General features: G+C 68.3%; 55 protein-coding genes and 1 pseudogene (2 of these 56 cut by a window edge). 31 read left to right on the forward strand and 25 right to left on the reverse strand.

Going from position 1 to position 55,464, the window contains the following annotated elements:
* On the forward strand, nt 1-265 hold the 3' portion of the coding sequence (locus GGR03_RS22260) for an Rdx family protein (protein ID WP_183210973.1). It extends 23 nt beyond the left edge of the window; only the last 265 of its 288 coding nucleotides appear in the window; its start codon lies beyond the left edge, outside the window; it ends in the stop codon at nt 263-265.
* A gap of 27 nt (nt 266-292) precedes the next feature.
* Here the strand turns inward: GGR03_RS22260 and GGR03_RS22265 are convergent, their stop codons facing one another.
* On the reverse strand, nt 293-655 hold the full coding sequence (locus GGR03_RS22265) for a DUF427 domain-containing protein (RefSeq protein WP_183210974.1): 363 nt from the start codon (nt 653-655) through the stop codon (nt 293-295).
* 133 nt (nt 656-788) lie between these two features.
* A complete protein-coding gene (locus GGR03_RS22270) occupies nt 789-1,223 on the reverse strand; it encodes a glyoxalase superfamily protein (protein ID WP_252920329.1) in 435 nt (144 codons plus the stop codon).
* 304 nt (nt 1,224-1,527) lie between these two features.
* Here GGR03_RS22270 and betB point away from each other — a divergent pair, with 304 nt between their 5' ends.
* The 12 genes from betB to yacG all read left to right on the forward strand — a co-directional run bounded on the left by betB (nt 1,528) and on the right by yacG (nt 12,337).
* On the forward strand, nt 1,528-2,991 hold the full coding sequence (gene betB / locus GGR03_RS22275) for a betaine-aldehyde dehydrogenase (protein ID WP_183210975.1): 1,464 nt from the start codon (nt 1,528-1,530) through the stop codon (nt 2,989-2,991).
* A 174-nt stretch (nt 2,992-3,165) separates the two neighbouring features.
* Complete coding sequence (locus GGR03_RS22280; protein ID WP_252920328.1) at nt 3,166-3,675, forward strand: sigma-70 family RNA polymerase sigma factor; 510 nt, start codon at nt 3,166-3,168, stop codon at nt 3,673-3,675.
* Nucleotides 3,672-4,400: an anti-sigma factor gene (locus tag GGR03_RS22285; RefSeq protein WP_183210977.1), complete on the forward strand. Its 729-nt coding sequence runs from the start codon at nt 3,672-3,674 to the stop codon at nt 4,398-4,400. Before GGR03_RS22280 ends, GGR03_RS22285 begins: the two co-directional genes overlap by 4 nt.
* 60 nt (nt 4,401-4,460) lie before the next feature.
* Nucleotides 4,461-4,619 carry a hypothetical protein gene (locus GGR03_RS22290; RefSeq protein WP_183210978.1) on the forward strand — a complete coding sequence of 53 codons (159 nt, stop codon included), beginning with the start codon at nt 4,461-4,463 and terminating at the stop codon, nt 4,617-4,619.
* Nucleotides 4,620-4,690: 71 nt separating this feature from the next.
* Entirely contained in the window at nt 4,691-5,923 is a 1,233-nt protein-coding gene (locus GGR03_RS22295; RefSeq protein WP_183210979.1) for a 3-methyl-2-oxobutanoate dehydrogenase (2-methylpropanoyl-transferring) subunit alpha, read from the forward strand.
* 57 nt (nt 5,924-5,980) lie between these two features.
* Nucleotides 5,981-6,994, forward strand: a complete 1,014-nt coding sequence (locus GGR03_RS22300) for an alpha-ketoacid dehydrogenase subunit beta (RefSeq protein WP_183210980.1) — start codon at nt 5,981-5,983, stop codon at nt 6,992-6,994.
* A gap of 2 nt (nt 6,995-6,996) precedes the next feature.
* On the forward strand, nt 6,997-8,301 hold the full coding sequence (locus tag GGR03_RS22305) for a dihydrolipoamide acetyltransferase family protein (RefSeq protein ID WP_183210981.1): 1,305 nt from the start codon (nt 6,997-6,999) through the stop codon (nt 8,299-8,301).
* 9 nt (nt 8,302-8,310) lie between these two features.
* Nucleotides 8,311-9,708 carry a dihydrolipoyl dehydrogenase gene (gene lpdA / locus GGR03_RS22310; RefSeq protein WP_183210982.1) on the forward strand — a complete coding sequence of 466 codons (1,398 nt, stop codon included), beginning with the start codon at nt 8,311-8,313 and terminating at the stop codon, nt 9,706-9,708.
* A gap of 94 nt (nt 9,709-9,802) precedes the next feature.
* Nucleotides 9,803-11,092 (forward strand): UDP-N-acetylglucosamine 1-carboxyvinyltransferase, encoded by a 1,290-nt coding sequence (gene murA / locus GGR03_RS22315; protein ID WP_183210983.1) that lies wholly within the window; start codon nt 9,803-9,805, stop codon nt 11,090-11,092.
* A gap of 165 nt (nt 11,093-11,257) precedes the next feature.
* On the forward strand, nt 11,258-11,476 hold the full coding sequence (gene infA, locus GGR03_RS22320) for a translation initiation factor IF-1 (RefSeq protein WP_019994787.1): 219 nt from the start codon (nt 11,258-11,260) through the stop codon (nt 11,474-11,476).
* A gap of 22 nt (nt 11,477-11,498) precedes the next feature.
* Complete coding sequence (locus tag GGR03_RS22325) at nt 11,499-12,137, forward strand: Maf-like protein (RefSeq protein WP_183210984.1); 639 nt, start codon at nt 11,499-11,501, stop codon at nt 12,135-12,137.
* Nucleotides 12,134-12,337: a DNA gyrase inhibitor YacG gene (gene yacG, locus GGR03_RS22330; RefSeq protein ID WP_183210985.1), complete on the forward strand. Its 204-nt coding sequence runs from the start codon at nt 12,134-12,136 to the stop codon at nt 12,335-12,337. Before GGR03_RS22325 ends, yacG begins: the two co-directional genes overlap by 4 nt.
* Nucleotides 12,338-12,390: 53 nt before the next feature.
* On the opposite strand, the gene GGR03_RS22335 is transcribed toward yacG, so the two are convergent.
* The 3 genes from GGR03_RS22335 to GGR03_RS22345 form a co-directional block, all read right to left on the reverse strand.
* Nucleotides 12,391-12,576, reverse strand: a complete 186-nt coding sequence (locus GGR03_RS22335; protein WP_183210986.1) for a hypothetical protein — start codon at nt 12,574-12,576, stop codon at nt 12,391-12,393.
* A 183-nt stretch (nt 12,577-12,759) separates the two neighbouring features.
* Nucleotides 12,760-13,374 (reverse strand): transglutaminase-like cysteine peptidase, encoded by a 615-nt coding sequence (locus GGR03_RS22340; protein WP_183210987.1) that lies wholly within the window; start codon nt 13,372-13,374, stop codon nt 12,760-12,762.
* A 273-nt stretch (nt 13,375-13,647) separates the two neighbouring features.
* Complete coding sequence (locus GGR03_RS22345; protein ID WP_183210988.1) at nt 13,648-14,472, reverse strand: alpha/beta hydrolase; 825 nt, start codon at nt 14,470-14,472, stop codon at nt 13,648-13,650.
* A gap of 304 nt (nt 14,473-14,776) precedes the next feature.
* Here GGR03_RS22345 and infC point away from each other — a divergent pair, with 304 nt between their 5' ends.
* Nucleotides 14,777-15,316, forward strand: a complete 540-nt coding sequence (gene infC, locus GGR03_RS22350) for a translation initiation factor IF-3 (RefSeq protein WP_183211105.1) — start codon at nt 14,777-14,779, stop codon at nt 15,314-15,316.
* A gap of 183 nt (nt 15,317-15,499) precedes the next feature.
* Here the strand turns inward: infC and GGR03_RS22355 are convergent, their stop codons facing one another.
* Nucleotides 15,500-16,279, reverse strand: coding sequence for a hypothetical protein (locus tag GGR03_RS22355; RefSeq protein ID WP_183210989.1), 780 nt, complete (start codon nt 16,277-16,279; stop codon nt 15,500-15,502).
* A gap of 530 nt (nt 16,280-16,809) precedes the next feature.
* Here GGR03_RS22355 and rpmI point away from each other — a divergent pair.
* The 5 genes from rpmI to pheT all read left to right on the forward strand — a co-directional run bounded on the left by rpmI (nt 16,810) and on the right by pheT (nt 21,760).
* The gene (gene rpmI / locus GGR03_RS22360; protein WP_183210990.1) at nt 16,810-17,010 is read left to right on the forward strand and encodes a 50S ribosomal protein L35; all 201 of its coding nucleotides are present in this window, start codon (nt 16,810-16,812) and stop codon (nt 17,008-17,010) included.
* 37 nt (nt 17,011-17,047) lie between these two features.
* Nucleotides 17,048-17,467 carry a 50S ribosomal protein L20 gene (gene rplT / locus GGR03_RS22365; protein ID WP_183210991.1) on the forward strand — a complete coding sequence of 140 codons (420 nt, stop codon included), beginning with the start codon at nt 17,048-17,050 and terminating at the stop codon, nt 17,465-17,467.
* Nucleotides 17,468-17,603: 136 nt separating this feature from the next.
* Nucleotides 17,604-18,689 (forward strand): phenylalanine--tRNA ligase subunit alpha, encoded by a 1,086-nt coding sequence (gene pheS, locus GGR03_RS22370; RefSeq protein ID WP_183210992.1) that lies wholly within the window; start codon nt 17,604-17,606, stop codon nt 18,687-18,689.
* A 93-nt stretch (nt 18,690-18,782) separates the two neighbouring features.
* Nucleotides 18,783-19,193 carry a flagellar type III secretion system protein FlhB gene (locus tag GGR03_RS22375; protein ID WP_183210993.1) on the forward strand — a complete coding sequence of 137 codons (411 nt, stop codon included), beginning with the start codon at nt 18,783-18,785 and terminating at the stop codon, nt 19,191-19,193.
* Nucleotides 19,194-19,345: 152 nt separating this feature from the next.
* A complete protein-coding gene (gene pheT / locus GGR03_RS22380) occupies nt 19,346-21,760 on the forward strand; it encodes a phenylalanine--tRNA ligase subunit beta (RefSeq protein WP_183210994.1) in 2,415 nt (804 codons plus the stop codon).
* A 295-nt stretch (nt 21,761-22,055) separates the two neighbouring features.
* On the opposite strand, the gene GGR03_RS22385 is transcribed toward pheT, so the two are convergent.
* The 8 genes and pseudogenes from GGR03_RS22385 to GGR03_RS22420 form a co-directional block, all read right to left on the reverse strand.
* Nucleotides 22,056-22,673, reverse strand: coding sequence for a class I SAM-dependent methyltransferase (locus GGR03_RS22385; protein ID WP_183210995.1), 618 nt, complete (start codon nt 22,671-22,673; stop codon nt 22,056-22,058).
* A gap of 11 nt (nt 22,674-22,684) precedes the next feature.
* A pseudogene (locus GGR03_RS22390) lies at nt 22,685-24,216 on the reverse strand (YifB family Mg chelatase-like AAA ATPase).
* A gap of 246 nt (nt 24,217-24,462) precedes the next feature.
* Entirely contained in the window at nt 24,463-25,050 is a 588-nt protein-coding gene (locus GGR03_RS22395; RefSeq protein ID WP_183210996.1) for an SH3 domain-containing protein, read from the reverse strand.
* 113 nt (nt 25,051-25,163) lie between these two features.
* Entirely contained in the window at nt 25,164-26,102 is a 939-nt protein-coding gene (gshB, locus tag GGR03_RS22400) for a glutathione synthase (RefSeq protein WP_183210997.1), read from the reverse strand.
* Nucleotides 26,103-26,188: 86 nt separating this feature from the next.
* On the reverse strand, nt 26,189-27,226 hold the full coding sequence (locus GGR03_RS22405) for a glucokinase (protein WP_183210998.1): 1,038 nt from the start codon (nt 27,224-27,226) through the stop codon (nt 26,189-26,191).
* 720 nt (nt 27,227-27,946) lie between these two features.
* The gene (gene mepA, locus GGR03_RS22410; protein ID WP_183210999.1) at nt 27,947-28,948 is read right to left on the reverse strand and encodes a penicillin-insensitive murein endopeptidase; all 1,002 of its coding nucleotides are present in this window, start codon (nt 28,946-28,948) and stop codon (nt 27,947-27,949) included.
* 149 nt (nt 28,949-29,097) lie between these two features.
* Nucleotides 29,098-30,090, reverse strand: a complete 993-nt coding sequence (locus GGR03_RS22415; protein ID WP_183211000.1) for a Gfo/Idh/MocA family protein — start codon at nt 30,088-30,090, stop codon at nt 29,098-29,100.
* 86 nt (nt 30,091-30,176) lie between these two features.
* Nucleotides 30,177-31,178: an adenosine kinase gene (locus tag GGR03_RS22420; RefSeq protein ID WP_183211001.1), complete on the reverse strand. Its 1,002-nt coding sequence runs from the start codon at nt 31,176-31,178 to the stop codon at nt 30,177-30,179.
* Between the two features lie 141 nt (nt 31,179-31,319).
* On the opposite strand from GGR03_RS22420, the gene GGR03_RS22425 reads away from it, so the two are divergent.
* The 6 genes from GGR03_RS22425 to nirB all read left to right on the forward strand — a co-directional run bounded on the left by GGR03_RS22425 (nt 31,320) and on the right by nirB (nt 38,741).
* Nucleotides 31,320-32,063 carry a sulfate transporter family protein gene (locus GGR03_RS22425; RefSeq protein WP_183211002.1) on the forward strand — a complete coding sequence of 248 codons (744 nt, stop codon included), beginning with the start codon at nt 31,320-31,322 and terminating at the stop codon, nt 32,061-32,063.
* A gap of 83 nt (nt 32,064-32,146) precedes the next feature.
* A complete protein-coding gene (locus tag GGR03_RS22430) occupies nt 32,147-32,665 on the forward strand; it encodes a DUF305 domain-containing protein (RefSeq protein WP_183211003.1) in 519 nt (172 codons plus the stop codon).
* A gap of 140 nt (nt 32,666-32,805) precedes the next feature.
* The gene (locus GGR03_RS22435) at nt 32,806-33,408 is read left to right on the forward strand and encodes an ANTAR domain-containing response regulator (RefSeq protein WP_183211004.1); all 603 of its coding nucleotides are present in this window, start codon (nt 32,806-32,808) and stop codon (nt 33,406-33,408) included.
* Nucleotides 33,405-34,613 carry a CmpA/NrtA family ABC transporter substrate-binding protein gene (locus GGR03_RS22440; protein WP_183211005.1) on the forward strand — a complete coding sequence of 403 codons (1,209 nt, stop codon included), beginning with the start codon at nt 33,405-33,407 and terminating at the stop codon, nt 34,611-34,613. Before GGR03_RS22435 ends, GGR03_RS22440 begins: the two co-directional genes overlap by 4 nt.
* Before the next feature lie 361 nt (nt 34,614-34,974).
* Entirely contained in the window at nt 34,975-36,270 is a 1,296-nt protein-coding gene (locus tag GGR03_RS22445; RefSeq protein ID WP_246368399.1) for an MFS transporter, read from the forward strand.
* 20 nt (nt 36,271-36,290) lie between these two features.
* Complete coding sequence (gene nirB, locus GGR03_RS22450; RefSeq protein WP_183211006.1) at nt 36,291-38,741, forward strand: nitrite reductase large subunit NirB; 2,451 nt, start codon at nt 36,291-36,293, stop codon at nt 38,739-38,741.
* A 4-nt stretch (nt 38,742-38,745) separates the two neighbouring features.
* Here the strand turns inward: nirB and GGR03_RS22455 are convergent, their stop codons facing one another.
* Together GGR03_RS22455 and GGR03_RS22460 are read right to left on the reverse strand one after the other, a co-directional pair.
* On the reverse strand, nt 38,746-39,033 hold the full coding sequence (locus GGR03_RS22455) for a helix-turn-helix domain-containing protein (RefSeq protein ID WP_252920326.1): 288 nt from the start codon (nt 39,031-39,033) through the stop codon (nt 38,746-38,748).
* Nucleotides 38,999-39,274, reverse strand: coding sequence for a BrnT family toxin (locus tag GGR03_RS22460; RefSeq protein ID WP_183211007.1), 276 nt, complete (start codon nt 39,272-39,274; stop codon nt 38,999-39,001). The genes GGR03_RS22455 and GGR03_RS22460 overlap by 35 nt, the downstream gene beginning before the upstream one ends.
* Nucleotides 39,275-39,348: 74 nt before the next feature.
* On the opposite strand from GGR03_RS22460, the gene nirD reads away from it, so the two are divergent.
* Both nirD and GGR03_RS22470 read left to right on the forward strand, forming a co-directional pair.
* On the forward strand, nt 39,349-39,687 hold the full coding sequence (nirD, locus tag GGR03_RS22465; protein WP_183211008.1) for a nitrite reductase small subunit NirD: 339 nt from the start codon (nt 39,349-39,351) through the stop codon (nt 39,685-39,687).
* Entirely contained in the window at nt 39,684-42,365 is a 2,682-nt protein-coding gene (locus GGR03_RS22470; protein WP_183211009.1) for a nitrate reductase, read from the forward strand. Before nirD ends, GGR03_RS22470 begins: the two co-directional genes overlap by 4 nt.
* A 57-nt stretch (nt 42,366-42,422) precedes the next feature.
* Here GGR03_RS22470 and GGR03_RS22475 read toward each other — a convergent pair whose 3' ends face one another.
* The 4 genes from GGR03_RS22475 to GGR03_RS22490 form a co-directional block, all read right to left on the reverse strand.
* Complete coding sequence (locus tag GGR03_RS22475; RefSeq protein WP_183211111.1) at nt 42,423-43,952, reverse strand: tripartite tricarboxylate transporter permease; 1,530 nt, start codon at nt 43,950-43,952, stop codon at nt 42,423-42,425.
* Nucleotides 43,953-43,968: 16 nt separating this feature from the next.
* Nucleotides 43,969-44,400: a tripartite tricarboxylate transporter TctB family protein gene (locus GGR03_RS22480; protein WP_183211010.1), complete on the reverse strand. Its 432-nt coding sequence runs from the start codon at nt 44,398-44,400 to the stop codon at nt 43,969-43,971.
* On the reverse strand, nt 44,397-45,377 hold the full coding sequence (locus tag GGR03_RS22485; protein ID WP_183211011.1) for a Bug family tripartite tricarboxylate transporter substrate binding protein: 981 nt from the start codon (nt 45,375-45,377) through the stop codon (nt 44,397-44,399). The genes GGR03_RS22480 and GGR03_RS22485 overlap by 4 nt, the downstream gene beginning before the upstream one ends.
* A 67-nt stretch (nt 45,378-45,444) precedes the next feature.
* The gene (locus tag GGR03_RS22490; protein WP_183211012.1) at nt 45,445-46,155 is read right to left on the reverse strand and encodes a GntR family transcriptional regulator; all 711 of its coding nucleotides are present in this window, start codon (nt 46,153-46,155) and stop codon (nt 45,445-45,447) included.
* A 94-nt stretch (nt 46,156-46,249) separates the two neighbouring features.
* On the opposite strand from GGR03_RS22490, the gene GGR03_RS22495 reads away from it, so the two are divergent.
* Entirely contained in the window at nt 46,250-47,224 is a 975-nt protein-coding gene (locus GGR03_RS22495; RefSeq protein WP_246368402.1) for a hydroxymethylglutaryl-CoA lyase, read from the forward strand.
* Nucleotides 47,221-48,438 carry a CaiB/BaiF CoA transferase family protein gene (locus tag GGR03_RS22500; RefSeq protein WP_183211013.1) on the forward strand — a complete coding sequence of 406 codons (1,218 nt, stop codon included), beginning with the start codon at nt 47,221-47,223 and terminating at the stop codon, nt 48,436-48,438. Before GGR03_RS22495 ends, GGR03_RS22500 begins: the two co-directional genes overlap by 4 nt.
* 59 nt (nt 48,439-48,497) lie before the next feature.
* Here the strand turns inward: GGR03_RS22500 and GGR03_RS22505 are convergent, their stop codons facing one another.
* From GGR03_RS22505 to nth, 4 genes are all read right to left on the reverse strand, one after another.
* Nucleotides 48,498-49,241, reverse strand: coding sequence for a pseudouridine synthase (locus GGR03_RS22505; RefSeq protein WP_343058955.1), 744 nt, complete (start codon nt 49,239-49,241; stop codon nt 48,498-48,500).
* Nucleotides 49,238-50,146 carry a class I SAM-dependent methyltransferase gene (locus tag GGR03_RS22510; RefSeq protein ID WP_183211014.1) on the reverse strand — a complete coding sequence of 303 codons (909 nt, stop codon included), beginning with the start codon at nt 50,144-50,146 and terminating at the stop codon, nt 49,238-49,240. The genes GGR03_RS22505 and GGR03_RS22510 overlap by 4 nt, the downstream gene beginning before the upstream one ends.
* A gap of 209 nt (nt 50,147-50,355) precedes the next feature.
* Nucleotides 50,356-52,365, reverse strand: a complete 2,010-nt coding sequence (locus GGR03_RS22515) for an AAA family ATPase (RefSeq protein ID WP_183211015.1) — start codon at nt 52,363-52,365, stop codon at nt 50,356-50,358.
* Between the two features lie 183 nt (nt 52,366-52,548).
* Complete coding sequence (nth, locus tag GGR03_RS22520; RefSeq protein WP_183211016.1) at nt 52,549-53,352, reverse strand: endonuclease III; 804 nt, start codon at nt 53,350-53,352, stop codon at nt 52,549-52,551.
* A 116-nt stretch (nt 53,353-53,468) separates the two neighbouring features.
* Here nth and GGR03_RS22525 point away from each other — a divergent pair, with 116 nt between their 5' ends.
* The gene (locus tag GGR03_RS22525) at nt 53,469-53,966 is read left to right on the forward strand and encodes a DUF2244 domain-containing protein (RefSeq protein ID WP_183211017.1); all 498 of its coding nucleotides are present in this window, start codon (nt 53,469-53,471) and stop codon (nt 53,964-53,966) included.
* A 73-nt stretch (nt 53,967-54,039) separates the two neighbouring features.
* The gene (locus GGR03_RS22530; protein WP_183211018.1) at nt 54,040-54,945 is read left to right on the forward strand and encodes a bifunctional helix-turn-helix domain-containing protein/methylated-DNA--[protein]-cysteine S-methyltransferase; all 906 of its coding nucleotides are present in this window, start codon (nt 54,040-54,042) and stop codon (nt 54,943-54,945) included.
* 26 nt (nt 54,946-54,971) lie between these two features.
* Here GGR03_RS22530 and GGR03_RS22535 read toward each other — a convergent pair whose 3' ends face one another.
* Nucleotides 54,972-55,464 carry the 3' portion of a formaldehyde-activating enzyme gene (locus tag GGR03_RS22535; RefSeq protein ID WP_183211019.1) on the reverse strand. The gene runs 56 nt beyond the window's last position, so only the last 493 of its 549 coding nucleotides appear in the window; the start codon falls outside the window, past its right edge; its stop codon occupies nt 54,972-54,974.

The raw sequence follows: 55,464 nt of genomic DNA on the forward strand, positions 1-55,464 counted from the left end.
GCGGATCACCATCACCTACTGCACGCAGTGCCAGTGGCTGCTGCGGGCCGCCTGGATGGCGCAGGAACTTCTCTCCACGTTCGGCCCCGACCTCGCCGAGGTCGCGCTGGTGCCGGGCACCGGCGGCGTCTTCGAGATCGGCTACGATGGCGAGACCATCTGGGAGCGTAAGGCGGATGGCGGCTTTCCCGAGGCGAAGATCCTCAAGCAGCGGGTCCGCGACCGTCTCGACCCCGCCCGCGACCTCGGCCACAGCGACCGCTGAGGATACTACGGCGGTCGTTGTGCGCGTTCAGCCGGCGTCGATCGTCACGAACCGCCGGTCGAAGGCGACATGGCCGGCAATCGCCGCAACGCCGTCCTTCGGTGTGTCGTAGGCCCATACCGCATTGTCTGCGGCCTCGCCCTCGGCGGCGATCGACCAGTAGCGCGCTTCGCCCTTGTAAGGGCAGGTCGTATGCCGGTCGGTCTCCTGCAGGAAGCCCATCTCCACCCGGTCCTTCGGGATGTAGAAGACCGGGTCGTAGCCGCGTTCCTTCAGGATCAGCGCGTGATCGGTCGAGGCGAGGATCGCGCCGTGGAACTTGACGACCACCGGGCCGTCGTAAGGCTCGATGGTGATGCGCTTGCCGGTGTCGGTCGGGTCGGCAGTCATGGCGTCCTCCTGTCGTTGCAGTAGCATTGCCTCGTATGCGCGGCGGTCCGCCACCGGTCCCGGATGGATGTGGTCCAGGCGGGTTCGCCACGGGACCGGAAGCATGGCTCCCGGCCCCGCCCGCCAATGCGATCTAGAGCGTCAGCGCCAGATGCGGCTGGCCATTGGAGGTCTTCTCGACCGTCGCGCCGTTCGCGTCGACCACGACGGTCACGCGGCGCCGGAACGCCGAGAAGCTCTCGAAGGCCACCACGTCGACGGGCTCGTCGAACTGGATCGTCGCCCGGTACCGCCCGCCCTTCGGCAGCACCTGCAGGCCGATCAGCCGGCCGGTGAAGTCCTGGCCGAGATAGCGGCCGGCGACAGGGGCACCGATCGTCAGGTCGGCAACGGTCGGGCCGCGCTCGGCCAGCGCGCTGAGCGTGTTCCAGTCGCGATAGCCGTGCTGGCGGGCGACGAGTTCCAGCGCCGCGCCGTGGCTGAGCGTATGGCCGCCATCGGCGAGGCCGGTGCGCAGGCGCCGCGCCTGGGCCTTGAAGGCGGCAATGGTCGAAGTCATGCCGGTCATCTGCTGAACCTTTCGAGGTCGTCGCATGCGGCGTTGAAGGGAACGGGAGCTCGCGCTTGCCGGCCGGCCGCATGCCTCTCGATGGGGACATCACGGATGACGGGGAAGGGAATTCACCATGGCTTTCGCCCGCGAGCGGCAGGGTCCCTCGGCCCTTTGCCCAGATGGTGGCTCGCCGCCGCCGCGTCAATATCCGCCACATCGCCCCGGTTCGCGGCGCTCTCCCAGGCGAGGCATCGTGTAGCCGAACCGGCCGGGGACGCGTAGAAAGCCGGGAAACACGTCTCCTGCCGAAGGACCTCCCATGCGCGCCCAGCCCCCGGCCTCCCACTATGTCGATGGCCTCTATGTCGAGGACGAAGCCGGCGAGAGCTTCGACAGCGTCTATCCGGCGACCGGCGAGGTCATCGCCCGGCTGCATGCCGCGACCCCCGCGCTGATCGAGCAGGCGGTGGCGGCCGCCGAGCGCGGCCAGGCGGTGTGGGCGGCGATGACCGGCGCCGAGCGCGGCCGCATCCTGCGCCGTGCCGCCGCCATCATGCGCGACCGCAACCAGGCGCTGGCCGAGCTCGAGACGCTTGACACCGGCAAGGCGCTGGCCGAGACGCTGGTGGCCGACGCCGCCTCGGGCGCCGACGCGCTGGAATATTTCGGCGCGCTCGCCGCCGACCTGCGCGGCGACTACATCGATCTCGGCGGCTCCTTCGCCTACACGCGGCACGAGCCGCTGGGCGTCTGCGCCGGCATCGGCGCCTGGAACTATCCGATCCAGATCGCCTCCTGGAAGGCGGCACCGGCGCTCGCCTGCGGCAACGCGATGATCTTCAAGCCGTCGGAGACGACGCCGCTGACGGCGCTGAAGCTCGCCGAAATCTTCTCCGAGGCCGGGCTGCCCGCCGGCGTCTTCAACGTCGTCCAGGGCCTCGGTCCGGTCGGTGCGACGCTCGCCTCGCACCCGCGCATCGCCAAGGTCTCGGTCACCGGCTCGGTGCCGACCGGCGCCCGGGTCATGCAGGCCGCCTCCGCCACCACCAAGCACGTAACGCTGGAGCTCGGCGGCAAGTCGCCGATCCTCGTCTTCGCCGATGCCGACCTCGACGCCGCCGTCTCCGGCGCGATCCTCGGCAATTTCTACTCCACCGGCCAGATCTGCTCGAACGGCACACGGGTCTTCGTCGAGCGCTCTGTGCGCGCCGCCTTCGTGGAGCGGCTGGTCGAGCGCACGCGCGCCATCGCGCTCGGCGATCCGATGAAGCTGACCACCGATCTCGGCCCCCTCGTCTCGAAGGCGCAATACGACAAGGTGCTGTCCTATCTCGACATCGGCCGCGGCGAGGGCGCGACGGTCGCCTGCGGCGGCGGTACCGCCACGGTCGAGGGGTTTGCCGAGGGATGGTTCGTCGAGCCGACGGTCTTCACCGACGTCACCGACGGCATGCGCATCGCTGGCGAGGAGATCTTCGGGCCGGTCATGTGCGTCCTCGATTTCGACGACGAGGCCGAGGCGATCGCCCGGGCCAATGCCAGCGAATTCGGCCTTGCCGCCGGCGTCTACACGCGCGACCTCCAGCGCGGCCACCGCGTCGTGGCGAAGCTCCAGGCCGGGACGTGCTGGATCAACGCCTACAACCTCACCCCGGTCGAGATGCCCTTCGGTGGGGTCAAGCGCTCCGGCATCGGCCGCGAGAACGGCCGCGAGGCCTTGGCGCATTACAGCCAGGTCAAGTCGGTCTATGTCGAGATGGGCACAAGCGAGGCGCCCTACTGAAGCGGGACCGCCACGGCACGTCATGGAGCGCCGGCGAGAGGCGCCGTCGTTGACTTTCGGCCCGCAAGCCTGTTCCGCTGCCGCCATGAACGGCGAAACGATCCGACCGCGGACCGCATGTCCACGATGACTCCCGACGAGGGTCGCGCTTTTCTCGTCGAGCGGCTGCGCGCCGTGGCCGATGGCGACCGCCAAGCCCTGCGGGCCGTCTACGAGCGCACGGCGGCGAAGCTTTTCGGCGTCTGCCTGCGTATCTTGGACAACCGCGAAGAAGCCGAGGATGTGCTGCAGGACGTCTATCTGACGGTTTGGAACCGCGCCGACTCGTTCGACCCGGCGCGGGCGAGCCCGATCACCTGGCTGGCGACGATCGCGCGCAACCGCGCCATCGACCGGCGCCGCCAGCTCGGCCCGCGCATTTTCGACCGGCCGGTTGACGGGGCCGTCGATGTCGCCGACGAGACGCCTGATGCGCTGGCCCTGCTGCATCGCTCGGACGACGCACGCCGGCTGGCCGAGTGCCTCGACGGGCTCGACGGGCGCACACGCGTGATGATCGTCACGGCCTTCTACGGCGGTGACACCTATAACGAACTGGCCGAGACGGCGGGCGTGCCGCTCGGTACGATGAAAAGCCTGATCCGGCGAGGATTGATGCGCTTGAAGGAGTGCCTGTCGTCATGAGCGACGCGGTCGATCACGGACGGGAGGATGCGCATCTGGCCGCCGAGTACGTGCTTGGCGTCCTGAGCGGCGGCCAGCGCCGGTCCGTCGAGCGCCGGGCGCTGCGCGATCCCGCCTTCGCGGCCGTGCTCGCGGAGTGGACCGAGCTGCTGGGGCCGATGGCAAGTGGCGTCGATCCGGCCGAGCCGCCGGTAACGCTCTGGTCGCGAATCGAGGCGGATCTCGGGCGGATGACCCGCCGGCCGGCGGAGCCCGTCCCCACGGCTCGCCCGAAGGGCCGCCGCGTGTCGGCGATCTGGCAGTGGCTTGGCCTGGCCGGCGTGGGACTCGCCGTCGCCAGCCTCGCCGCCCTGATCCTCGTCGCCGGCCGCGACCTCGCCCCGCCGGCCGACGGCATGATGACGGCGACGCTCTCCGCCGAGGACGGCACGCCGCTCGTCACCGTCGTCATCGACACCGCCACCTCGATGGCGACGCTGGTGCCGATCGTCCATGCCGAGGAGCCCGGCCGCGTGCCGGAACTGTGGCTGGTGCCGCCGGGCGGCGCCGCGCCGAAATCGCTCGGGCTGATCGACATGGCGCGGCCGCTGCACGTCGCCCTCGACGGCAACGGCCTGGGCATGCCCGACGCCGCCTTGGCTGTCTCGATGGAGCCGGAGGGCGGCTCGCCGACCGGCCTGCCGACCGGCCCGGTGGTCGCTTCCGGGGCGCTGCATTCGATCTGAGGGTGCCGGCAGGCGGCCGGCGCTGGCGGAAGGCCCGTCGATCGTCTACGCCCCTTGGCGATGAACAAGCTCTTCTCGGTTCTCTTCATCCTGCTGATGGCGGTCCACCTCGTCCGCCCACTGGGCCTGCCGGGCCTGCGGCGGCGCGGCGACTTCTGGAAGATCGCCCTTGTCGGCCTCTTCGTGTTCGGCGCCGTCGTGCTGATGCGGCCGGAATAGCAAGGCTTCCCTCCCGCCGCGGCGGGATTAGATGCTCTCCTGCGCCGCGGAGCCGGCGCGGGAGGACGGACATGGCAGAAACCCATTCCCTCAGCCTGCACGTACCCGAGCCGGAGGTCAGACCCGGCGGGCGGCCGGATTTCTCCGGCGTCAACATCCCGAAGGCCGGCTCGGTGCGGCGCCCGCCGGTGGACGTCGACCCCGCCGAGATCCGCGACCTCGCCTATTCGATCATCCGCGTCCTCAACCGCGCCGGCGAGGCCGTGGGCGATTGGGCCGGCACGCTCGACGACGAGGCGGTCCTCGCCGGCCTGAAGACGATGATGCGGGTGCGCGCCTTCGACCGGCGCATGCTGATGGCTCAGCGCCAGGGCAAGACCTCGTTCTACATGCAGTGCCTCGGCGAGGAGGCGATCGCCTGCGCCTTCCGCAAGGTGCTGGCGCCGGGCGACATGAACTTCCCGACCTACCGCCAGCAGGGGCTGCTGATCGCCGACGACTACCCGCTCGTCGACATGATGTGCCAGATCTATTCCAACCGCCGCGACCCGCTGAAGGGCCGGCAGCTGCCGATCATGTATTCCTCGAAGGAACACGGCTTCTTCTCCATATCGGGCAATCTGGCGACGCAGTTCGTGCAGGCCGTCGGCTGGGCCATGGCCTCGGCGATCAAGGGCGACACCAAGATCGCGGCCGCCTGGATCGGCGACGGCTCGACGGCCGAGAGCGACTTCCACTCCGCGCTGGTCTTCGCCTCGACCTACAAGGCGCCGGTCGTCCTCAACATCGTCAACAACCAGTGGGCGATTTCCACCTTCCAGGGCATCGCGCGCGGCGGATCCGGCACCTTCGCGGCCCGTGGGCTCGGCTTCGGCATCCCGTCGCTGCGGGTCGACGGCAACGACTACCTCGCCGTCCACGCCGCCGCGCAGTGGGCGGTGGAGCGAGCGCGGCGCAATCTCGGCCCGACGCTGATCGAGTGGGTCACCTACCGCGCCGCGGCGCATTCGACCTCGGACGACCCCTCCGCCTACCGCCCGAAGGAGGAATCCGACGCCTGGCCGCTCGGCGACCCGGTCAAGCGGCTGAAGAACCACCTCATCCTCGCCGGCGCCTGGAGCGAGGAGCGCCACGTCCAGGCCGAGGCCGAGATCGACGCCGAGGTACTGGCGGCGCAGCGCGAGGCGGAAACCCACGGCACGCTGCACACCGGTCCCAAGCCGTCGGTGCGGGACATGTTCGAGGACGTCTACGAGACCATGCCGCCGCATCTGCGGCGCCAGCGCCAGCAGGCGGGGTACTGAGGATGGCCCACAGCCCAGCCGGCATCGCCCGGCCACCCCGCGAAAGGCGCTGACGCCATGCCGCGCATGACGATGATCGAGGCGATCCGCGACGCCCATGCGGTGGCGATGGAGGCCGACCCCAACGTCGTCGTCTATGGCGAGGACGTCGGCTATTTCGGCGGCGTGTTCCGCTGCACCGCCGGGCTGCAGGAGCGCTTCGGCCGCAACCGCTGCTTCGATGCGCCGATCAACGAGAGCGGCATCGTCGGCACCGCCATCGGCATGGCCGCCTACGGGCTGCGGCCGGTGGTCGAGATGCAGTTCGCCGACTACGTCTATCCCGCCTACGACCAGATCGTCTCGGAGGCCGCGCGGCTGCGCTACCGCTCCGCCGCCGACTTCACCGCGCCGCTGGTGGTGCGGATGCCGACCGGCGGCGGCATCTTCGGCGGCCAGACCCATTCGCAGTCGCCCGAGGCGCTGTTCGCCCATGTCGCCGGGCTGAAGACCGTCGTGCCGTCCAATCCCTACGACGCCAAGGGGCTGCTGATCGCCGCGATCGAGGACAACGACCCGGTGATCTTCCTGGAGCCGAAGCGGCTTTATAACGGGCCCTTCGACGGCCATCACGACCGGCCGGTGACGCCGTGGTCGAAACACCCGCTGGGCGAGGTGCCGGAGGGCCGCTACGTGGTGCCGCTCGGCCAAGGCGTGGTCCGCCGCCCCGGCGAGGCGGTCACCGTGCTGGCCTACGGCACCATGGTGCATGTCGCCGAGGCCGCCGCCGCGATGACGGCGATCGACGCCGAGATCATCGACCTCCGGACCCTGGTGCCGCTCGATCTCGACCTGATCGAGGCCTCGGTGAAGAAGACCGGGCGCTGCGTCGTCGTCCACGAGGCGACGCTCACCGCCGGCTTCGGGGCCGAACTCTGCGCGCTGGTGGAGGAGACCTGCTTCTACCATCTGGAGGCGCCGATCAGGCGCGTCGCCGGCTGGGACACGCCCTATCCGCACGCCCAGGAATGGGACTATTTTCCGGGGCCCGCCCGCGTCGGCGCGGCGCTCAAGCAGGCGATGGAGGCCTGAGCATGGGCAGCGTCACCATCAAGCTGTCGGACGTCGGCGAGGGCGTCGCCGAGGCCGAGCTGGTCGAATGGCACGTCGCGATCGGCGACGTCGTGCGCGAGGACACGGTGCTGGCGGCAGTGATGACCGACAAGGCGACGGTGGACATTCCGGCGCCCGTCGACGGCACGGTGGAATGGCTGGGCGGCGAGATCGGCGAGACCATCGCCGTCGGCGCGCCGCTGGTCCGGCTCGCCGTCGCCGGCGGGGAAGGCGACGCGGTCGTCGCGGCGGCCGCGGCGCCGCACGCCGAACCGCAGGCCCCGGAACCCGAGCCGGAGGCGGAAGACCGCGCAGAGACGGGCGACGCTGCCCCGCAAGCCGCGCCGGCGCCCCGGCCCGCCTCGCCGAGGTCCGGCGCCGCCCGGTCCGACCTCGGCGCGCCGCGCAAGTCCGGGGAGCGGCCGCTCGCCTCGCCGTCCGTGCGGCGCCGCGCCATGGATGCGGGGGTCGACCTGCGCCGCGTGCCGGGCAGCGGTCCCGCCGGGCGCATCGGCCATGACGATCTCGACGCCTATCTCGCCGGCGGCGTCGGATCCGCCGGTCCCGGCCGCCTTGCCGCCGACAATTCGATCTCGGAGGTGAAGATCGTCGGGCTGCGGCGCAGGATCGCCGAGAAGATGGCGCTCGCCACGCGCCGCATCGCCCACATCACCTATGTCGAGGAAATCGACGTCGAGGCGCTGGAGGAACTGCGCGCCGCGCTCAACCGCGACCGCCGCGACGACCGGCCGAAACTGACGCTGCTACCCTTCCTTATGCGCGCGATGGTCATCGCGATCCGCGACCAGCCGCTGATGAACGCCCATTACGATGACGAGGCGAACGTCCTGCGCCAGCACGGCGGCGTCCATGTCGGCGTCGCCGCGCAGACCGGCGGCGGCCTCGTCGTGCCGGTGGTGCGCCACGCCGAGGCGCGCGACGTCTGGGGTTGCGCCGAGGAGGTGGCGCGGCTTTCCGAGATGGCCAAGACCGGCCGGGCCAAGCGCGAGGAACTGTCGGGATCGACGATCACAATCACCTCGCTGGGCGCGCTCGGCGGTATCGTCACGACGCCGGTGATCAACCATCCGGAGGTCGCCATCGTCGGGGTCAACAAGATCGAGATGCGGCCGGTCTGGGATGGCGCGCGCTTCGTGCCGCGGCGGCGGATGAACCTCTCGTCGAGCTTCGACCACCGGGTCGTCGACGGCTACGACGCGGCGGTCTTCGTCCAGCGCATCAAGGCGCTCCTGGAAACCCCCGCGATGATCTTCGCCGAGAGCTGAGGCGCCGCCATGGCCGACATGACCTGCCAGCTTCTCGTCATCGGCGCCGGTCCCGGCGGCTACGTCGCGGCGATCCGCGCCGGCCAGCTCGGGGTCGACACGGTGATCGTCGACGACCGCAAGCCGGGCGGCACCTGCCTGAACATCGGCTGCATCCCCTCCAAGGCGCTGATCCACGCCGCCGACGAGTATTTCCTGCTGCGCGAAGCGGCGGGCGGCCGGGCGATCCCGGGCGTGACCGCCGGCGCGCCGGCGCTCGACTGGCCACGCGTCGTCGACTGGAAGGACGGCATCGTCAACCGCCTGAACAACGGCGTCACCGGGCTCCTGAAGCGCGCCCGGGTGAAGCTGGTTGCCGGCCGGGCCCGCTTCCTCGACGGCAAGACCGTCGAGGTCGACGGCGAGACCGGCAACCAGCGCATCACGGCGGAATCGGTGGTCATCGCCACCGGCTCGGTGCCGGTCGAGCTGCCGATGCTGCCTTTCGGCGGCAAGGTGATCTCCTCGGAAGAGGCGCTGAGCCTCGATGCGCCGCCGGCGCGGCTCGCGCTGGTCGGCGGCGGCTATATCGGCGTCGAGCTCGGCACAGCCTTCGCCAAGGCCGGTTCGGCCGTCACCATCGTCGAGGCGACGGACCGCATCCTGCCGCTCTACGACGCTGATCTGGTGAGGCCCGTCGCCGCCCGGCTGGAGACGCTCGGTGTCGAGATCCTCACCGGCGCGAAAGCCAAGGGCCTCGCCGGGGAGGATCGGGATCTCCTGGTGGAAGCTGTGGACGGCAGCGAACGCCGGATCGGCGCGGACATTGTTCTCGTCACCGTCGGGCGTCGGCCGCTCACCGAGGGCTGGGGGCGCGAGGAACTCGTGCTCGACATGGACGGCGCCTTCGTCCGGGTCGACGAGCAGTGTCGGACGGCGATGCGCGGCGTCTATGCGATCGGCGATCTCGTCGGCGAGCCGATGCTCGCCCACAAGGCGATGGCGCAGGGCGAGATGGTGGCCGAGATCGTTGCCGGCGAGCGCCGCGCCTTCGACAAGCGGGCGATCCCGGCGGTCTGCTTCACCGATCCCGAGATCGTCAGCGTCGGCCTTTCGCCGGAGGCGGCGAAGGCGCAGGGGATCGCGGTCAAGCTCGGCAGCTTTCCCTTCCAGGCCAATGGACGGGCGATGACGCTGCACCGCGACGACGGCTTCGTGCGGGTCGTGGCGCGCGCCGACGACCATCTGGTCCTCGGCATCCAGGCGGTCGGGGCGGGCGTCGCCGAACTGGCCGCGGCCTTTTCGCTGGCGCTGGAGATGGGCGCCTGCCTCGAGGATGTTGCCGGCACCGTCCACGCCCACCCCACCCAGGGCGAGGCGTTCCAGGAAGCGGCGATGCGCGCGCTCGGCCACGCCCTGCACGTCTGACCGGCCGCTCCCGGCCACGATATTTGTCTCGCCGGGTCGGCTGGTGTAGGAACCGCCGTTGCGGGGACTTCGACGGGCTGGATCAGGACACTTCATGGATCGCATTCGCATTCGCGGCGGCAACGAGCTGAACGGGACGATCCCGATTTCCGGCGCCAAGAACGCCACCTTGCCGCTGATGATCGCCGCGTTGCTGACCGACGACACGCTGACGCTCGAGAACGTGCCGCATCTGGCCGACGTCGAGCAGCTGATCCGCATCCTCGCCAATCACGGCGTCGACTATGCCGTCGCCGGCAAGCGCCTGCACCAGGATCCGGGCCTCGGCCGGACCATCCATTTCAATGCCCGCACCATCGTCGACACGACCGCGCCCTACGAGCTGGTCTCCAAGATGCGCGCGAGCTTCTGGGTCATCGGTCCGCTCTTGGCGCGCATGCACCGCGCCAAGGTCTCGCTGCCGGGCGGCTGCGCCATCGGCACGCGGCCGGTGGATCTGTTCATCGACGGGCTGCGCGCGCTCGGCGCGACGATCGAGATCGACGCCGGCTATGCCGTCGCCGAGGCCAAGGGCGGCCTCGTCGGCAACCGCTTCGTCTTCCCCAAGGTCTCGGTCGGCGCCACCCACGTCATGCTGATGGCGGCCTCGCTGGCCAAGGGCGAGACCCTGCTCGAGAACGCCGCGCGCGAGCCAGAGATCGTCGACCTCGCCAAGTGCCTCAATGCCATGGGCGCCAAGATCTCCGGCGCCGGCACGTCGACCATCACCATCCAGGGCGTTCCGGCGCTGTCCGGCGCGCGCCATCCGGTGCTGCCCGACCGCATCGAGACCGGCACCTATGCCATGGCCGTGGCGATGACCGGCGGCGACGTAACGCTCACCGGCACCAGCGCCGCGCTGCTCCAGTCGGCCGTCGGCACGCTGCGCGACGCCGGCGTGACGGTGGAGAGCGTCGAGAACGGCATCCGCGTCTATCGCAATGGCGGCGGCATCTCGCCGGTCGACGTGATGACCGACCCGTATCCCGGTTTCCCGACCGACCTGCAGGCCCAGTTCATGGCGCTGATGACGCGCTCCAGCGGCGTCTCGCACATCACCGAGACGATCTTCGAGAACCGTTTCATGCATGTGCAGGAACTGGCGCGGCTGGGTGCCCGCATCTCGCTGTCCGGCCAGGTGGCGACGGTCGAAGGCGTCGAGCGTCTGCGCGGCGCGCCGGTGATGGCCACCGATCTGCGCGCCTCGGTCTCGCTGGTGATCGCGGGCCTGGTCGCCGAGGGCGAGACGACGGTCAACCGCGTCTACCATCTCGACCGGGGCTTCGAGCGCCTGGAGGAGAAGCTCGGCAATTGCGGCGCGGACATCGTTCGCATCAGCTCTTGATCGATGCGGCCCGGCCAACGCAGGCCCATATCGGCGGTGGCTTGCTTTTTCGGCCGTTTCCTCCGATCTAGGGCCCCGATTTCCGTTTCGTCGCCGCCTTCGCGGCGATAGTCGTGCATGGCGCCGAAGCGCCGTGCCCCAAACAACATTCAAGGCATTTTCCCGATGGCAAAAGAAGAAGTTCTGGAATTTCCGGGGGTGGTTACCGAACTGCTGCCCAACGCGACCTTCCGGATCAAGCTCGAGAACGATCACGAAATCATCGCCCACACCGCCGGCCGCATGCGCAAGAACCGCATCCGCGTCCTGACCGGCGACAAGGTGCTGGTCGAGATGACCCCGTACGACCTGACCAAGGGTCGCATCACCTATCGCTTCAAGTAAGCCCGAGAACGGGGACGGATCGATGCCAGCGCGCCCCCTTCTGGTGCTCGCCTCCGGTTCGCCCCGGCGGCTTCAACTGCTGAACCAGGCCGGGATCGAGCCTGACAGGCTGCTGCCTGCCGATCTCGACGAGACGCCGCAGCGTAACGAGCACCCGCGCTCGCTGGCCAAGCGGCTGTCCAAGGCGAAGGCCGAATCGGCGATCGCGACGTTGAGCGAGATGGATCTCGGTCCCGCCTTCGTGCTGTCGGCCGACACGGTCGTCTCGGTCGGCCGGCAAGTGATGCCCAAGGCCGAGCTGGTCGAGGACGCGATGGCCAATCTGCGCACCCTCTCCGGCCGCACCCACCGGGTCTATACCGGTGTCTGCCTGGTCGGCCCGAAGGGCGCGCTGCGCCAGCGGCTGATCGAGACCCGCGTGCGCTTCAAGCGCCTGTCGCGCGAGGATATCGACAGCTATCTCGCCTCCGGCGAGTGGCGCGGCAAGGCGGGCGGCTATGCCATCCAGGGCCTTGCCGGCAGCTTCGTCGTCCGGATGGTCGGCTCCTACACCAATGTCGTCGGCCTGCCGCTCTACGAGACGCTGTCGCTGCTCGCCGGCGAGGGCTACGACATCCACGGACGGTGGAAGGCCGCAACGGTCGAAGCGGAAGACGCATGACGGGCGGGTCTGCGACGGTCACGCCGCTGCGCCCGCGGCGGCAATGTCCCGAGTGCCGACGGCCCTCGGATCGCGAGAACTACCCGTTCTGCTCGGCGCGCTGCAAGGCGGTCGACCTCAACCGCTGGCTGACCGGAGCCTACGTGATTCCGGCCAGCGAAGAGGAGCCATCCGACCCCGACACCGGCGAGTCCGCCTGAGCCGGAGCGTGCGGCAGGTCGCTTGAAGCCGCCGGCGACGGCCCACCGGGCTGTCAGGGGCCGGTATCGGCTTCCCGCTGTTCCGGGTCGGCCTTGCCGGCCATCGTCTCGCCGCTTCGCAGTTCGCGAACCAGCGGCTCCACCAGTCGGCCCGGACCGCATCGGCTGTTGACGATGCCGAGGGCGCGAAGCGCGGCCTCGATTTCACCAGCAAGTTGCCTGTCGTCATCATTGGACACGGGCGCTCGTCCTTGCGGTGTGTGATAGGTCATCACCACACCCTAGCAGGACACCCGGTATCAACTATCAACTGCTTTAACTGTCTGGAAATATTTCGAGAACTTCCCCGCTTCGCGGCCGAGAAGGCCGGCGCTGGGGAATTCCGCGAGTGGTTCGCGGAGCCATCCGGGATGATGCCTAACCTACCGGGCCACTGCGCCCACGACGACGTCGGAAGCCACGCCGATATCGAGCCAGGTGCCGGGATCGCTCTTGCTCTGGCGCTTGACGAATCTGTACGGCGCATCCGTCCAGGCGACCACCCGCCAGTTGAGGTTGTCGAGGATGAAGTCGCCGCGATCGGTGTGCAACGTCAGGACGGCATGCCCCTCGCCATTGCGCTTGCGCACCACGGTGAGAAGGAGATTGGCAAGGTCGATCCCGATCTCGTGGAGGGCGCGCCGCTTGAGCAGCGCGAAGTCTTCGCAGTCTCCCGCATCGACGGGATAGGCCCAGCGTTCTTCCGTACCGTAGAGGTCCTGGTCGGAACGGGGTTCGATCCGGGCATTGATGCGCGTGTTGATTTCCGCCACGGCGAGGATGAGCTCGTGGTCGAGCTTGAGCGGCGCCACGAGCCCGCGGGACTGGACCGGGCGACACTCGTCCTTGTTCTCGAGGCAGAACAGATGGTGCCCGATCGGCTGCGTTGTTGCGTGGCCCACCGGCATGTATTTTGCCCCGGTGCCAGCTGCTGCGGGGAACGCCAGCAACGTGAGGCAAAGCGATAGCGTGGCGCCGACTGCGCGAAGTCTCGACATTCGCACCCCCAAAGAAGCGAACGATTATGACCTGATGAGGGGATGTTCGGTGCAATGCAAAAATCTGTCAACGGGAGGCAGTGTGTCGGTCACGTGACAGACGTCAGTTTCGTGCAAGCTTCCTGGGCAATGGCACTGGACGCCCTCGCCTGCAGCAGGTGCGGCGAAGGTCGCCAGCCGCCTAACATATGGAACGTGCACGGTTTTGACGCAGCTCTCGGGCGTTGGTGACAATTTGAACACAGTCAGAGAATTCTGCGTCCGCCGAAGGAACTATACTGTTGATGGGGGATGTCCGGCGTCCCGGGCCGCCGTCACGAGGTCCAGCGCAGCCCGTTCGATCAGCTGCAGATCGCGTGGCCGCGACAGCCGGTGGTCGCCGTCGCGCACGAGCGTCACGACGACGCCGTCGGAGGGGAGGTGGCTGACCAGGCCGAGGGCATGTTCGAACGGAACGTCGGGATCAGCCATGCCCTGGATGATGGTGACGGGGCAGCCGGTCTCGATCGGCCCGTCCATGACGAGATTGGCCACGCCATCCTCGAACAGGGCCCTCGTATAGATGGTCGGCTCGTCGGAATAGGCCGAGGGCTCGGCCAGGAAGCCTTTCTCCGCGAGTTCCCGGCGCTGCGCCACGGTCAGCTTCGGCTCCATCAGGCGCCGGGTGAAGTCGGGTGCCGGCGCCAGCAGCAGCAGGCCCACGATCTCCGTCCCGCCGCGGACGGCGCGCGCCTGCTGGACGAGCCGTAGCGCGATCCAGGCGCCCATCGACGAGCCGACGAGGATGGCCGGTCCGTCGACGGCCTCGGCGATGACGGCAGCGGCGTCCTCCACCCATCGGCTGATCGTGCCGTCCTCGAAACGGCCGCCGGATTCGCCGTGACCGGAATAGTCGAACCGGCAGAAGGCAAGGCCTTTCTCGCCGGCGAGCCCGGACAGATGCTCGGCCTTGGTGCCGCGCATGTCGGACCGGAAGCCACCCAGCCAGACGAGGGCCGGGGCCTCGCCGTCGCGGCGCTTGTAGGCGATGCGGCGGGCAGCCTCGCCGGATCCGACGACGAGGGAGCCGGGGCGTTCGGGCGCGATGTCCATAAGCATTCTCCAAGCTTGTCGGCTGCCTCTAGCCGCCGGCGCGGCATCCCGAAAGCCCTCGAAGGAGGGGATGCCACGATGGCTCGGTTGGCCTGACGCAACGGCAGATTGCGCGCTATCCCTTGTCACGGGATAGGGCCGGATACATTTTATCCCTGCGCGGCGTGCCAAATGGCTCTGCCGATGCTATAGAAATTCCCCGCGTGGAGGCACCGCTCCTTGTCGGCCGCCTTGTGCTCCCTTGCGGAGCCGGTGGTCCCAGCGTGCTCTTCCGCCCGCCAAGCGTCGTCAACAACTGGAGTAAACGACCATTCGCAGACCATTTCGTGCCCCACCGACCCAAAAGGAAGGACCGCGCTCCAACAAGGAGATCCGCGTTCCGATGATTCAGCTGATCGACGTCGAGGGCGTGAACCTCGGTCAGATCGCGACTCAGGAAGCCCTGGCGATGGCAGAGGAGGCGGGTCTCGATCTCGTGGAGATCGTTCCGACCGCCAACCCGCCCGTCTGCAAGATCCTCGATCTCGGCAAGCTGAAATACGAGAATCAGAAGAAGTCCGCCGAGGCGCGCAAGCGCCAGAAGACCATCGAGGTCAAGGAAATCAAGATGCGTCCGAATATCGACGCGCATGATTACGAGACCAAGATGAAGGCGGTGCGGCGGTTCTTCGACGATGGTGACAAGGTCAAGGTGACGCTGCGCTTCCGTGGTCGCGAGATGGCGCATCAGGAACTCGGCATGCGACTGCTCAACCGGGTGCGCGAGGAGACGGCCGAGATTTCCAAGGTCGAAGCCGAGCCGAAGCTCGAAGGCCGGCAGATGATGATGGTCCTCGCCCCGCGCGGATGATTTTTGCGCGGCGATCCTCCGGGAACGCCGCGCTTGACCCTGGCGCTCCTGCTGGCGATTGCGAGCGCCGGCGCTCTTCTCCGAAGCAATGTCTGTCTGTCGATCGCGGCGCCTTGCGCACAGGGCCTGGCTGAAGCCGAGCCGGCGACTGCTGCGCCTGTCCGGTCATGTTCCGCGGGCTGCTCAAGCGCGGCAGAGGCTCGTCTCAAAGGCCTCGGCTGGCGCCATCCCGGCCGTCATGCGGGCAATGGTGGAAGCCACCGGGCTGGCCTGCTCCGCCCCGCCCGGCTGTTCGGTTTCGATGACGGCAAGCAGCCTGTCCGCGCCGCGCGGCAGGGCATCGGGCACGGCCCCGAAGGCCGGGCTTCGATCCAGCCGGTAGAGCCGCATCAGCAGCCGTTGCGGACCGCGAAGCGCCGCGAAGATCAGGCTCTCCCCGTCACTGCCGCCCTGCAGGATCCGCTCCGCCGCATCGAGCATCCGCTCGGCGTCGGCTTTCACCGCCGGTCGCAGCACGCCTGCCACCGGCGGGAGGAAGAAGCGACGATCGGCCAGGAGATCGTCTGTCGCGACGTTCGCAGCCTGGATGCGAAGGCGGGGAGAAAGCAGCGCGACGCCGGCCAGCAGCCGGTCCCAGCCCGCCTCCAGCGTGGGGCGGTCGAGGCGGCCGCCCTGCGTGAGGGTCCGGGTCGCGCGATAGCTGAGGATCAGGTCGTCGCGAAGCCGCTTCAGCAGCGTCGCGACCGCCGCGTCATATCGGGGGCCGAGCCGGGTCGGGAAACGGACGGCAAGAAGAACGGCTTCCCCGCGCTCGATCTCCAGCACCAGGCCCGCGCCATCAGGGGCCGACCCGGGTTGCAGGGCGCCGGTGGGGCCCAGCCGGAGAATCGCGCCCGCCGCGACCGTACCGCCATCGACGCGGAAAACGGCGGCTTCCGGGGGCGAAGACACGCCGACGGCCATTCGCCGGTCGCGTGGCGTCGAGACCAATGGTGGGATCGGGTGCACCGGCATCCGCTCGACCCGCGCCGAGGCGTGGGGGAAGAATTCTTCGATGCAACGCAGCACAAGCGGCCAGGATGACGGAAGGATGGATGCAAGAACGACGCGCTCTCGAACATAATCGAGGCGGCCAGGGAAATTAATGAGCACCATTGCTTACCATTCCTATGCCCTCATCATATGATCTCACCTGATGCCGATCCTGGCAAGCTACGCGTGGCCGGAATCTCGACAATATTTGTCGCTGCAAGCACCGTCGCCGACGCGGGATGACGGATACTTGTTCACTCGGCGACGAAGTCGGTCTCGCCGGGCCTTGCGCCCGGGCCGTGTCCCGCCTATAAGCGCACCGTCGAAACGGAACCGGCCGGCAGGGCATGCCGTGGCGGTTCATAATGCTTTCGCGACCCTTCCGACTGTATGACGGAACGAGCCGGGCCGGCCCAAGGGCAGCCCGACATGGTCGCGATCCCCACACGATGGAGAGCAAAATGCCCAAGATGAAGACCAAGGCGAGCGCCAAGAAGCGCTTCCGGATGACGGCCAGCGGCCTTGTCAAGGCAGGCCATGCCGGCAAGCGTCACGGCATGATCAAGCGTTCCAGAGACTTCATTCGCGACGCACGCGGCACGAAGATCCTGTCGAAACCCGACGAGCGGATCGTCAAGATCTACATGCCCTACAACCGCTGAGCGGCGCGGGTAACGAGCGAATTTCAGGAGCGATATCATGGCACGAGTGAAACGGGGCGTAACGTCCCACGCCAAGCACAAGAAGGTGCTGAAGCAGGCGAAGGGCTTCTACGGCCGTCGCAAGAACACCATCCGCGCGGCGAAGGCCGCCGTCGACCGCTCGAAGCAGTATGCGACGCGCGATCGCCGGGTGAAGAAGCGGAATTTCCGCGCCCTCTGGATCCAGCGCATCAACGCCGCCGTCCGCGAGCATGGCCTGACCTATGGCCGGTTCATCGACGGTCTGGCCAAGGCCGGGATCGAGGTCGACCGCAAGGTGATGTCCGACATCGCCATCCACGAGCCGGAGGCGTTCGCGGTGCTGGTCGAGCAGGCCAAGGCGGCTCTCGCCTATCTGAAGGATTCCGAGTTCGAGGGCGCCTATGAGCGCGCCGTCGGCGAGAAGCGCGCGGCCTGACACTGTCGGCCGCTTGATCTCGAAGGCCCGCGCCGGCACACCGCCGCGCGGGCCTTTTCGTGTCCGGCGCCGAAAGACGGCGCATCGGCGGGCGGCTTGCCGCAGCCGGACGACAGCATGAGCAGGGAGTGACAGGGTGAGCGACATCGATGCACTCGAGCAGCGGCTGACCGCCGCGATCGCCGATGCCCCGGACGAGGCGGCGCTGGAAGCGATACGCGTCGCCGCGCTCGGCAAGAAGGGCGAACTGTCCGAACTCCTGAAGGGCCTCGGCCGGATGAGCCCGGACGAGCGGCGCGAAGCCGGCCCTGTGCTGAACGGCCTCCGGGACCGAGTCGCCGAACGGATCTCCGGCAAGCGCGAGGCGCTGGCGGACATCGCCATCGCGGCCCGGCTGGCCGCCGAGACCGTCGACGTCTCGCTCCCCGTTCGCTCCAGCCCGGCGTCGCGCGGCCGGATCCATCCGATCAGCCAGGTCATCGACGAGATCACCGCGATCTTCGCCGACATGGGCTTTGCCATCGCCGAAGGTCCGGACATCGAGACCGACTACTACAATTTCACCGCGCTGAATTTCCCCGAGGGTCATCCGGCGCGCGAGATGCACGACACGTTCTTCCTGAAGGCGAATGCCAGCGGCGAGCGCAAGGTGCTGCGCACCCATACCTCCCCGGTGCAGATCCGCACGATGGAGGCGCAGAAGCCGCCGATCCGCATCGTCATCCCCGGCAAGACCTACCGGCAGGATTCCGACGCCACCCATTCGCCGATGTTCCACCAGCTCGAAGGGCTGGTCGTCGACAAGACGGCGAACGTCGCCAACATGAAGTGGGTGCTGGAGGAGTTCTGCAAGGCGTTCTTCGAGGTGCCGTCGCTGAACATGCGCTTCCGGCCTTCCTTCTTCCCCTTCACCGAGCCCTCGCTCGAGGTCGACATCCAGTGCGACCGCTCGAACCCGGGCGAGGTCCGCTTCGGCCAAGGCAGCGACTGGATGGAGATCCTCGGCTGCGGCATGGTGCATCCGAACGTGCTGCGCCATGGCGGCCTCGACCCGGACGAGTACCAGGGCTTTGCCTGGGGCATGGGCATCGACCGCATCGCCATGCTGAAATACGGCATGCCGGACCTGCGGGCCTTCTTCGACGCCGACATCCGCTGGCTGCAGCATTACGGCTTCCGCCCGCTCGACATGCCGACACTGTTCGGGGGGTTGTCCAGCTAGATGGCGATGGCCGAGGTCGCCGGATGACCTCGAGCCGTTGACTATGGAAGCAGGTTGCCGGCCTCTATTTAGAACCCGCAAGGATTGATCGCCATGTCGCCCCGCCAGTTCGTGATCGAGATCATCGCCGTGGTCGCCGGTGCCATCATCGGCACGCTGGTCGTCGACATTCTCGGCTTCGTTTTCGCCGAGAACGCCGCCTTCACCATGCTGGCCTCGCTCGGAAGGCTGCTGGTCGCCCTCGTGACCGTCGGGCTGTTCGCCTTCTACTACCGCTCGATGCCGCCGACGCCGGCGGCGCTCGCCTCGTTCTTCACCGGCGTCGGCCTGCCGGCGGTGATCGAGAAGTTCGGCTTCGACACGGTGTTCTCCTGGGGCACGATCCTGTTCCTCTACGCGGTCTTCGCCGTCGTCGCGCTGTTCACCTACCGTTTCGTCCACGCCAACGGCACCGTGCGCAAGGTCGCAGCGGACGTCGCCGGCCGGGATGGCAGCGCCCGCTGAACAAGCCTGCCGCCGCTGCCGCAATTGACGCGACTGCCTTGCCCGGCCTACGAAACGGCCGACCAAAGGCAGCGCCTCGAACGGCACGCCCCTAGCCCGAGATCGCCACGCCCCGCCGGCAGGGCGTGCCCGCCGCAACAAGATCGAGCCCGATGAAATTCACGCTTTCCTGGCTGAAGAGCCATCTCGACACCGACGCCACGCTGGCCGAGATCTGCGAGCGTCTGACGATGATCGGGCTCGAGGTGGAATCCGTCGACGATCGCGCCGTCTTCGCGCCGTTCCACATCGCGCGCGTGCTGACGGCCGAGAAGCATCCCGACGCCGACAAGCTTCGGGTGCTGACGGTCGAGGCGGGGCCGGGGGTCAACGACGGCAAGCCGGTGCAGGTGGTCTGCGGCGCGCCGAATGCCCGCGCCGGCCTCGTCGGCGTGCTGGCGCTGCCGGGCACCTACGTGCCGGGGATCGACACGACGCTGTCGGTTGGCCGCATCCGCGGCGTCGAATCGCACGGCATGATGGTCTCCGAGCGCGAGCTGCAGCTCTCCGACGCGCATGAAGGCATTATCGACCTGCCGGAAGACGCGCCGGTCGGCACACGCTTCGCCGACTATGCCGACCTCGCCGACCCGGTGATCGAGATCAACCTGACCCCCAACCGCCCGGACGCGACCGGCGTCGCCGGCATCGCGCGCGATCTCGCGGCCTCCGGCATGGGAACGCTCCTCACCAAGACTCCGGCCCGGATCGAAGGCGAAGGCGCCTGCCCCGTCGCCGTCCGCGTCGAGAGCCCGACCTGCACCGGCTTCGCCCTGCGGCGCGTTTCGGGCGTAGCCAACGGCGCGTCGCCGGCCTGGATGCAGAAGCGGCTGCGCGCCATCGGCCTTCGCCCGATCAACGCGCTTGTCGACATCACCAACTACGTGACCTTCGACCGTGGCCGCCCGCTGCATGTCTTCGATGCCGCCAAGGTCGCGGGCGACCTCGTCGTGCGCGGCGCCAAGGCCGATGAAGAGGTGCTGGCGCTGGACGGGCGGACCTACACGCTCGCCGAGGGCATGTGCGTCATCGCCGACGACAACGGCGTCGAGTCGATCGCCGGCATCATGGGCGGCGAGCATTCCGGCTGCGACGACACGACAACGGACGTGCTGATCGAATCGGCCCTCTGGGAGCCGCTCGACATCGCCCGCACCGGCCGCGCGCTCGGCATCGTCACCGACGCGCGCTACCGCTTCGAGCGCGGCGTCGACCCGGCCTTCATGGAGCCGGGCCTCGATCTGGCGACCGCCCTGGTGCTGGAGCTCTGCGGCGGCACGCCGTCGGAGCGTCTTGTCGTGGCCGAACGGCCGGCCGAGGCGCGGCCGATCACGCTGCCCTTCACCGAGGTCGAGCGCCTGACCGGTCTCGCCGTCGAGACCGACCGCCAGGTGGAGATCCTGACCCGCCTCGGCTTCGCCGTCGCGCCGGAAGACGGCGCCGCCGCGGTCACCCCGCCGAGCTGGCGCCCGGACATCGACGGCAAGGCTGATCTGGTGGAAGAGGTGATGCGCCTCGTCGGCGTCGACCGGATCGCGCCGCAGCCGCTGCCGGCGGCGGCGACCGTCAACGGCCGCATCCTGACGCCGCCGCAGATCCGCGACCGCGCCGCGCGCCGGGCGCTGGCCGCTCGCGGCATGGTCGAGACGGTCTCCTACAGCTTCATCCCGGCCGCCCATGCCGAAGCCTTCGGCGGCGGCAGCGAGGCGCTGAAGCTGGAGAACCCGATCGCCGCCGACATGTCCGACATGCGGCCCTCGCTGCTGCCCGGCCTGATCGCCGCCGCCGGCCGCAACGCTGCCCGTGGGCAGGGCGACACGGCGCTGTTCGAGGTTGCCGGCATCTATCTGAGCGACCAGCCGGACGGGCAGAAGCGCGTCGCTGGCGGCGTTCGCCGCGGCACGGCAGGCCTTGCCGGTGCCGGCCGCGCCTGGGACGGCAGCGCCGGCTCGGTCTCGGTGTTCGACGCCAAGGCCGACGCCATCGCTGCGCTCGAAGCCGCCGGTGCGCCGGTCGACAGGCTGATGATCGAGACGCCGGCCAGCGCCTGGTATCATCCCGGCCGCTCGGGGCGGATCAAGCTCGGGCCGAAAGTGGTGCTGGCGGAGTTCGGCGAACTGCACCCGCAGACGCTGAAGCGCCTCGACGTCGCCGGCCCCGCCTGCGGCTTCGAAGTGTTCCTCGACGCCATTCCGGAGCCGAAGGCGAAGCCGACGCGCACCAAGCCGATCCTCACTTTGTCGCCCTTCCAGCCCGTGCGCCGCGACTTCGCCTTCGTCGTCGACGAGGCGGTCGCGGCGCTGAAGATCGTCCGGGCCGCCGAGGGCGCCGACAAGAAGCTGGTCGGCGAGGTCCGGGTCTTCGACGTCTTCACCGGGCCGGCGCTCGGCGAGGGCAAGAAATCCGTCGCCATCGAGGTGACGCTGAACCCGCTCGACCGCACCCTCACCGAAGAGGACCTCGACGCCGTCTCGCGCACCATCGTGGCGCAGGTCGAGAAGGCCACCGGCGGCACGCTGCGGGGCTGAGGACGGATCGCCAGACCGTCGGCGACCTGACGCTGACGCGTAACGGCCTACCATCGAAGCGTCGTCATCCTCGGGACGGGGCCCGAAGATCCAGGGCGGCGGGTATCTTGGCTCATCGGCCGAAGACCGGGTTGCAAGGGCCTCCCGAAGCCCGCCGAGCACGGGACGCTGGATCCTCGGGACGGGGCCCGATAATGACGAGCCGCGGGGGAGCGCGAGGGCATGTCGTTGCCCCGCCTCTCGGCCGGCATGCTCATGGCGCGTCGGGCCTTCTTCCCCATCAGCCTCCCACCCGTCACTCCCTCTGCGCCAGCCAGACCTTGTGGATCGCGGCGTGGGGCTCGTCGAAATCGCTGGCGAGCACCGACAGGCCGTTTGCGCCCAGCAGCTCGCGATAGCCGGCATCGCTGAAGCTCGCATAGGCGAACGGCGTGCCGAACATCGTGTCGTCGATCGTCGAATGGCCGGGCCCGCTGGTGAACAGCAGCAGCCCGCCCGGCCGCAGCCAGGCGGCAAAATGCCGGATCATCCGCGCCTGTTCGTCATGCGACAGATGGAAGAAGCTGTCCCAGGCGATGATGGCGGCGAATTTCTCCGCGGGCTCATAGGCCAGCATGTCGCACCGGATGGTGGCCACGCCCGGATAACGCCGGCGAAAATGCTTGAGCATGCCGGCCGATCCGTCGAGCGCCGTGATCGACATCCCCGCGTCGACCAGCGATGCGAGGCCGACATGGCCGGTCCCGCAACCGCAGTCGAGCAGATGATCGCCGGGCGCCAGGCGCTCGGCGAGCCCCGAGAAATAGGCGAGCTCCCAAGGTTTCACCTTGCGGGCGGCCTCGAAGGCGTCGGCGATGATGTCGTAGCCGGCGACGGCGGGGTGCCGCAGGTCGAAACCGCGGTCGGAGGGCATGGCGCGCGCCATCATGCGGCCGCGGACAGCCGTTCGCCGGCCATGCGGTAGGAGATCGCCTCGGCGAGGTGGATGCGCCGGACCGGCCCGTCACCGTCGAGATCGGCAAGCGTGCGGGCGACCTTGAGGATGCGGTGGTAGGCGCGGGCGGAGAACTTCATCTGCTCGGCAGCCTCGCGCAGCAGCCGCAGCCCTTCGGCATCGGGCTCGGCCACCGTCTCCACAAGCGCCGCGGCGCAATGGGCATTGAGCGTTTCCGCGGGCAGGCCGAGGTTGCGATAGCGCTCGGCCTGGACGTCGCGCGCCGCCGCGACCCGAGCGGCAACCGTCTCCGACGTCTCCGCCGGCTGCGGGCGGATCATGTCCGCCGCAGTCACCGCCGGGACGTCGACCCTGAGGTCGATCCGGTCGAGCAGCGGCCCGGAGATCCTTGCCTGATAGTCGGCGGCGCAGCGCGGGCCGCGGGCGCAGCTGCGCCCCGGCTCGCCCGCCATGCCGCAGCGACAGGGGTTCATCGCTGCGACGAGCTGGAACTTGGCAGGATAGGTGACCCGGTGGTTGGCGCGGGCGATGACGCTCTCGCCGCTCTCCAGCGGCTGGCGGAGCGAATCGAGCGCCACTGGCGAGAATTCCGGCAGCTCGTCGAGGAACAGGACGCCGCGATGCGCCAGCGACACCTCGCCCGGCCGGGCCCTGAGGCCGCCGCCGACCATCGCCGCCATCGAGGCCGAATGATGCGGCGCGCGGAACGGCCGCCGGTCCGACAATTTGCCGCCCGACAGCTCGCCGGCGATCGAGGCGACCATCGACACTTCCAGCAGTTCCCGGGGCGCCAGCGCTGGCAAGACCGAGGGCAGGCGCTGCGCCAGCATCGACTTGCCGGAGCCGGGCGGCCCGACCATCAGGAGGTTGTGGCCGCCCGCCGCGGCGATCTCCAGCGCCCGCTTGGCGACGGTCTGGCCCTTGATCTCGGCGAGGTCCGGCAGGTTGGCGGGCGCGGCGCGGATCGACGGCTCGGGGCGGGCGATCAGCTGCGTGCCGCGGAAATGATTGGCGATCTGGATCAGGCTGCGGGCCGCGACGATGTCCATGTCGCCGCTCGCCCAGGCCGCCTCGGCGCCGCATTCGGCAGGGCAGATCAGCCCGAGCCCGAGCGCGTTGGCGCCGATCGCGGCCGGCAGGACGCCGGCCACCGCCGTGGTCATGCCGTCGAGCGAGAGCTCGCCCAGGACGAGATAGCCGGTCAGCGCATCGGAGGGGATCGCGCCCAGGGCGGCCATCAGGCCGAGCGCGATGGGCAGGTCGTAGTGGCTGCCTTCCTTCGGCAGGTCCGCCGGCGCCAGATTGACCGTCACCTTCTTCGGCGGCATCGACAGGCCCGAGGCGTGCAGGGCCGCCTGCACCCGTTCCCGGCTCTCGGCGACCGCCTTGTCGGGAAGGCCGACGATCTGGATGCCCACCTTGCCGGGGGCGACCATCACCTGCACGTCCACGGGAACCGCATCGACCCCTGGAAGGCGACGGTCTTGATGCGCGAGACCATGCCGACACTCCCCTGTCGTCCGCTGCTTGATGGCAGCACACTCTCCAACGTGCCCCTAGGTAAGCACGATCGGCAGAATGAAACAAGAACGGGAGCGGAACAAATCCACGACGAATCGGCGGATTCGATTCGGCGTGACCAGACATGAAGAATTCTTGAACAGGCTACCGGCCGGTCGCGGAGCGCCCCACGAGAAACGGCGCGGGCGTTGCCGCCCGCGCCGTCGATCCTCACGATGCGACGAAATCAGTCGACGCGGTAGAGCGGGACGACCGGCTCGGCCCGGGCCGGGCCGCGAGTGTCACGGCGATCGTCGCGCCGGTCCTCGCGGAAGTCGCGGCGGTCCTCACGGCGCTCCTCGCGGAAATCCCGGCGGTCGTCGCGGCGATCTTCGCGGAAGTCGCGACGGTCATGACGGCGCTCGGCCCGGCGCGGGCCGCGATCGTCGTAGCGGTCGCGATCGCGGTAGAAGGAGCGGCCGCGATAATGGTTGTCCCAGTAGCTGCCGACCGAGAAGCTGATCACCGGCGCCCGGATGCGCTCGACATAGCGCGGGCCGGTGTAGCGGCGCTCGCCGGCGTCGGCGAGATAGTTCGACGACATCCAGCCGCGCTGTCCGCCATAGCCGACGTCGCACCAGGAGCGCGTGTCGAGGCAGCCGAAGACGCGGACGCGCTCGCCGGCGCCCACCACGTTGACGGCCGGATAGGCGGTCGACGGTCCGGCGCGAAGATTGACGTCGGTGACGGCGATGGCGCGCGACTGCGCCTGCGCCTCTGCCGAGACAGTGAATGCGCCCGCCAGAGCCAGCGCGGCAAAGAGCATCTTTTTCATGTGTGCTTTCCTCGGAATGATCCGAAACCCGTCCGGTTTCTGAAGGCACTAAGCCATACGTAACCCGTACGGTTCCGGAACGAGGCTGTTAGCTGGGGTTCAGCTTCGCGCCCTCAGCGCCGCGCCTCGATCGCATCCCAGAGCAGCGCCGCGATATCCGGCCCGCCGAAGCGCTTGATCTCGCGGATGCCGGTCGGCGAGGTGACGTTGATCTCGGTCAGCAGGTCGCCGATCACGTCGATGCCGACGAAGATCAGGCCGCGCTCCTTCAGCGCCGGGCCGATGCGCCGGCAGATCTCCCTCTCCCGCTCCGTCAGCTCGGTCGCCTCGGCGCGGCCGCCGACATGCATGTTGGAGCGCGCATCGGTCTCGGAGGGGACGCGGTTGATCGCGCCGGCATATTCACCGTCGACCAGGATGATGCGCTTGTCGCCCTTGCGCACGTCCTTCAGGTAGCGCTGCACGATGAACGGCTCGCGGAAGAGGAGCCCGAACGTCTCCAGGAACGAGGTGAGGTTGCGGTCGCCCTCGGTGATGTGGAACACCCCGGCGCCGCCATTGCCGTAGAGCGGCTTCAGCACGATCTCGCCGAACTCCGCGCGGAACGCGGCGACTTCCTCCGGGTCCTTGGTGATCAGCGTCTCCGGCATCAGGTCGGCGAACTCGGTGACGAAGATCTTCTCCGGCGCGTTGCGGACCGAGGCGGGGTCGTTGACCACCAGCGTCTTCGGGTGGATGCGGTCGAGAATATGCGTCGAGGTGATGTAGGCCATGTCGAAGGGCGGGTCCTGGCGCAGCAGCACGACGTCCATCTCGGCGAGGTCGACCTTCTCCGTCGGCCCGAGGGTGAAGTGGTTGCCCTGTTCCTCGCGCACCTCCATCGCCTCGCCGCGGGCCGTGGCGCGGCCATCGCGCAGCGACAGCCTGTCGGGCGTATAGTGGAACAGCGTGTGGCCGCGCTGCTGCGCCTCGAGGCAGAGGGCGAAGGTGGAGTCGCCCTTGATCGAGATCGAGGAGACATGGTCCATCTGGACGGCGACTTTGAGCGCCATGGCGGCTGTCCTTGACTGGGGAGGGGAGGTTTCGCCGCTGTGGTAGCGCCGTCGCGCCCGTCAGGCAACGGCAGCGGTGCGGGGCATCAGCCCCCGGGCAGTGCGATCCAGCGGCGGCCGGTGGTCTCCACCCCGAAGAAGCGCGGCGTGCGTGCGAAGGTCGCGAGCCCTGCCAGCGCCGCCAGCGGCTCGGTCACCACATAGAGCGGAATGTCCTTGAGCAGGGCGCTGTGCGGCGCCTTGTCCTCGAAGGCGGCGCGGATCTGGTCGGCCTTCAGGATCGGAAGAATGCGCTGGAAGATGCCGCCGCCGATGAACACGCCGCCCCGCGCCATGAAGATCAGCGCGATGTCGCCGGCGACGCGGCCGAGATAGGTGGCGAACAGGTCGACCGCCTCGATCGAGGCCGCGTCGCCGCGACCGGCCGCGGCCTCGGTGATCTCGGCGGGCGTCGCGTGCACCGGCTCAGCGCCGTTCACGGCGGCGATCGCCTGGTAGAGATTGACCAGGCCGCGCCCGCACAGAACCTGCTCGGCCGAGACCCGTCCCTCGATCGTCTTCAGATGCGGCCAGATGGCGAGGTCGCGCGCCGTGCGCGGCCCGAGATCGACATGGCCGCCCTCGCCGGCGACCGGGATCCACATGTTGCGCGCCCGCACCAGCCCGGCGACGCCGAGTCCGGTTCCGGGCCCGAGCACCGCGCGGCTCGCGCCTTCGTGGACTGTGCCACCGCCGATCTGGCTGCGAGACGTCGCCGGCAGCGAGGAGATCGCCAGCGCCTGCGCCTCGAAATCGTTGAGGACGATGACCTCGCCGAGCCCGAGGCCGGCGAGCATCTGCCGCGGCCGCACCACCCAGGGGCAATTGGTCAGGTCGATCTCGTCGCCGTCGACCGGGCCGGCGACGGCGAGCACCGCCGATTGCGGCTGGATCGAGGTCTTGTCGAGCACGCTCGCCTGGATCGCCTCGTCGATCGTCGCGAAGTCGGCGGTCTGGACGACCGGAAACATCTTCGGCTCGGCGAAGGCATCGAGAAGGATGGCGAAACGCGCATTGGTGCCGCCGATATCGCCGATCAGGATCGGAAATTTCAGGGCGTCGTTGCCGCCGCGTCGCTCCGCCATTGCTGCCCGCCTGTCTGGGTTGGGAGAATGCCGTCCATAGCGCTTCCGGCCGTCCGACGCAAAATCTCCAGGCCTTGGAAAAATTCGGATGCCGATCGCGCGGCCTGCGACGCGGCGCGCGAAATCAGCGCCGCGCCCGGTTGCTGCCGGACCGGCGGTCGGAGCCGCGTTGCCGCCCCGACAAGCGGAGCAGCGGATCGCCGAGGGCGAGCCCTCGAAACTTTACAATGCGGCACGCCCCCGGCGATCCGCGCGATGTCTTTGCGGCTTCGACACGTGCTTCCCCGCCGTGACGCGACGCTACCGCGACGCTGGCAGGGGGCACTGGCGGCCGGCTCTTCCCGGGTGTCCCCGGTCAAGCGGACCGATCCGCAGCCTCCTCGTAATGGGAGACGGTCCGGCGGCGCCTCGAAACCGTCCGGGCCGGCGCGCCTCCGGAAGGCGCGTCCGTCGCGGACACCGCTCGCCGCCCCGGCCGATCCCGGCGATCGTCCGTGCCCGCCCGGGCGGCGATGAGGGGAGTATGCGGCGGCGGCGAGGGGCGGGGATTAATGGGGTCCCAGATTTTCGAGGAGGGACTTTTTCGTGCCTCGCCTGCAGGGCTGAGGGGCCGCATGACCCCCCTCTGTCCTGCCGGACATCTCCCCCACAAGGGGGAGATCGACAGGCACGGTAGGCCGCGTCCGATCGTCGACGGCCGCAAGACCGGCAGGATCGGGTCTACTGCAGCGGGCGGCTGGTGGGGATCGGGACCGACGCCGTCGGGGCGTAGGAGAGGGCGCCGGGGACGGCGTCGCGCGGTGCGGCGGCGAGGACCGGGTTGCCCGAGCCCATGCCCGGCGCGTTGAGGACGACGCGGCACTGGTTCGGCAGGTCGGCGAGGCCCATCGGCCGCTTCGGCTTGGCGGGCTTGGCGGGCTTGGCGTTGGGCGGTGGCGGCTTCAGCGCGACGTTGAACCACCAGCCGAGATCGCCGCAGCCGTCGCCGCTGCCGGTCGATTCCTGCGGCGTGCAGCCGGCCGATCCCGGCTGGCAGCGCAGGCGGACGTGGAAATGTTCGTGATGGCCGTAGATCGGCCGCACCTTGTTGAGCCAGGCGCGGTCGCGGCCGGCCGTCTCGCAGAGCTTCTTCTTGATGCCGGGATGGACGAAGACGCGCTGCACCTCGCGGTCTTCGGCGGCGAGGCGGATGAGGTCGCGGTAATTGTCGGTCCAGATCCGGTCGTCGACGGTGAGCGTTCCCTCCCGCAGCACCGAGCGGAAGGCGAAATCCTCGCGCGCCTGTTGCGTGAGGCGTTGCGCCGGCATCGGCTGCAGCCAGATGTCGGCGTCGAGGCCGATCTGGTGCGAGGCATGGCCGAAGGGCAGCGGGCCGCCCCGGGCCTGGGAGATGTCGCCGACCAGCAGCCCCGGCCAGATGCCGCGCCGCGCCGCCTCGTCCGACAGCTGCTGGAGAAAGGCGATGGTGGCGGGATGGCCGAAGCGCCGCTCGCGCGACAGCCGCATCGCCTGCCAGTGCGGCCCGTCCGCGGGAAGCTCCGCAGCGCCCGCGAGGCAGCCTTTGGAATAGAAGCCGACGCTTTCCGGTGCGAGGGCGGCGGGACTGGCCTTGGCGGCGAACAGCTCCTTGGCCGGCGGCTCGGCATTGGCGGCGCCGGCGGCAAGGACGAGCGCCAGCAGCGTGGCAGCCAAGCGCCCGGCTTTTCGTCCTGTCGCCATCATCTTAGGGTCTTCCCTGTCGCTCTCTCGCGGCAAGCCTAGCGCGGGATCATGGTCCGAGCCTTGCGCGCCTGCCGCGTCCTGTCCCCCACCGCGTCACCGCGGCCGGGCGCCGACCCTGCCGCCGCGATGAGCCGATTTGAAGGCGGAGGTCAGCCGGCGACGTCGACCCAGTCGCCGGTGCGACCGGCTTCGAAGAGGGCGTCGATGGCCGCCTGGTTGCGGCGGCTGGATTCCAGCGGGAACAGCGCGACGTCGCGGCCGCGCGCCTTCTCGGCGAAGGCCTCGACCTGCAGACGGTACTGGTTGACGCCGGGAAAGCGGAAGATCTCGGCGCGGCGGTGCTGGCGATCATGCAGCGTGACGCTGTCGCCGTCGTAGAGGCCGGCATTGAAGGGCGCGGCGACCTCGATGACGCCGTCCTCGCCGTGGAAGACCATGGTCTGGCGATGCGCCATGCCGGTGCCGAGCGTGAGGCTCAGGCCGAAATCGCCGAAATCCGCCGTGCCGGTGACGAAGCTGTCGGTGCCGAAGGCGGGATCGATGACGACGTTCGCGCGCACCCGGCGCGGCTCGAGCCCGGTGGCGAAACGGGCGGCGACGAGCGGATAGACGCCGATGTCGCGCAGCGCGCCGCCGCCCAGCTCCGGCCGGTTGCGCATGTTGGCGGGGTCGACATTGTGATAGCTGAACGTCGATTCGACGTGCCGCAGCCGGCCGATGGCGCCGGAGGCGACGAGGTCGCGCACCGTCAGCCATTGCGGATGGTAGGTGATCATGAAGGCTTCGGCGACCACGATTCCGGCCGCTTCCGCCGCTGCCGCGATCTCGGCGATCTCGGCGGCGTTCATGCCCATCGGCTTCTCGCAGAGCACGTGCTTGCCGGCGGCGATGGCCTTCAGCGTCCATTCGGCATGCTGGGCGGTGGGCAGCGGGATGTAGACCGCCTCGACGTCGGGCGAGGCCAGCAGCGCCTCGTAGCTGCCGAACGCCTGGCGGATGCCGTAGGTCGCCGCGATTTCGAAGGCGCGTTCGCCGTCGCGGCTGGCGATCGCCACCAGCGAGCCGTTGAGCGACTCGGCGATCGCCGGGATCAGGCGGTCGCGCCCGATCTTGGCGGTGGACAATATTCCCCAGTTCAGCATCGCGTCCCTCCGGCGGCAGGCATCCGGCCAGGTGCAGCCGGATGCGGACGTCGGGAATGTGGGTGGGGAACGCCCGGCGGCGAGTGTCAGCCGGCGAGAATGGCCGCGACCTCGGGCAGGCGGTCGAGCGGGGTCTGCGGGCGGGGGCCGATCTGGCCGATGATGTGGCCGGCCGCCGCGACGCCGAGCCGGGCGCTCTTCTCGTGATCGAGCCCCGACGTGTAGCCGCGCAGGAAGCCGCTGGCGAAGAGGTCGCCGGCGCCGGTCGTGTCGACCACCTGGTCGACGGGACTTGCCGCGACGGTGATGCGCGTCTCGCCGTCGAGGACGATGCAGCCCTTCTCGCTGCGGGTGACGATGGCGAAGCGCTTGACGTCCGCCGCCAGACGGTCGAGCGCCGGCTCCAGCGTCTCGGTCTCGTAGAGCGACATGGCCTCGCTCTCGTTGGCGAAGACGATGTCGACCGTGCCGGTGCGCATCAGCTCCAGGAACTCGTCCCTGTAGCGATGGACGCAGAAGGAATCCGACAGCGTCATCGCCACCTCGCGGCCGTTGGCGTGGGCGATGCCCGCCGCCTCGACGATCGCCTGCTTGGCGCGCGGCGGATCCCAGAGATAGCCCTCGAAATAGGTGACCTTGGCGGCCGCAACGATCGCCGGGTCGATGTCCTCGGGGCCGAGCTCGACGCAGGCGCCGAGATAGGTGTTCATCGAGCGCTCGCCGTCCGGCGTGACGAGGATCATCGAGCGCGCCGTCGGCGGATGGCCATCGAGCGGCGTCGTGGCGAAGTGGACGCCGAGCGAGCGGATGTCGTGGGCGAAGATCTCGCCGAGCTGGTCGTTGGAGACCTTGCCGAAATAGGCGCCGGTGCCGCCGAGGCTGACGAGGCCGGCGATGGTGTTGCCGGCGCTGCCGCCGGAGGTCTCGATGGCCGGGCCCATGGCACCGTAGAGATGCTCGGCGCGCTCGGCGTCGATCAGCGTCATGCCGCCCTTCTGGATGGTTTCTCGCTCGAGAAATGCATCGTCGGTGCGGGAGATGATGTCGACGATGGCGTTGCCGATCGTCAGGACGTCGTATTCGGCCATGATCCGTTCCGTTGCTGGTGAATTGCCGGCCCTTCTAGAGCCTGCGGCGGCGCATGGCCAGCGCGGAAGGGCGTATCCGGCGGCGTTGCGGCCGCGGGGGGCTGCGCCTATCTCCGGGGCGATGCCAGGAGAGACGCAAAGATGATCCTCACTTCCGCCGCCCTCGCCTTCCGCGACATCTTCTCGCAGCCTTTCCGCGCGGCGCTGTGGAAGACGCTCGGCCTTGCCGCGGTCGTGCTGATCGCGCTGTGGTTCGGCGTCGGCTGGCTGTTCGAATGGCTGGCGGTGCCGTTCCTGGGCAATCTCTTTCCCGACGCCCCCGCCTGGGTCGACCAGGCCGGCACGGTCGCGGGCTTCGCGGCGGGGCTGGCGCTGGCGGTGCTGCTCGCCTTCCTTATCGGCCCGGTCAGCGCGGTGATCGCCAGCCTGTTCCTCGACGACGTCGCCGAAGTCGTCGAGCGCGAGAGCTATCCGGAAGCCCCGCAGGGTACTGCGATGGCATTCCTGCCGGGTCTCGTCCTGTCGGTAAAATTCTTCGGCGTGGTGATCCTCGGCAATCTCCTCGCCTTCGCGCTGCTGCTGGTGCCGGGCGTCAACATCGCCGCCTTCTTCCTCGTCAACGGCTATTTGCTGGGGCGGGAGTATTTCGAGTTCGCGGCGTTGCGCTATCGCACGGAGAACGAGGCGAAGGCGCTTCGGGGGCGCTATGGCACCACGGTGTTCTTCGCCGGCCTCGTCATCGCCGGCTTCCTCGCCGTTCCGCTGCTCAATCTTTTGACGCCGCTCTTCGCCGCGGCGCTGATGGTGCATCTCCACCAGCGCGTCGCGAAGAAGGAGGGCGGGTTGATCGCGTCGGCAGAGATTCCGCGGGTGGCGCGGGGGTAAGGGAGCGGGCCTGGCCGGCGTCGGCCGCATCCATGCCAAGCCCGAGGCGTTAGCCCTGGCAGGGAAGCAGAAGGACCAACGCCATGAGCTACGCCCGCTTCGCCGGCATGATCGCCACGTCCACCGTCGTCATGTTCGCCCTGATGTATCTCAACACCTACGCGCTGGACCACGTCTTCTACAGCCAGACGCGGACCTGGATGGCGATCTACATGGGCGCCGTGATGGCCGTCATCATGCTGGGCTTCATGTGGTCCATGTACGGGAACAAGGCGGCCAATTTCGCCATTCTCGGCGCCGCGGTGATCGTCTTCGCGGGGTCGCTGTTCCTCGTGCGCAGCCAGGAGACGGTCGGCGACGTCGCCTACATGAAGGCGATGATCCCGCATCATTCGATCGCGATCCTGACCAGCGAGCGGGCCGAGATCACCGATCCGCGCGTGCGCCAGCTCGCCGACGAGATCATCGAGGCGCAGGTGCGGGAGATCGACGAGATGAAGCGCCTGATCGCCGATCTCGAGGCAAGCCCACCGGCCGAAAGTGCGCCGGTGCTGCCGGCACGCCCGGCGACTGCCGCCGACGGGCCTTCGCAGCCGCAGTAGCAGCGCGAGGGGAAGAAGCCGGGCTTCACGATCGCCGAGGTCCCGGACCTGCGTGATCCCGGCATGCTTGTGCGGAAACCACAGGCGCCACGTCGCTCATTTCGCGTTGCACAATCTTGGGCGGCAGGCAAAGTGGGAGCATGAACCGTGCCGCCCTCCGGATACTCATCATCGACGAGAACCGCATCCGCTCGGCGGTGATCGAGGAAGGGCTGCGCGAGGCCGGGCATGGCGAGGTCACGACGGTCCATGACGTCGGCGGGATCGCGCGGCGCATTGCCGAGATCGAGCCGGACGTCATCGTCATCGACCTGGAAAATCCCAACCGCGACATGCTGGAAAGCATGTTCCAGCTCTCCCGTGCGGTGAAGCGGCCGATCGCCATGTTCGTCGACCGCTCCGACAGCGCCTCGATCGAGGCCGCGGTGGAGGCAGGCATCTCCGCCTATGTGGTGGACGGTTTGCGCAAGGAGCGGGTCAAGCCGGTGATCGAGATGGCGATCAGCCGGTTCAACGCATTCGCCCGGATGGCGCGCGAACTCGACGAAGCGCGCACCGAGCTCGAGAGCCGTCGGCTGGTCGACCGCGCCAAGGGCATCCTGATGACGTCGCGGGGCCTGTCGGAACAGGACGCCTACGCGCTGCTGCGCAAGACGGCGATGAACCAGAACCGCAAGATCGCCGAGATCGCGCAGAGCCTGATCACGGCGGCCGACCTGCTGCGGCCGGGAGACGAGACATGAATGCTGGCCACCGCGTCACCGTCGGCTTCCTGCCGCTTCTCGACAGCGCGATCCTGGTGGCGGCGCGTGAGAAGGGCTTCGCCGAGGCCGAAGGCATCGAGCTGTTCCTGGTGCGCGAGAATTCCTGGGCGAGCATCCGCGACCGCCTTGCCGTCGGCCATTTCGATGCCGCGCACATGCTCGCGCCGATGCCGATCGCCTTCAATCTCGGCCTCGCCCCGCTGGCGGCGCGCACCATCGCGCCGATGGCGCTCGGACTCGGCGGCAATGCCGTCACCGTCTCGCGACGCCTGTGGGATGCGATGAAGCACCACGGCGCCGCCGACGACCTGGATCCGGCTGAGGCCGGCAGGGCGCTCCGCGCGGCAATCACCGCGCCCCCCGGCGGCGAGCGGCCGCGCTTCGCCGTGGTCCACCCGCATTCGGGGCACAATTACGAACTGCGCTACTGGCTCGCCGCCTGCGGCATCGATCCCGATCGCGACATCGAGATCGTCATCGTGCCGCCGCCGCTGATGCCCGATGCGCTCGCCGCGGGCCGCATCGACGGATACTGCGTCGGGGAGCCGTGGAACACCGCCGCGGCAATCCGGGGCCTGGGCCGGATCGTCACCACCAAGTCGTTGATCTGGCGCTCCAGCCCGGAAAAGGTCCTCGGCGCCTCGGCAGAATGGGCCGATGCCAATCCGCAAGCGCTGGCCGGGCTGCTGCGCGGGCTTTACCGCTCGGCCCGGTGGTGCGGCGACGCCGCCAATCGCGCCGAACTCGCCGAACTTCTGGCGGCGCCGGCCTATATCGGCTGCCCGGTGGAGTGGCTCGTCCCGGCATTGTCCGGGCACCTGCATGCAGGGGACGGGACGGAAGTCGACGTCGCGGACTTCTTCATCCCGCAAGAGCGGGCAGCCACCTTCCCCTGGAAGAGCCATGCGCTCTGGTTCTACAGCCAGATGGTGCGGTGGGGCCAGGTTGCGGCGAGCCCGCAGAACGAGGCGATCGCCCGCGACAGCTACCGCCCGGATCTCTACCGGAGCGCGCTTCGCTCGCTCGGCGTCGCCCTGCCCGGCGCCAATGCCAAGGTCGAGGGCGGCCTGACGGAGGCCACGCCCGTAGGCTCCGCCGGCGCCAGCCTCGTCCTGGGGCCGGACGGCTTCTTCGACGGGAAGGTCTTCGATCCGGACCGGATCGCCGAGTATCTGGTGTCCTGACTGCCGACATCCCGCAACGGGCCCGCTCGATGGCTGACGCAGTGCACAAATCCTGTGCGGCAGCGAGAGCCGGGTGAACATGTTTCGCGCAGGCCGGGAGGGCCCATCGGGAGGCAGTTTTCGATCAAGCCGCTGTTCGTGAAGGGATAATCGGATTCTCGGATATTTGGCACACTTCCTGCTTCACTTGGGGTGAGCCCAACGCAGGGCCCCAGTTTCGCGTCCAATGACGGGCGCTCCAGGCAAAGCCGCCGATCAAGTCAAGCGCTGCCCGCAGGTCGGGCGCGTGAGGCCTGCTCGGCGGCTTTTTTGTTTTCCAGCCCAGGCACGGCCGATCCCACGGCCAACGATGGAGCCAGAAATGACCGACACATCCGCACATTCTTCCGCCGGCTCGGCGACGCGAGCATTGTCCATGTCCACCGTCGCCTTCACCGTCTGCTTCGCCGTCTGGACGATCTTCTCGATCATCGGCATCCGTATCAAGGAGGACCTCGGCCTCAACGAGACGCAGTTCGGCCTGCTGGTGGGAATGCCGATCCTCACCGGCTCGCTGGTTCGCATGCTGCTCGGCATCTGGACGGACCGTCTCGGCGGCCGGCTCGTCTACACCGTGACCATGCTGGCCGCGGCCTTCGCGACGTTCCTGCTCGCCTTCGCCACGACCTACGCCCAGATGCTGGTGGCGGCGCTCGGCGTCGGCCTCGCCGGCGGCTCGTTCGCGGTCGGCGTCGCCTATGTCTCGCGCTTCTATCCCGCCAGCCGTCAGGGGACGGCGCTCGGGATCTTCGGCGTCGGCAATGTCGGTGCGGCGGTGACGAAGTTCGTCGCGCCCTTCGTGCTGCTCGCCTTTGGCTGGCAGAGCGTGGCGATGGCCTGGGCCGTGGCGCTTGCGGCCATGGCGGTGATCTTCTGGTTCGCCACAGAGGACGATCCGGTGATCCGCCAGCGGCGCCTGACCGGTGCGGGGCAGCCGCGCAGCTTCCTTGCCGAGTTCGCGCCGCTGCGCGACCTGCGGGTCTGGCGCTTCGCCCTCTACTACTTCTTCGCCTTCGGCGCCTTCTTGGCACTCGCCCTCTGGCTGCCGCGGTACCTCATCGGCGTCTACGGCTTCGACCTCGCCACCGCCGGCATGATCGGCGCCGCCTACTCGATCCCGGCCTCAATCTTCCGCGCCTATGGCGGCGTCCTGTCCGACCGGGTGGGCGCGCGAACCGTGCTCTACTGGACCTTCACGGTGTCGGCGCTCTGCTGCGCCATCCTCGCGATCCCGGCGACGGACTACGCCGTGCAGGGGATGAACGGACCCATCGCCTTCCACATGGCAATCGGCCCGACGGCCTTCGTCGCGGTCGCCTTCGTGCTCGGCCTGTTCATGAGCTTCGGCAAGGCGGCCGTCTACAAGCACATCCCGGTCTACTACCCGCAGAATGTCGGGGCGGTCGGAGGTCTCGTCGGCATGATCGGCGGCCTCGGCGGCTTCTTCCTGCCGATCGCCTTCGGCGCGCTCAACGATCTCACCGGCATCTGGTCGAGCTGCTTCATGCTGCTCTTCGTCCTGGTCGCCGCGTGCCTCGCGTGGATGCATCTCGCCGTCCGGCGGATGGAGAGGCAGGCCGAAGCGCCCGCGACCTCCTTTGCTCCGGCTGCAGAATGACGGATCGGGGGAGAACGGGAATGACCCAGAAACTCGTCATCATCGGTAACGGCATGGCGCCCGGCAGGATGCTCGAGCACCTGCTGGAGGCGGCGCCGGACCGCTACGACATCACGATCTTCAATGCCGAGCCGCGCGTGAACTACGACCGCATCATGCTGTCGCCGGTCCTGTCGGGCGAGAAGAGCTTCGAGGAGATCGTGATCCATGGCGACGGCTGGTACGTCGAGAACGCCATCACGCTCTACAAGGGCCACCGCATCGTCGCGATCGATCGCGACGCCCGGACGGTGACGTCGGACCATGGCGTCACGGAGCCCTACGACAAGCTCGTCATCGCGACCGGATCGGTTCCCTTCATCATCCCGGTACCGGGCAAGGACCTGCCCGGCGTCCTGACCTATCGCGACCTCGACGACGTCAACGCCATGCTGCTGGCGGCGCAGTCACGCCAGAGCGCGGTGGTGATCGGCGGCGGGCTGCTGGGGCTCGAAGCGGCCGCCGGGCTGAAGGATCGCGGCATGGACGTGACGGTGCTGCACGTCATGCCGACGCTGATGGAGCGCCAGCTCGACCCAGCCGCCGGATACCTCTTGCAGAAGGCGGTGGAGGATCGCGGCATCAAGGTCGTGACCAAGGCGAACACCAGGCAGATCGTCGGAAGCGGCAGGGTCGAGGGGGTGGAACTCGACGACGGTACCGTGATTTCCGCCTCCCTGGTCGTCATGGCCGTCGGCATCCGGCCGAGCGCCACGCTGGCGGCAGAGGCCGGCCTGGCGGTGAACCGCGGAATCGTCGTCGACGATCGGATGCGCACATCCGACCCGGACATCCTCTCCCTCGGCGAATGCGCGGAGGTGGGCGGCCACGTCTACGGTCTCGTCGCGCCGCTCTACCGGATGGCCAAGGTCGCCGCCTCGACGCTGCTCGGCGGGGCGGGCGAGAGCTTCGCGCATGTCGACACGCCCACCAAGCTGAAGGTGACCGGCATCGACCTCTACTCCGTCGGCGACTTCGCGGACGGCGACGATCGGGAGGAAATCGTCCTGCGCGATGCATCCGCCGGCATCTACAAACGCGTGGTGCTCAAGGAAGATCGCATCATCGGGACGGTGCTGTTCGGCGAGACGTCCGATGGCGCCTGGTTCGCGGACATGCAGAAGCAGCAGACCGACATATCCGGGCTGCGCGACACGCTGATCTTCGGGCAGGCCTTCCAGGGGGGCGCCTCCGCGGACCCTTTGGCGGCCGTTGCGGCACTGGCGGATGATGCGGAAATCTGCGGCTGCAACGGCGTCTGCAAAGGCACCATCGTGTCGGCCATCGCGTCGAAGGGGCTGAACTCGCTCGACGGCGTCCGGGCCCATACCAAGGCGTCGGCTTCGTGCGGCACCTGTACCGGGCTCGTCGAGAAGCTGATGACGCTGACGCTGGGCGACAGCTACAATCCGGGGGCGATCCAGCCGATCTGCGGCTGCACCGAGCTCGGCCATGACGACGTCCGCCGCCTGATCAAGGCCAAGCATCTCAAGACCATTCCCGCGGTCATGCAGGAGCTGGAGTGGAAGACCTCCTGCGGCTGCGCCAAGTGCCGCCCGGCGCTCAACTACTATCTCGTGGCCGACTGGCCGGACCAGTACGCCGACGACTACCAGTCGCGCTTCGTCAACGAGCGCGTGCACGCCAACATCCAGCGGGACGGCACCTATTCGGTCGTGCCCCGCATGTGGGGCGGCATGACGTCGTCGAAGGAACTGCGGGCCATCGCCGACGTGGTCGACAAGTTCGCCATCCCGGCGGTCAAGGTCACCGGCGGCCAGCGCATCGACATGCTCGGCATCCGCAAGGAGGACCTGCCGGCCGTCTGGGCCGATCTCGGCAAGGCCGGCTTCGTCTCCGGACAGGCCTACGCCAAGGGCCTGCGCACGGTGAAGACCTGCGTCGGCACGGACTGGTGCCGCTTCGGGACGCAGGATTCCACCGGCCTCGGCATCCGCATCGAGAAGTTCATGTGGGGCTCTTGGACGCCGGCCAAGCTGAAGATGGGCGTGTCGGGCTGCCCCCGGAACTGCGCCGAGGCCACCTGCAAGGACGTCGGGGTGATCTGCGTCGACAGTGGCTTCGAGATCCACTTCGCCGGGGCCGCCGGCCTCGACATCAAGGGTACCGAAGTGCTCGGCCTGGTGAAGAGCGAGGACGAGGCGCTGGAGGTGATCGTCGCGCTTACGCAGATGTATCGCGAGCAGGGCCGCTATCTCGAGCGCATCTACAAATGGGCCCGGCGCGTCGGCACCGACGAGATCCGGCGGCAGGTCCTCGATGATCGGGAGCGTCGCAGGGCCTATTACGATCGCTTCGTGTTCAGCCAGAAATTCGCCCAGGTCGACCCGTGGTCGGAGCGTGTCTCGGGCAAGGACAAGCATGAGTTCCAGCCGATGGCGGCGATCCCTCGCGCGGAGGCCGCGGAATGAGGTCTCAAGCCACGTCCACGATCTCCGCGACCTTTTCCGGCATGGCGGCGATGACGCGCGCATACGCCACCGCGAAATCCGGTGGCGTCACGCGCGCCTGTTCCCAGTCCCGCAGCGTGCCGACCGGCACCTTAAAACGGCGCGCGAACTCTTCCTGGCTGAGGCCCAATCCGGTTCGCGCCATGCGCACGATGCGCGACTTGACGGCACGCTCCATGGCATCGGGCCCGACGTCGAAATCCTCGGCATCGCCGGGATCAGCTCTGAGGACGATAGGCCTTTTCTTCGCCACTGTTGCTCCTCCTCACCGAAATGAAACGCGGACTGCCGTCTCTCCAGACGAAGACGGCGGTGTGAAGCCTGCCCTCGACCATGCCGATCACCTTGTACCGCTCCTCGCCGTCCTGCGGACGGATGGAGGGAATGATCAGGTGGGCGGGATCGTCGAAAATCCTGTCGCCAAACGCGAGCGAGCATCCGTGTTTCGCCCGGTTCGCGGCGTCTTTCCTGACATCGTAGCGTTGGCTACTCACCCGGACATGCTGCGGAATTTCCGTAATCAGGTCAAGCGTGGCGGGGCACCCGCCGATCTCGTGGGGGTTCCGGAATGACCACTACTCTATGGCACGACATCGGCACGATCGACGACATCCCTGTCCGGGGCGCGCGCTGCGTCGCCACGCCTCAGGGTCGCATCGGCGTGTTCCGGACCGCCGACGACAGGGTCTACGCGATCGACGACCACTGCCCGCACCGTGGCGGCCCGCTCAGCGCGGGGATCGTCCACGGCGCCTCGGTGACCTGTCCGTTGCACAACTGGGTGTTCTCGCTCGAGACCGGCAAGGCGCAGGGCGCGGACGAGGGTGCGGTCCGGACCATCCCCGTCCGGCTGGTCGGACGGCGCATCTCGCTCGGCCTCGAGCATGCCCTGATGGCGGCGGAATGACGGGGATCCCGGCAACGCCGGCGGCCGAGGCGAGGACGACCTGCCCCTATTGCGGGGTGGGTTGCGGCGTGCTGGCGCGCGTCGCCGCGGACGGCGAGGTGACCGTCCGCGGCGATCCGGATCACCCGGCGAATTTCGGCAGGCTGTGCTCCAAGGGCGCGGCACTGGGCGAGACGACGGGACACGACGGCCGGCTGCTCGCACCCGAGATCGGCGGCCGCGCTGCATCGTGGAACGCGGCGCTCGACGTGGTCGCCAGGCGCTTTCGCGAGACGATCGACCGCCACGGGCCGGATTCGGTCGCGTTCTACGTTTCCGGCCAGTTGCTGACCGAGGACTACTATGTCGCCAACAAGCTGATGAAGGGCTTCATCGGCTCCGGCAATATCGACACCAATTCGCGGCTCTGCATGGCTTCGTCCGTGGCAGGCCACCGGCGCGCCTTCGGCGAGGACATCGTGCCGGGGATCTATGCCGATCTGGAGGAGGCCGACCTCGTCGTCCTGACCGGTTCCAATGCGGCCTGGTGCCATCCGGTGCTCTATCAGCGGCTGCTGGCGGCCCGCGAGGAACGCGGCACGCGGATCGTTGTGGTCGACCCGCGGCGGACCGCGACGGCGGACGAATGCGACCTGCATCTGGCGATCGAGCCGGGCACCGACGTGCTGCTCTTCAACGGTCTGCTGGCCCATATCGCTGAGGGCCGAGCGCTCGACCGCGATTTCGTTGCCAGCGCCACGAGCGGCTTTGCCGAAGCCGTCGCGGCGGCCAGCGCCGAAGCATCCTCGCCGGCGGATGTCGCGGCGGGCTGCGGCCTGGCCGAAGCGGATGTGCGGCTCTTCTACGAGCTGTTCGCCGCGACCGAGCGGAGCGTCACGGTCTACAGCCAGGGCGTCAACCAGTCCGCCCACGGCACCGACAAGGTCAATGCCATCATCAACTGCCATCTGGCGACAGGCCGCATCGGGCGGCCCGGCATGGGTCCGTTTTCGGTGACCGGGCAGCCCAACGCCATGGGCGGAAGGGAGGTCGGCGGGCTCGCCAACCAGCTGGCGGCGCATATGGGCTTCGAGCAGCCCGCCGACGTGGACCGTGTCGGGCGCTTCTGGAACGCGGCCGGCATCGCGCGGCATGCCGGGCTCAAGGCCGTCGACATGTTCCGGGCCGCCGGCGACGGCCGCGTCAAGGCGTTGTGGATCATGGGGACCAACCCCGCCGTCTCGATGCCGGATGCCGGCCGCGTGCGCGCCGCCCTGAAGGCCTGCGAATTCGTCGTCGTCTCGGACGTGACCCGCACCGACACCACGCTCCATGCCGACGTCCTGCTGCCGGCGGCCGCATGGGGCGAGAAGAGCGGAACCGTCACCAATTCGGAGCGCCGCCTGTCGCGCCAGCGCGCCTTCCTGCAGCCGGCGGGCAGCGCACGCGCCGACTGGCGCATCATCTGCGACGTGGCGCGGCGCATGGGCTACGCGGATGCCTTTGCCTTTGAAGGACCGGCCGCCATCTTCCGCGAACACGCGGCGCTCTCCGCCTACGAGAATGACGGCGAACGGCTGTTCGATATCGGTGCCCTCGCTGGTCTGGACGACGCCGGCTACGAGCGCTTCGAGCCGGCCTTCTGGCCGCAGCAGCCGGGCGAAGGGGCCGGTCGTCTGCTCGGGGACGGGCGCTTTCCGACCGCCGACGGGCGCGCGCGTTTCGTCGCGGTGCGCCAGGAGGGTGTCGCGCTCGCCGTGGACGGCCAGCGCCCCATCGCGCTGAACACCGGACGCTCGCGCGACCAGTGGCACACGATGACGCGGACCGGCAGGGTCCCGCGGCTGATGGCCAATACGCCGGAGCCGACGCTGGAGATCGCGCCGCAGGACGCTCGGCGCGAGGGACTGGCCGATGGCGACCTCGCGCATGTGTCGAGCCGATACGGCTTCGTGCGTGCCAAGGTCAGCATCTCGGCCCGCCAGAAGCCCGGCAGCGCGTTCCTGCCGATGCACTGGAGCGGCCAGTTCGCCGCCAATGCCGGGGCCGGATCCCTGGCGACGCCGACGACCGATCCGTTTTCGGGCCAGCCGGAGCTGAAGAACGTGCCGGTGCGCATCGTTCGCGAGCCCGTCGCCTGGACCGGCGTCCTGATGACCCGGCGCGACCTGCGCCCCACCGGCTTCGTCCACTGGAGCCGATGCAAGGTCGAAGGCGGCTGGGTCTACGAGCTCTGCGGCACGGAAACCGGCGGCCAGGGAATCCTGCTGTCGCGGCAGTTTCTGAACGGCTTCTCTCGCGAACAGCTGGTCGAGTACACCGACAGGCGCGGCCTTGCCTATCGTGCCGCCGCGGTGGATGCCGACGGGGCGCTCGCCGAGGCGCTGCTCGTGGCACCGCCGGGGCAACTGCCGCCGCGCGACTGGCTGGTTTCGCTGCTCGGGTCGCGCGCGCCGCTCGGCCCGGCCGACCGCATGGCGCTCCTGTCCGGCCGCTCGCCGTCGCCGATGCCGGCCCGAGGCCGCATCGTCTGCTCCTGCTTCAATGTCGGGATCAACCAGATCGCCGCCGCGGTCGCCCGCGGCCGCCACAGCGTCGCGCTGATCGGCGAAGATCTGCGCGCCGGCACCAATTGCGGCTCCTGCCGCAGCGAGATCAGCCAGATCATCGAAGGCACCCGCCTGGCGGCCGCCGAGTGAGGGGCCCTGGATCAGCGGCCCCCGCGGCCGCAGCGCTCGGGCCCGGGGCCGCGGCGGTCAGCTTTCGGCGGATGCTTCATTGTCTGCTGTCGGCGGTGCGATCCGGCGTCCGGTGTAGGCGAAGCCGAACGCGACCAGCAGGGCGACCGCGGTGATCGCGTAGATCACGAGCGCGATGGGGCTTTCGAACAGGATGCCGAAATCGCCGTTCGAGATCGACAGCGCGCGGCGCAGGTTGTTCTCCATGTCGGCCCCGAGCAGGAGGCCGAGGACCAGCGGCACGAGCGAGATGTCGAGCTTGCGCATGACGAAGCCGAGCAGGCCGAAGCCGATCATCACCAGGAGATCGAAGGTCGAGTTGCTGATCGAGTAGATGCCGAGAAAGCTCACCATCACCACGAAAGGCATCAGGACGTAGGCCGGCAGGCTGAGCATCCGGGTGAACAGGCCGACCAGCGGCAGGTTCAGCACCAGCAGCACGACATTGGCGATATAGAGCGAGGCGATCAGCCCCCACACCATTTCCGGCTGGCGCTCGAAGAGCAGCGGTCCCGGGGTGATGTTCAGCGAGATCAGGAGGGCGAGCATCACCGCCGTGGTGCCGCTGCCGGGGATGCCGAGCGTCAGCATCGGGATCAGCGCCCCGCCGGCCGCGGCATTGTTGCCGGCCTCGGGCGCGGCGACGCCGCGCGGGTCGCCCTTGCCGAACGTACCGTTTCGATTGCTCAGGCGGCGCTCGAAGACATAGGCCAGGAAGGCGCCGAGCGAGGCGCCGGCGCCGGGCAGGATGCCGGCGACGAAGCCGAGCCCGGACCCTCGCAGCATGGCGCCGAAGCTCCGGCGCACGTCCTTCAGGCCGGCGAACATCCGCCCCAGCGGCGGCATGCCCTGGCTCGACTTGTGGGACGTCTCCAGGAAGATCAGGACTTCGCTGATCGCGAAGAGGCCGACGATCGCCACGATCGGGTCGAAGCCGTCATAGAGGTTGAACGAGCCGAAGGTGTAGCGGGCGGTACCGCTTGCCGGGTCGAGGCCGACGGTCGCGAGCATCAGGCCGAGAAACGCCGCCAGGAGCGTCTTGCACGGATTGGCGCCGGTGACGCCGCCGATCGTCGCGAAGGCCATGACGTAGAGTGCGAAATAGTCGCTCGGCCCGAAATGGATGGCGGCCCTCGCCAGCAGCGGCGAGAACAGCGTCAGGCCGACCGTCGCCAGCGTCGCACCGACAAAGGAGGCGACCGCCGAGATCGCCAGCGCCTCGGTCGCCTTGCCCTGCCTTGCCATCGGGTAGCCGTCGAGCGTCGTCATGATCGCCGGCTCGTCGCCCGGGATGTTCAGCATGATGGAGGAGATGCGCCCGCCATACATGCAGCCGTAATAGACGCAGGACAGCAGGATCAGGGCCGATGCCGGGTCGAGCTGGAAGGAGAAGGCGAGCGGGATCAGGATCGCCACGCCGTTCACCGGCCCGATGCCCGGCAGTGCGCCGATGATCGTGCCGACGAAGCAGCCGAGGAAGGCAAGGGCGAGATTGGTCGGCGTCAGCGCGACGGCAAAGCCGGAGGCGAGGCCGCCCAGGATGTCCATGTCCATGTCGGAAGCCCTAGCTGAGAATCCCTGGGACGACGCGCAACGGCAGCCCGAGCACCAGGTCGAATACGGCGAACAGCAGGATGCTCGTCGCGCCCGCCGAAACGAACGACTTCAGCCAACCGGCGCCGAGCAGGCGGGCCAGTACCGTCACCGCGACGATCGTCGCCAGGATGAAGCCGAGCTCATCGAGGAACAGGGCGTAGCCGATCAGCAGCGCGACGGCCGCGATTTGCCTGAGGGCCGGGATGCCGGTCACCCAGTCGGGCTTCGGGTCGGGGCGAAAGATCAGGAAGAGGCTGAACAGCGCCGCCGGAACGGACAGCATCTGCGGGAACGCGGCGGGGCCAAGCGGGTCGGTGAAACCCGCCTGGTAGCTCCCCGCCGTGTAGCCGTACCAGATCGACAGGCAAAGAATGACGATGCCCGCGATCCGGTCGCTCACTGGATGACCCCGATGTCCCGGGAAATCGCCCGCATCTCTTCGGCCTGCTCGGTGACGTAGGCTTCGAACTCCTCGCCGCCGCGCCAGACCGGGATCAGGCCGCTGGCCGTCGCGGTCGTTTCCCATTCCGGGCTCTCGTAGAGCTTCTGCATCGTCTCGACCCAGCCCGTGTAGGCCTCGTCGGAGACGTCGCCGCCCGTATAGAAGCCGCGCCAGTTGAGGCCGGTCACGTCGAGACCCTGCTCGATCGCCGTGGGTGCGTCGGGAAACGCCGGGACGCGCTCGTCGGACAGTACTGCGAGCAGCCTGATGTCGCCCGATTCCACGAAGCCGGCGATCTCGCCGAGATCGGTGGAGACGAGGCCGACATGGCCGCCCATCATCTGGGTGACGGCCGGGCCGCCGCCGTCGAACTGCACCCAGCGCAGGTTCCGCTGCGCCTCGGCGTCCATGCCGGCCTCGCGCGCCAGCATGAGCAGGCGGATATGGTCCCAGCCGCCGACGCCGGACGAGCCCGCGGCGGCGATCGAGCCGGGGTTCTCCTTCATCTCGGCCAGCAGCTGATCCAGCGTCTGGATCGGGCTGTCCTTGGCGACGGCGATGACGCCCACATCGGTGGCGAGCATGCCGACCCAGCGCATGACGTCGGTATCGGCCGGATACTTGCCCTGGGCGATCTGCGTCACGCCGACGGTGCTGGCGGCGACGAGGAGGTCTTCCTGGTCCGCGCGGTCGGCGATGACGTGGGCATAGGCGACGGCGCCGACCCCGCCCGGCATGTTGGTCACCTGCACCGGCGCGTCGACCAGATCGAGGTCGAGCAGCAGCTTGCCGACGGTGCGGCAGGTGAAGTCCCAGCCGCCGCCCGGATCGGCCGGCGCGATGCATTCCGCCGCCTTCGCCTGAATGCCCGAGAGGCCCACGACGATCGCCATGGCCCCGGCGATCCTGAGGGTCGTCCCCGTCAATCTTTTCATTCTTGTTTCCTCCCTTGTTGCCAACGCCTTGCGGGCGTTGCTCCCGATCCGGCCGGCATGGCGCGGATCAGCGACTGTTCAGGCTCCCTTTGACGACGATCCCCTGCGCTCCCAGCTGCCGCCGACCTTCGCCGACGGCTCGCATGATCTGGTCGCGCACGTTCCTCCCGTGTCGTCGTATGGCCTCTTCCGCCTCGTCCGCCTGCCTCGTGCGGATGAGGGATACGATCTCGCTGTGCTCGCGATGCGCCTCCTTCTGGCCCGCTTCCGTGCTGACCAGAAGCCAGCGCGCCCGGGCGATGCGGATCACGATGTCCTGCACGGCGTCGCGCAGGAAGCCGTTCCCCGACAGGCTGGCGATCATCACATGCACGTCGGCGCCGATCTCGAACCAGGTCTCCGGCGACGGGTCGCTGAGGCCGCGGTCGATCGTCGCCTGGATCGCGTCGAGATCGACCTCGCTGGCGCGCTCGCAGGCGAGGCGCACCGCCGCCGCCTCGACGATCTCCCGGTATTCGAAGGTCTCCACGAGTTCCTGCGGGTCGATCGACGCGACAGCGTAGCCGCGCCCGGCGCGGATGACCAAGCCCTCGTTGGCCAGCTGCAGCAGCGCCTGGCGAACCGGCGTGCGCGACGCGCCGTAGATCGCCTCGAGGTCGCGCTCCGAGATGACGCGTCCGGGAATCAGCGCGAGCGAGAGAATGTCGCCGCGCATCCGGGCGAGCAGGCGGTCGCTGACGCTGCCTTTCGAGGATTCCGCGACCCGTGCCTGCTGCATGTCCCTCCCACTCTTCGAAAGCCATTGCCCGAAGATGCGGCGACGGTATACCAACGCGGTAGACCAGAGCAAGGTAGCGGCGATGAACGGACCCATGGACCAGACCCAGGCAGTGCGCGACATGCGCCCGGCGCCGCTCCCCTCGCGGGTCAGCCTCGTCGAGGTCGGCCCGCGCGACGGGCTCCAGGCCGAGGCGGAGTGGATCCCTACCGCGACCAAGATCGATCTCGTCAACGGCCTGATCGACGCCGGCCTCCGCCATCTCGAAGTCACTTCCTTCGTGTCGCCGCGGGCGGTGCCGCAACTGCGCGATGCGGCCGAGGTGCTGGCCGGGATCGACCGGTCGATGGGCGCCGTGCTCACCGCGCTGGTGCCGAACGCCAAGGGCGCCGAGCGCGCCGCAAGCGCCGGCATCGACGCCATGGTCGTCTTCCTCTCGGCGTCCGAGAGCCACAACGCCAAGAACGTCAACCGCTCGGTCCGGGAATCGCTGGACGGCGTGCGCGATATCGTGCGCATCGCCGCCGACGCAGACATCCCCGTGTTCGGCGCCATCGCCACCGCCTTCGGCTGCCCGTTCGAGGGCAACGTCCCGGTGGGCGGGGTCGTGGACATCGCCCGGGCCTACGCCGATTTCGGCATCACCAGCATCTCGCTCGGCGACACGACCGGCATGGCGACGCCGCCGCTCGTCCAGGAACGGGTCCGGGCGCTGCGCGAGCGCGTTCCCGAGGCCGACATCGCGCTGCATTTCCACAACACGCGCGGCGTCGGGCTGGTCTGCGCCTATGCCGGGCTGCAGGAGGGCGTCACGCGCTTCGAGTCGAGCGTCGGCGGGCTCGGCGGCTGCCCCTTCGCGCCCGGCGCCACCGGCAATATCTGCACCGAGGATCTCGTCTACATGCTGGACGAATGCGGCATCGAGAGCGGCGTCGACCTGCAGCGGCTGATCGCCGTCTCGCGCCGGGCCGAAGCGGCGATTGGAAGGCGCCTGGCCGGGCAGGTGATGAAGGCCGGCCCGCGGCTGGAGCTGCATGACATGAACGCCGTCGCCACCGCCTGCGGATGAGCGGGAACAGCGCCACCGAGGCAAGGCGTCCGCTCGACGGGATCAGGGTCGTCGACCTGACCCGGGTCCTGTCCGGGCCGTTCTGCACCATGCTGCTTGGCGACATGGGCGCCGAGGTGATCAAGATCGAATCCGACCGCGGCGATCCGATCCGCGAGCAGGGCACGGTCCGCGACGGCTTCAGCTGGTACTTCGCCGCCTTCAACCGCAACAAGCAGTCCGTCGCGCTGGACCTCTACAGCGCCGAGGGCAAGGCGGTGCTGGAGCGGCTGATCGCCTCGGCCGACGTGCTGGTGGAGAATTTCCGCCCCGGGATCCTGGCGAAGATGGGCTTCGGCCCCGAGCGGCTGGCGGCGATCAATCCGCGGCTCGTCAGCTGCAACATCAACGGCTACGGCTCGGTCGGCCCCTATGTCGACCGGCCGGCCTTCGACTTCATCGCCCAGGCGATGAGCGGGCTGATGAGCGTCAACGGTCCGGCCGACCAGGAGCCGATGCGCTCGGGCCAGCCGATCACCGACCTCATCGCCGGCCTTTACGGCGCCTTCGGCATCGTCAACGCGCTGCGGGCCCGCGACCTGAACGGCGCCGGCCAGCACGTCGAATCGGCGATGGTCAACGGGTCGATCAGCATGATGGCGTTTCTCGCCTCGGAGTATTTCGCCACCGGCCGGCTGCCGGAGCGCACCGGCAACGATCATCCGCTGGTCGCCCCCTACGGCCTCTACAAGGCCCTGGACGGCGAGGTCGCGGTCGCGCCGAGCAACGACGTGATCCTGCGCCGGTTCCTGACGACGATCGGCCTGGAAGAGCTGATGGCGGGGCCGCACTACGACACCAACGAGAAGCGCTTCGCGCTCCGCCACCAGCTGAACGCGCTGATCAACGAGCGCATGCGGAGCGTCTCCCAGGCCGAATGGATCGCCCGGCTGAATTCGGCGGGCGTTCCCTGCGGGCGGGTACAGAACCTTGCGGAAGTCTTCGCCGACCCGCAGGTGGTCGCCCAGGAGATGGCGATCGACGTCGAGCAGCCGGGACACGGCACGATCCGCATGGTGGGCTTCCCGGTGAAGCTGGACAAGACGCCCTGCGCGGTCACGCGGGCGGCACCGGAACTCGGCCAGCACACGCGCGAAATCCTCGCCTCGAGCGGCTACAGCGACGCGGAAATCGCTGCGCTGGCGGCGCAGGGCGTCATCGTCTGCGCGCCGTAGCCACGTAGGGCTCGCGAATTGCCGTCGTCTTAGGGTGGACGCCTAGCCGTTCTCGGCGATCAGGCGCCGCCGCCCGCGAAGATCGCGGCGAGGTCGGCTTCGCCGAGGCGCCGGATCGCGCCGGGCGCGAGGTCGGCCGGCAGAGCGAGGCCGCCGACGGATTCGCGGTGCAGCGTCTCGACATGGTTGCCGGCGGCGGCGAACATCCGGCGGACCTGGTGGTAGCGGCCCTCGTGGACTTCCAACAGCGCTTCCTGAGGGCCGACGACCGTCAGTTCCGCCGGGGCGAGGGGCTTGTCCTCGCCGTCCAGCATCAGCGTGCCGGCGGAAAACATTTCGGCCTCGCCGCCGGTCATCGGCCGGGCGAGCCCGACGCGGTAGCGTTTGGCCACATGCCGCTTCGGCGAGATGATCCGGTGCAGGAGCGCGCCGTCGTCGGTCATCAAAAGCAAGCCGGAGGTCTCCTTGTCGAGCCGGCCGACCGTCGAGATGGCCGGGTCGCGCCGCCGCCAGCGCTCGGGCAGGAGGTCGTAGACCAGCGGCCCCGCCTCCTTGCGAGAGCAGGTGACGCCGAGCGGCTTGTTCAGCATCAGGGCGAAGCCCGGCAGCGGGTCGAGCGCCTCGCCGTCGACCACCAGCCGCGTCTCGAGGTCGGGCGTGAGCGCGATGCGCTTGTCGGCAGCCGTGATCGGGGCGCCGTCGAGGCGGATGTGGCCGTTCTTCGCCAGCGCCTGGATCTCGCGGCGCGAGGCATAGCCCATGTTGGCCAGCAGCCGGTCGAGCCGGCCGGTCGCAACCTTCACTTGTAAGCCTCGAAGATCTTGTAGCCGGAGACGTCCACCACCGTCTTCACGCTCTTGAACTTCGCCCGCAGCACCGCCTCGTAGGGCATGTGGCGGTTGGCGACGAGATGCAGCGTGCCGGAGCGGCGCAGCATCCGGGCGGCGGCCGTGATGAAGGCCTGGCCGAGGCCGCGATCCTCGATCCCCTCGGCGTGGAAGGGCGGATTGGAGACGACGAAGTCGAGATCGGATAGCGCCGTCTCGCGGGCGTCGGCCCAGAGGAACTGCGCCCGCGCGTCGGCGACATTCGCCTTTGCCGCTTCCACGGCGCGGCGGTCGATCTCGACCAGCGTCAATTCCTTCACAGTCGGGGCGGCGAGCACCGCCTTGGCGATGATGCCGAGCCCGGCGCCGAGATCGGCGCCGCGGCCCGCCAGCTTCGGCAGATGGGCGAGCAGCAGCGACGTTCCGGGATCCACCCGGTTCCACGAGAAGATGCCCGGCTGCGAGACGAGCCCCTCGACCATGATCGGCCCGCCTTCCGCGATCGCCGCGTCGAGCCCCGTCGGCGTGTCCGGCCGAGCGACGGTGCAGATGCGCTGGCGGGCCTTGGATCGCTCGGCGACGGTGCAGCCGAAGGCTTCGAGCTCGCCGCGTAGGCGCTGGCCGCCTTTGTCGTTGGCCGCCAGCACCGTCAGCGCGCCGCCGGGGACGAGCGCCCGCAGCGCCTGCGCCAGCACGAAGCGCCGCTCGATCGAGCCGGGCGGCGCGGCGACGACGATGTCCTCCAGCGCGGCATCCGGCAGCGCCTCCAGCGCCTCGGCGCCGGGCCGCAGCGGCGACAGCTGCACGGCGCCCTCGGGCACCTCGACGAGATCAACGGGCGGCGCGCCGTAGACGGCGCTGCGGGGGGCGGGGGCGATCATCGCCGGGGCATAGCAGGTGAAGCGGTGGGGGCGGAAGGTGGGGGGGCGGGGTTACAACACGATGATGGTCTGCCGACTTGATCACCCCGTGCGTACCTTGACGTGTCGTTGAAGAACCACCTGCCGCAACTGCCGGGCTGCGGGATCGAGGATGCACCGCAACCATCGCGTCCGGCACAGTAAAGCTGACTCTTTCGGATATCTGCAGTTTAAACCCTGCTGACAGCCCACTTTCGCAGCTGCCTTTTATTTAGGTCAAATGAATTCAGCGATGCGTTCAAAGGCCTTCTCAAAACGTGCCAGTGTGTCTTTAACTCCCTTTCCTTTGCCGTTAAGGATCGCGGATGTTGCAGCAGATACATGGACGGATCGAAGTGGCTGAACTCCGGAATTTCGGCGGGAAGGATACGGAAATAGGCCTCAGCCTTTTTCACGAGGCGTCCAGTACTGGGGTCTGCAGCATTGAGCTTCTCAACTGTGAGTTCGTGTCCATCCTTTAGGCTATATGTCTTGTTGACGAGATCCACGAAAAGCGCAGGCTCGAAGAAGTCCTCAATGTCCGCCTCGTCCTTCCCAGCGATCTCAGTCGCTAGAATAATTCGCTCAGAGTCCAGTAGCGCGGCCCTGTGAAGGTCTTCTAGTTTCTTCTTTTGGCCACGCTCGAAGTCTGTGAGGACAACCGTGTTGAGCTTGTTGCCGTAAAAGAGACGGACAAACGGAAGAACCTTGTCGATGCCACCTGATGGACATATCGCCCACTGCGGCGACAGGTGGGTACGGCCTGCTGCCTTGAGTGCAGACGACACGGCCTGCAGATAAAGGATGTCGCTCGGGCCCTCAACCAAAAGTGTATTCTTTCCAATAATGAGCGTCTGAGTGACTTCAAACCCCATCGCGCCGAAAATTGGAAAGTTGGTCTGCGGGTCTGTTGTCAACACGTCTGCACGTATCTTCGTCCCAATAGACTTTTTCCGGCCGCGTTGATCTGAGGTCACGACATCTTCAACTGTGCGGACGGACGCAAGATCATCCGCTGGAACCATGAAAGGCGAGTGCGTAGACCAAATTAGTTGGTGGTGGGGTGCGATTTCCCTATAAAAATAACGCAGAAGATCTAGTTGAGCAGTCCCATGAAGTGTAAGGCCAGGCTCGTCCAGTAGCAATATTACATTCCCGTGCGACTTCTTGATTTGAGCAAATTTTACGAGGAACGAAAAGAACCAGATGAATCCTGCGGAACGCTCCGAAAAAGGCACTGTAACCCCGTGGAGACTGTTCTCTACGCGTGCCCTAGCCACCGGTCCGCTGTTGAACGGCGCCGGATCGCCCGGCTTGCCCTCTGAGAGAACGACCTTGATCTTAAGTTCGTCGTTCTGTGTCCAGTAGTCGAATATCTGATCGGTGATACGAAGCGCTGCCGCTTCGCACTTGGCGTTCAACTCCTCGAACTGGGTGGTCTTTACTAGGTCGTCCAGCGTGGTTCCGGCGTATTCGAGGAAATCGAGGAAAACCCGATCCCCGCTCGACGTCTCCTTTGAATTTTGTCGGTCGGTGTCGAGTTTGTTAATCGATAGCTCGCCGCTCATCCGATCATAGTGCGAGAAATACATGAACTTGGGCATTCGGGCGTCAAGCAGGTCGATCGCCTGATAATAGGCGGACTTACTTCGAAATTTAGTGATCGCGTCGAGTAGCGTCTGCTGGGCAGTAGTTCGGGTCCCGAGGCTTGCGAGCGCCTCAGCCGCCTTTTGCGTAGTGTAAGCATCCCCGATAACGGCACGATCCTCGGCGGTCAGCTCATACGCCGCAATCAGATTTTCCAATACCTGCTTTTGGTTCAGCGAAAGCGTCCAAGTGCTATTTGCCTGCTCGTAGCTCTTCTGGACGACAATCGTATCTCCCGTCAGCGCGTCCGAACCAAGCACGGCCGCCACCGCTTCGCGGTCCTTCGGCTCCAGTTGCCAGACCGTGCGCATCACCCGTGCCTCTCCGTCTGGGTTGTCGCTATCGTATTCAGCCAGGCTGCGGCGCGGATAATTGGTGATTTTCCCGTATTGGATGAAGGTGGGGTCGGTTGACCGTAATCCTTCTAAGGCCTTCAAGAAGGCAGATTTGCCAGCCTCGTTCTTACCAACCAAGCAAGTCGTCTGACCAACTGCGATGGGGTTGGCGTCGATGATATTTCGATAGTTTGTCGCATGGGCCTCGATGAGCTTCACTGCAGATCCTCCCGTTTCCGAGTTATGTTGTTGCACGCAATCAGCCTGCATGCCAAGTTGCGGTAAAGGCCTACATCCGATACAATGTTATCCAGCGCGATACTTTGATGTTGTACGCATCTCGCCGCGCCTTTGAGACAGTATGGGCAGCAGGTTCATCGTTGCCGATTCTGGAGCGACCGATTAGCTTTCGGCGATATCCCGCGCCACCGCCATCCCCACGCCCAGCTCCACCAGCGGCGCCGGGATGTCGCACCACTTCTCCGCCGCCTTGCAGAGATCGGCGATGACGCAGGCCGGGCATTCCGGCTTGCGGGCCTTGCAGACATAGCGGCCGTGCAGGATCAGCCAGTGATGGGCGTGGCGGCGATAGGGGGGCGGGATGACGGCCAGGAGGCGGGTCTCGACTTCCTCGGGGGTCTTGCCGGGGGCGAGCCTGAGGCGGTTGCCGAGGCGGAAGATGTGGGTGTCGACGGCGAGGGTCGCTTCGCCGAAGGCGACGTTGAGGACGACATTGGCAGTCTTGCGGCCGACGCCGGGCAGCGCCTCCAGCGCCGCGCGGTCGGCCGGGACCTCGCCGCCATGGCGGGCGATGAGCGCTTCGGACAGGGCCTGAACGTTCTTCGCCTTGGTGCGGAACAGGCCGATCGTGCGGATATGCTCGCGGATCGCATCCTCGCCGAGCGCCGCCATCTGCGCCGGCGTATCGGCGGCGGCGAACAGCGCCCGCGTCGCCTTGTTGACGCCGGCATCGGTCGCCTGCGCCGAGAGCACCACGGCGACGAGAAGGGTGAAGGGGTTGGTGTATTCCAGCTCCGACTGCGGGTCGGGCCGCTGCACGGAAAAGCGGCGGAAGATCTCCGCGATCTCGTCCCGGCTGTAGGGGATGCGCGGCCTTCGCGCGGCGGGTCGGGCGCCCGGGCGGGACGATGTGCCGCCGCCAGCGCGCTTGACCGAAAGGGTGGGGCGACCGATCTTCTCTGCCATGACCGTCCCATACAGCGGGACCGGCGGCCGGGGAAACACCTTGGGGCCTCGATCGCTGGGGACATCGACGTCGGGGCCCGCCGCGGGACTCCCCGTTGCCGGCCGGGAGGCGCGCGATGAACGAGACTGTCGACAGTCGCGAGGATGCGGAACGGCCGATCTTCGCCGCGCTGCTGGTGCCGTATCGCTCGCTGGGACGGCGCGGCTTCAATATCCTGATGGCCGGCTTCGGGCTGGTCAGCTTCGTCACCGGCGCGATGTTCCTCGCCAAGGGGGCCTGGCCGGTCTTCGGCTTTCTCGGCCTCGACGTGCTGCTGGTCTGGTGGGCATTTACGGCGAGCTACCGCTCGGCCAAGGCGCGCGAGGAGGTCACCGTGTCGCGCAGCGACCTGTCGATCCGCAAGATCTCGCCGCGCGGCGAAGTGCGCGAGGCGCACCACAACCCGTTCTGGGCGCGCTTTCGCGTCGCCCGGCACGACGAGATCGGCATCACGCGGATGAGCGTCGATTCGAGGGGTGCGTCGACCGAGATCGGCAGCTTCCTCAACCCGGACGACCGCGAGAGTTTTGCCCGCGAATTCAACCGGGCGCTCACGACCGCCAAGGGTAATTGAGCGCGCCCGGCGCCGGAAAACGGGTGGCGAGGTGGCGGCCCGGGGTGCAGTGATGGGGACGAAGGAGATCGCCATGCTGTCCATCGCCCCCGCCGCCTTCGAGCCGGCGCTGCTTTCCGAGGCGCCCCGCGGCGCGCTGTCCGACTACGACGTCGTCCGCCGCACCATCGAGTTCATCTCGACGCACTACCGCCAGCAGCCGAGCCTCGGCGAGATCTCTGCCGCGCTCGGCATGGAGGAGGCGGCGCTGGCAAGCGTCTTCCGGCGCTGGTCCGGCCTGACGCCGAAGGCGTTCCTGCAGGCGGTGACGCTGGATCATGCGCGGCGCCTGCTCGGCGACGGCGCCTCGCTGCTCGACGCGGCGCTGGAGGTCGGGCTCTCCGGCCCGTCGCGGCTGCACGACCTCTTCGTCAAGCACGAGGCGCTGTCGCCCGGCGCCTACAAGGCCCGCGGCGAGGGGATCGTGCTCGCCTACGGCTTCCACCCGACGCCCTTTGGCCTCTCGCTGGTGGTGGCGACGGAGCGCGGCCTTGCCGGCATCGGCTTCGCCGAGCCGGGCGACGGCGGCGAGGCGGCAGCGCTGGACGACATGCGCCGGCGCTGGCCGAAAGCGGTGTTCGTGCCGAAACCGGAGGCGACGCGCCCGCTGGCGCAGCGGATCTTCGAGCCGGAAAGCTGGCAGTGCGAGCGCCCGCTGCGGGTCGTGCTGATCGGCACGGATTTCGAGATCCGCGTCTGGGAGGCGCTGCTGACCATCCCGGTCGGCCAGGCGACGACCTATGCGGCGGTCGCGAGCCGCATCGGCGCGCCGAAGGCGGCAAGGGCTGTGGGCGCGGCAGTCGGGCGCAACCCGGTCTCCTTCGTCGTGCCCTGCCACCGCGTCGTCGGCAAGGCCGGCGCGCTCACCGGCTACCACTGGGGCATCACCCGCAAGCGGGCGATGCTCGGCTGGGAATGCGGGCTGCTGGCGCGCCCCTGAGCGGCGCGCGCCGGGCTTGGCGGGTCTCAGATCTTCCCGTCGAGACCCATCTGGTAGTATTTGTGGACGATCTTTTCCTGGTTCTCGAGCAGCCAGTCGATCGACGGCTCGTTGGTCATCGCCTTGCGGATCGCCGTCGTCATCGCCTTGCGGTGGATGTCGAACAGCACCTTGTGGTCGAGATCGACGACGTCGACGATGCTCGGCGCGAGCCACACCGAACAGACGATGCCGAGATCGTTGACCCGGTCCTTCGGCAGGATGCCCTCCCGCACCGCGTCGAGCACGCCGTTGGCGATGGCGAATTGCACCGTGCCCATCAGGATATTGGTGTATTTCGGGTCGTCGACGGTGACCTTGGAGACGCAGAGCGTCACCGGGCGGACCATGATGTCGGTGTTGAGCAGCGCGAAGACGCGGCTGTGGCCCTTCACCTGGTCGCCGGTCAGCGTCGCAATGGCGGTGCCGACCGGGCCGTCGAGTTCGCCGATGACGACTTCCGGCTCGGCGGCGGTGCCC

Origin of the sequence: Aurantimonas endophytica, assembly GCF_014196845.1 — a bacterium.
In the GTDB taxonomy this organism is placed as follows: Bacteria; Pseudomonadota; Alphaproteobacteria; order Rhizobiales; family Rhizobiaceae; genus Aurantimonas; species Aurantimonas endophytica.

What these genes read in the sequence shown, in the direction of transcription:
- GGR03_RS22530 (WP_183211018.1), top strand. Translation starts at nt 54,040, where the DNA reads ATGCTGTCCATCGCCCCCGCCGCCTTCGAGCCGGCGCTGCTTTCCGAG.
- GGR03_RS22290 (WP_183210978.1), top strand. Translation starts at nt 4,461, where the DNA reads ATGAACAAGCTCTTCTCGGTTCTCTTCATCCTGCTGATGGCGGTCCAC.
- nirB (WP_183211006.1), top strand. Translation starts at nt 36,291, where the DNA reads ATGACCCAGAAACTCGTCATCATCGGTAACGGCATGGCGCCCGGCAGG.
- GGR03_RS22405 (WP_183210998.1), bottom strand. Translation starts at nt 27,226, where the DNA reads ATGGCGGAGCGACGCGGCGGCAACGACGCCCTGAAATTTCCGATCCTG.
- GGR03_RS22495 (WP_246368402.1), top strand. Translation starts at nt 46,250, where the DNA reads ATGGACCAGACCCAGGCAGTGCGCGACATGCGCCCGGCGCCGCTCCCC.
- GGR03_RS22470 (WP_183211009.1), top strand. Translation starts at nt 39,684, where the DNA reads ATGACGGGGATCCCGGCAACGCCGGCGGCCGAGGCGAGGACGACCTGC.
- mepA (WP_183210999.1), bottom strand. Translation starts at nt 28,948, where the DNA reads ATGATGGCGACAGGACGAAAAGCCGGGCGCTTGGCTGCCACGCTGCTG.
- GGR03_RS22375 (WP_183210993.1), top strand. Translation starts at nt 18,783, where the DNA reads ATGTCGCCCCGCCAGTTCGTGATCGAGATCATCGCCGTGGTCGCCGGT.
- rpmI (WP_183210990.1), top strand. Translation starts at nt 16,810, where the DNA reads ATGCCCAAGATGAAGACCAAGGCGAGCGCCAAGAAGCGCTTCCGGATG.
- GGR03_RS22510 (WP_183211014.1), bottom strand. Translation starts at nt 50,146, where the DNA reads ATGATCGCCCCCGCCCCCCGCAGCGCCGTCTACGGCGCGCCGCCCGTT.
- GGR03_RS22425 (WP_183211002.1), top strand. Translation starts at nt 31,320, where the DNA reads ATGATCCTCACTTCCGCCGCCCTCGCCTTCCGCGACATCTTCTCGCAG.
- GGR03_RS22420 (WP_183211001.1), bottom strand. Translation starts at nt 31,178, where the DNA reads ATGGCCGAATACGACGTCCTGACGATCGGCAACGCCATCGTCGACATC.
- GGR03_RS22435 (WP_183211004.1), top strand. Translation starts at nt 32,806, where the DNA reads ATGAACCGTGCCGCCCTCCGGATACTCATCATCGACGAGAACCGCATC.
- betB (WP_183210975.1), top strand. Translation starts at nt 1,528, where the DNA reads ATGCGCGCCCAGCCCCCGGCCTCCCACTATGTCGATGGCCTCTATGTC.
- GGR03_RS22525 (WP_183211017.1), top strand. Translation starts at nt 53,469, where the DNA reads ATGAACGAGACTGTCGACAGTCGCGAGGATGCGGAACGGCCGATCTTC.
- murA (WP_183210983.1), top strand. Translation starts at nt 9,803, where the DNA reads ATGGATCGCATTCGCATTCGCGGCGGCAACGAGCTGAACGGGACGATC.
- lpdA (WP_183210982.1), top strand. Translation starts at nt 8,311, where the DNA reads ATGGCCGACATGACCTGCCAGCTTCTCGTCATCGGCGCCGGTCCCGGC.
- pheT (WP_183210994.1), top strand. Translation starts at nt 19,346, where the DNA reads ATGAAATTCACGCTTTCCTGGCTGAAGAGCCATCTCGACACCGACGCC.
- GGR03_RS22430 (WP_183211003.1), top strand. Translation starts at nt 32,147, where the DNA reads ATGAGCTACGCCCGCTTCGCCGGCATGATCGCCACGTCCACCGTCGTC.
- GGR03_RS22300 (WP_183210980.1), top strand. Translation starts at nt 5,981, where the DNA reads ATGCCGCGCATGACGATGATCGAGGCGATCCGCGACGCCCATGCGGTG.
- GGR03_RS22340 (WP_183210987.1), bottom strand. Translation starts at nt 13,374, where the DNA reads ATGTCGAGACTTCGCGCAGTCGGCGCCACGCTATCGCTTTGCCTCACG.
- GGR03_RS22385 (WP_183210995.1), bottom strand. Translation starts at nt 22,673, where the DNA reads ATGCCCTCCGACCGCGGTTTCGACCTGCGGCACCCCGCCGTCGCCGGC.
- GGR03_RS22285 (WP_183210977.1), top strand. Translation starts at nt 3,672, where the DNA reads ATGAGCGACGCGGTCGATCACGGACGGGAGGATGCGCATCTGGCCGCC.
- GGR03_RS22265 (WP_183210974.1), bottom strand. Translation starts at nt 655, where the DNA reads ATGACTGCCGACCCGACCGACACCGGCAAGCGCATCACCATCGAGCCT.
- GGR03_RS22475 (WP_183211111.1), bottom strand. Translation starts at nt 43,952, where the DNA reads ATGGACATCCTGGGCGGCCTCGCCTCCGGCTTTGCCGTCGCGCTGACG.
- GGR03_RS22325 (WP_183210984.1), top strand. Translation starts at nt 11,499, where the DNA reads ATGCCAGCGCGCCCCCTTCTGGTGCTCGCCTCCGGTTCGCCCCGGCGG.
- GGR03_RS22270 (WP_252920329.1), bottom strand. Translation starts at nt 1,223, where the DNA reads ATGACCGGCATGACTTCGACCATTGCCGCCTTCAAGGCCCAGGCGCGG.
- GGR03_RS22295 (WP_183210979.1), top strand. Translation starts at nt 4,691, where the DNA reads ATGGCAGAAACCCATTCCCTCAGCCTGCACGTACCCGAGCCGGAGGTC.
- GGR03_RS22305 (WP_183210981.1), top strand. Translation starts at nt 6,997, where the DNA reads ATGGGCAGCGTCACCATCAAGCTGTCGGACGTCGGCGAGGGCGTCGCC.
- nirD (WP_183211008.1), top strand. Translation starts at nt 39,349, where the DNA reads ATGACCACTACTCTATGGCACGACATCGGCACGATCGACGACATCCCT.
- GGR03_RS22445 (WP_246368399.1), top strand. Translation starts at nt 34,975, where the DNA reads ATGACCGACACATCCGCACATTCTTCCGCCGGCTCGGCGACGCGAGCA.
- GGR03_RS22415 (WP_183211000.1), bottom strand. Translation starts at nt 30,090, where the DNA reads ATGCTGAACTGGGGAATATTGTCCACCGCCAAGATCGGGCGCGACCGC.
- GGR03_RS22490 (WP_183211012.1), bottom strand. Translation starts at nt 46,155, where the DNA reads ATGCAGCAGGCACGGGTCGCGGAATCCTCGAAAGGCAGCGTCAGCGAC.
- GGR03_RS22345 (WP_183210988.1), bottom strand. Translation starts at nt 14,472, where the DNA reads ATGCTTATGGACATCGCGCCCGAACGCCCCGGCTCCCTCGTCGTCGGA.
- GGR03_RS22485 (WP_183211011.1), bottom strand. Translation starts at nt 45,377, where the DNA reads ATGAAAAGATTGACGGGGACGACCCTCAGGATCGCCGGGGCCATGGCG.
- GGR03_RS22355 (WP_183210989.1), bottom strand. Translation starts at nt 16,279, where the DNA reads ATGGCCGTCGGCGTGTCTTCGCCCCCGGAAGCCGCCGTTTTCCGCGTC.
- GGR03_RS22440 (WP_183211005.1), top strand. Translation starts at nt 33,405, where the DNA reads ATGAATGCTGGCCACCGCGTCACCGTCGGCTTCCTGCCGCTTCTCGAC.
- nth (WP_183211016.1), bottom strand. Translation starts at nt 53,352, where the DNA reads ATGGCAGAGAAGATCGGTCGCCCCACCCTTTCGGTCAAGCGCGCTGGC.
- GGR03_RS22395 (WP_183210996.1), bottom strand. Translation starts at nt 25,050, where the DNA reads ATGAAAAAGATGCTCTTTGCCGCGCTGGCTCTGGCGGGCGCATTCACT.
- infA (WP_019994787.1), top strand. Translation starts at nt 11,258, where the DNA reads ATGGCAAAAGAAGAAGTTCTGGAATTTCCGGGGGTGGTTACCGAACTG.
- GGR03_RS22500 (WP_183211013.1), top strand. Translation starts at nt 47,221, where the DNA reads ATGAGCGGGAACAGCGCCACCGAGGCAAGGCGTCCGCTCGACGGGATC.
- gshB (WP_183210997.1), bottom strand. Translation starts at nt 26,102, where the DNA reads ATGGCGCTCAAAGTCGCCGTCCAGATGGACCATGTCTCCTCGATCTCG.
- yacG (WP_183210985.1), top strand. Translation starts at nt 12,134, where the DNA reads ATGACGGGCGGGTCTGCGACGGTCACGCCGCTGCGCCCGCGGCGGCAA.
- rplT (WP_183210991.1), top strand. Translation starts at nt 17,048, where the DNA reads ATGGCACGAGTGAAACGGGGCGTAACGTCCCACGCCAAGCACAAGAAG.